Below are 57,671 nucleotides of genomic sequence, written 5' to 3'. Positions count from 1 at the left end.
GTAAAGCAGCCCAGGCGGTCGAATTTGGTATCCTCAACCCATTGTGCCATCTCTTCAAAATCCTGCTGGGTTTCGCCGGGGTAGCCGGTTATCAGCGTGGTACGCATGGCAATGTTAGGCACACGATCGCGGATCTCGTTCACCACATCAATAGTTTTTTGTTTGGTCAACCCGCGGCGCATCGATTTCAGCATGTTATCAGTAATATGCTGTAATGGCATATCCAAATACTTGCAGATGTTATCACGCTCGTTCATCACATCCAGTATCTCCATCGGGAAGCCGGAAGGGTAGGCGTACTGCAGCCTGATCCATTCTACGCCGTTCACATCGCTTAAGCGGCGCAACAGCTCGTCAAGGTTACGTTTACCATACAGGTCGAGGCCATAGTAGGTAAGGTCCTGCGCAATCAGGATCAATTCTTTTGTGCCGTTTTTAACAAGGCTTTCGGCATTCTTTACCAGTTGCTCCATTGGTGTACTTACGTGCTTGCCACGCATCAGCGGGATAGCGCAAAAAGAACATGGGCGGTTACAGCCTTCGGCAATTTTAAAGTACGCAAAGTGCGATGGGGTAGTAAGCAAACGCTCACCAATCAGTTCGTGGCGGTAATCGGCACCGATATTTTGCAGTATATTTTGCAGGTCGTTTGTACCGAAGTATGCATCAACGTTTGTGATCTCGGCTTCCAGCTCGGGTTTGTAGCGTTCGCTTAAGCAGCCGGTTACAATTACTTTACCAACCTTACCCTGTTCTTTAAGCTCGCTGTATTGAAGGATGGTATCGATAGACTCCTGTTTGGCATTGTCGATAAACCCACAGGTATTTATCACGATGATATCATCACTGCGCATTTTATCAGATTCATGAACCACATCATAAGCGCTGCCTTTAAGCTGGCCCATCAGTACCTCACTATCGTAAATATTTTTTGAACAGCCTAAGGTAACCACGTTTACACGGGGTTTCTTTATCATGGCTGGTTTACTTATTGTTTTTGTCCTCATTACTCTTTCTCCGCGTCGTCATTGCGAGGTACGAAGCAATCTCTAAACTATGCATATCGGATATGCTTATCTGGAGATTGCTTCGTACCTCGCAATGACGCATTTTTATTGCTGCTTGCGCTGTATTATCTTATTTAAAAAGGCTGTTTACAAAGTCGTTTCTATCAAACAACTGTAAATGTTCCATGCCTTCGCCAACGCCTATGTATTTTACAGGTATTTTAAACTGATCTGATATACCTATCACCACACCACCCTTGGCTGTTCCATCAAGCTTGGTTAAAGCCAGGGCATTAACGGCGGTAGCTTCGGTAAACTGTTTGCATTGCTCAATGGCGTTTTGCCCGGTTGATGCATCCAACACCAGTAGTATCTCATGCGGTGCGCCGGGTACAACCTTTTGCATCACATTTTTTATTTTGGTAAGCTCGTTCATCAGTCCTACCTTATTATGTAAACGGCCTGCGGTATCAATAATTGCCACATCATCACCATTGGCAACGGCCGATCGCAGGGTATCATAGGCCACAGATGCCGGGTCGCTGCCCATTGGCTGCGCCACAACCTTTACATCAACACGTTTGCCCCAAAGCTGTAACTGATCAACCGCCGCTGCACGGAAGGTATCGGCAGCGCCTAATACTACCTTGTTACCGGCTTGTTTTAGTTTGTGGGCCAGTTTGCCTATAGTAGTGGTTTTACCCACGCCATTTACGCCAACAACCATTATTACGTAGGGTTTATGATCGCCGTACTCAAAGTTTTGAAAATCGTTACTGTTGTTTTCGGCAAGCAGCTTTTGTATCTCATCCTTTAAAAGGTTGTTAAGCTCGGATGTATTTACGTATTTATCTTTGGCAACGCGTGCCTGTATACGCTCAATTATTTTAAGTGTGGTGCTTACGCCAACGTCAGATGTTACCAGTACTTCTTCCAGGTCATCCAGCACATCATCATCAACGGTACTTTTACCGGCAATTACTTTGGTTATTTTGGAGAAGAAATTATCCTTGGTTTTTTCCAGGCCGGTGTCAAGCGCCTGCTGTTCCTGCTGTGTGGTTTCCTTTTTCTTGAAAAAATCAAATAGTCCCATAGGTCAGATGTGCAGATTTTAAATGTGCAGATATGCAAATTAACAATTCTAACCGGGATGTTTGGATATTATGACAGGCCTGTTTGCTTATCATGTTATCGGTACATCCGCCAGTAACAAAAAAAGCCCTCTCGTTATCAACAAGACGGCTTTTATATTTTTATCGAAAGTTATTACAGTTTACCTGCAATAGCATCTTTAATGAAATCGTTTGCAACGATTTGCTCTTTGAATGAGTAAGCACCAGTACGTGGCGATTTATTCATTGTTATTACTTTCGAAAAATCTTTTCCTTTACCCGCTACTTTCAGGGTTGCAACTACTTTCTTTGCCATGTTGTTATGTTTTAATAAGTTGTGCTTACAATTACAGGGTAATTAATAACCTGCATCTACAGCATCAAGCTTAAATTATTTAATCTCTTTATGTACAGTTACTTTACGTAAAACCGGGTTGAATTTTTTCATTTCCAGTCTTTCGGTAGTGTTCTTTTTGTTTTTGGTGGTAATATAACGAGACATACCCGGCATGCCGCTAGTTTTATGCTCTGTGCATTCTAAAATTACCTGAACCCTGTTGCCTTTCTTAGCCATTTTCTTTTATGTTTTGAGTTGCCTGCCAATCGTTAAGATATCACATCTTTACCGTAGCCCCAACAATCTATTAATATTAAATAGAGCCTTTTTTTACAAACTTGTTAATACAAGCTGTTATACCATTTTTGGTAATAGTTTTAATTGCTGAAGTAGATACTTTTAGAGTGATCCATTTATCTTCTTCAGGGATATAAAACCTTTTAAGTTTTAAGTTTGGATAAAACTTGCGTTTAGTTTTAACGTTTGAGTTAGAAACGTTAAAGCCATTCATGTAGCCTTTTCCTGTTAAATCACAAATTCTTGACATGACAAATATTTTTTAATTCTCGTTCTTCTCCTAAAAAGAGTTTGCAAATATCAGCTTTTTAAGTGAAATATACAACGGTGTTTTTAAAATATTTCAAAAATCTTTAATAAGGCACATGGCATGGTATTTCACATCCGTTTTTATAGCCTGATTATAAACTTTTTACTTTATTAGCTAACTCGATTTAGTAAATAAAGCAATGCGAAGAATATAGCTTTTTAAATTTTTTTAAAAAGCTATACTTTTCATACGTAGATAACACAAAAATTACTAATTTACGCCACCATTTATATACTGCCATGCAAGTAAAATCATTTGAAGAATACCAGCAGGTGTACCGCAAAAGCGTTGAACAGCCTGAACAATTTTGGGAAGACATAGCCAATAATTTTTTATGGAAAAAAAAGTGGGACAAGGTTTTAGACTGGAACTTTAAAGAACCCAAGATAGAGTGGTTTAAAGGTGCCAAACTAAATATTACCGAAAACTGCCTTGACCGACATTTAGAAAAAAATGGCGATACCCCCGCAATTATCTGGGAGCCAAATGATCCGCATGAGGATCACCGTATATTAACGTACCAGCAATTGCACGATAAGGTGTGCCAGTTTGCCAACGTGCTAAAAAACAATGGCGCCAAAAAAGGGGATCGTATTTGTATTTACATGCCTATGGTGCCCGAGCTGGCCATTGCTGTTTTGGCCTGCGCGCGTATCGGCGCTATCCACTCGGTAGTGTTTGGCGGTTTTTCGGCGCAATCAATTGCCGATAGGATAAAAGATGCGGAATGTAACATCGTGATAACTGCCGATGGTAGTTTCCGCGGTACAAAAGAAGTTCCGCTTAAGTCAATTATTGATGATGCACTGGTGCAATGCCCCTCTATACAAAGGGTTATTGTACTTACCCGCAGCCATACCCCTGTATCTATGATAAAAGGGCGCGATGTATGGTGGGAAGATGAGATCAAGAAAGTAGAGACCCAGCGCAATATGGAATGCCCCGCCGAAGAGATGGACGCGGAGGATATGCTGTTTATCCTGTACACATCAGGTTCTACTGGCAAGCCAAAAGGTGTGGTACATACCTGCGGTGGCTATATGGTTTATACCGGTTACACGTTTAGCAATGCTTTCCAATACCAACCGGGCGAAGTTTATTTTTGTACAGCTGATATCGGCTGGATTACCGGGCACTCGTATATCGCTTACGGGCCGCTTACACAGGGGGCAACTTCAGTAATGTTCGAGGGCATCCCTACCTGGCCAAATGCAGGCCGCTTATGGGATATTGTAGAAAAATACAAGGTTAACATATTATATACTGCTCCAACAGCCATCCGTTCGCTAATGAGCTTTGGTGATGATGTGGTAAAAGGAAAAGATTTCAGTTCGTTAACCAAACTGGGCTCGGTAGGCGAACCGCTTAACGAGGAAGCCTGGCACTGGTTTGATGAAAAGATAGGTAAAGGTAACTGCCCTATTGTTGATACCTGGTGGCAAACCGAAACCGGGGGCTTCATGATATCGCCTATTGCCAACGTAACCCCTTTAAAGCCGGGTTATGCTACCTTGCCATTGCCGGGCGTGCAGCCTGTATTGGTTGATGAGAACGGCAAAGAGATAGCAGGTAACGGCGTAAGCGGAAACCTTTGTATTAAGTTCCCCTGGCCGGGCATGCTGCGCACTACCTATGGCGACCATGAGCGCTGCCGCACCACCTATTTCGCTACTTACCCCAACCTGTATTTTACGGGCGATGGTTGCTTACGCGATGAGGATGGTTACTACCGCATCACGGGTCGTGTTGATGACGTGTTGAATGTATCAGGCCACCGTATTGGCACTGCCGAGGTAGAGAATGCCATAAACATGCACAGCAGCGTGGTAGAAAGCGCCGTAGTAGGTTACCCGCACGATATTAAGGGACAGGGTGTTTACGCCTTTGTGGTTTGCCCTAACCTGCACGACGACTCAGAGCTTACCAAAAAAGATATCATGATGACGGTATCACGTATTATTGGTGCCATCGCCAGGCCGGATAAGATCCAGTTTGTGAGCGGCCTGCCAAAAACACGATCAGGTAAAATTATGCGCAGGATATTAAGGAAAATAGCCGAAGGTGATACCGGCAATTTGGGAGATACCTCCACCTTGCTTGATCCGGCTATAGTTGAAGAGATAAAAGCGGGAGCACTTTAAAAGAATCAAGAGGCAAAATTAGGTTGTCAAAGTCGTACCATTCCGGCTCTTGTTTCCTGACTTTAATAAAAACCAAATAAGGTCTTATTCGTTCTTTCTTTACATCTAAATAAGGAGAAACAAACCATGGATAAGTTAGAATTAAAAGGTGGCTGGAACGAGCTGAAAGGGAAAATAAAACAGGCATACGGTGATTTGACCGACGATGACCTGGCCTGGGAAGAAGGTAAGGACGATGAAACACTTGGCCGCCTTCAACAAAAAACGGGTAAAACCCGCGAAGGCCTTATAGACTGGCTTAAAAGCTTGTAGTAATCACAGATTAATTTCTGTTGCCTAAATAAAAGGCCTCTCAACAATTGTAGGGAGGCCTTTTATTTTAATACTTGTCGTCCTGAGCGAGAGCGAAGGGCCTGTTGGTTAACTGTGCATTTGCCTAAATGTATGCCGGCGAATAGATGCTGCATTCCTTTAGTTCTGTATTACACAAAAGCAATTCTTTGTGCCCTCTGTGAAAACGCTGTGCCCTTTGTGGTAGAAATCAAAATATGCTCAACTAAAAGCCGAACATCACATCAATAGTTAAATAAAATTTATAGCTATTTTTGCCCCATGTCAAAATCTCAACAACCCACTATACTTGTAGTAAACGATGATGGTATAACCGCGCCGGGTATAAAAGCCCTGATGCATACCATGAAAGAACTGGGCAGGGTAGTGGTTGTAGCGCCAGATAGTCCGCAATCCGGTATGGGGCATGCCATCACCATTGGTAAACCCCTGCGACTTGACGAGGTGGACATTTACGAAGGTATTGAAATGTACCGCTGCAGCGGCACCCCGGTAGATTGTGTTAAGCTGGCCGTAACCAAAGTTTTCGGGGGTAAAAAGCCGGATCTGTGTGTATCTGGCATTAACCACGGGTTGAATAATTCGATCAATGTACTATACTCAGGCACCATGTCGGCCGCGGTTGAGGGCGCTATAGAGAGCATTCCATCTATCGGGTTCTCACTGGATGATTACACAATGGAGGCTGATTTTGAGCCCAGCCAAAAATTTGTGAAAGAGATAGCGCAGCAGGTTCTTGCAAACGGGTTGCCTGTTGGCACAGTGCTGAACGTGAACTTCCCGGCAGGGGATAAAATAAAAGGCATTAAAATTTGCCGCCAGGCCAACGCCAAATGGGCCGAGGAATTTGATATGCGGTATGACCCGTACAAACGCCCTTACTACTGGCTTACCGGCGTGTTCCAAAATAATGACCATGGCGAAGATACCGACGTTTGGGCGCTTGAGCATAACTACGCATCGGTAGTGCCGGTACAGTTTGATATGACCGCCCACCACGCTATCCCTGTTTTAAATACCTGGACCTTTAATGTTTAAAAAGAACAATCTTTTCCTTGGGATACTCTACGGTTTTATACCGCCGGTTTTAGCATGGTTTATATTTGCCGTATTGCTAAAAAACGACGCCATTATGATGGATAAACCCGCTGCGCCTTACCTTATTGCCATCCTGCTAAATTTTGTAATGTTACGGTTTTCAGCAAGGGCGCATCTCGATAAAACATCAAACGGGATAATGATAGCTACATTTGCGTGTACCCTATTGATATTTGTACTTAAAATATACGCAAGATGAAGTATTACCTGGTAGCCGGCGAGGCCTCGGGCGATTTGCACGGGGCAAACCTGATGAAGGCTTTAAAAGAGCTGGACGGCCAGGCTGACTTCCGTTTTTTTGGCGGCGACCTGATGCAGGCCGAAGGTGGTACATTGGTTAAACACTACGCAGATATGGCCTTTATGGGTTTTGTAGAGGTAGTGATAAACCTGAACACCATCCTCAAAAACTTAAAAAAATGCAAGCAGGATATTGTAGCCTACCAGCCCGATGTTTTGGTATTGATAGATTTCCCCGGGTTTAACTTAAAGATAGCCGAGTTTGCCAAAGCGCAGGGTTTGCTGGTTTGCTATTACATCTCCCCCAAAGTTTGGGCCTGGAACCAAAAACGTGTCCTGAAAATTAAACGCATTGTTGACCATCTGTTCTGCATCCTGCCCTTCGAGGTTGATTTTTACAAAAGCTGGGGCATGGAGATAGATTATGTAGGCAACCCACTGCTGGATGCTGTAGATGCGTTTAAACCAAACCCCAATTTTATTGCAGATAACGACCTTACCGGTAAAAAGATAGTAGCCCTGCTGCCCGGTAGCCGTAAGCAGGAGATAAGCCGTTTACTGCCCCAAATGCTGGGCGCTGTCAATAAATTCCCGCATCACCAGTTTGTGGTGGCAGGCGCGCCATCGTTTAATAAGGATTATTACCATCAATACCTGGGCGGCAAAACAATCCCCGTAATATTTAACGCCACCTATGATATACTGGCCAATGCCGAAGCCGCGGTTGTTGCATCGGGCACGGCAACACTGGAGACGGCCCTGTTTAATGTGCCGCAGGTGGTGGTTTATAAGGGCAACACGCTAACTATAGCTATTGCCCGTATGCTGGTGAAGCTGAAGTTTATATCGCTGGTAAACCTGATAATGGATAGCGCGGTGGTGAAAGAGTTGATACAGGAAGATTGTACCACGCTCAACATCACCAAAGAATTAAATAACCTGCTGCACAATACCCACTACCGCGAAACCATGCTGGCGGGGTATGATATGCTTGACGAAAGGATGGGCACGCCGGGCGCTTCGGCTAAAACGGCTAAGCTCATTGTAAAATATGCTTCAAAACAATAAGGCCCTGCTAAAATAGCCGGGCCTTACTTGTCTCAAAAGGATGTTTAAATAGATGTAGATATATGATTGATCAGGCAGCCGACAACTGTTGTTGCACAGTAGCCTGTTTGTTGCTTGGTAAAAACTGGTTGCGTTCTCTGAAAGCCTTAAGGTCTTCCATTAATAAATTCTTCAGTTCGTTATCAAAACGGGTAACTAATTTACTTGTTGCAGGTTGTTTATAAGCTTTCATAGGTAGATGTGTTTAGTGTTGTAAGTTTTTTTTAGCTTTTTATAACTAAGCAGCGTTTAAACGGCTTGTGTTTTTCGATTTAATGTTCTTCAGGTCGCTCATTAGTATATTCATCAATTCTTTGTCGAAACGGTTAACTAATTTGCTGGTAGCTGGTTTTTGGTAAGTTTTCATAATCAAATATTTTTAAGTTTTTTAGTTTTACTGTTGTTTGTTGTCTTCTTCGTTGTTCTCGTTTTCCTGGTTCTCGCTAAGGTTATCATGCCGGCGTTTTGCCTCTTTGTACTGCCTTGCCACTTGTTCCTTATCCCGTTCGTCGGATGTCTTTTCGGGCGCTTGCGGGTTTTCCCACTCTTTCTCTTCGCCCGGGTTTTCTGTTGTTTCGTCGATTACCATTTTAACTCCGTTTGATAAGTAGTATTCCAAACTAATGCCAAACTTTGGCCGGTGCTCAAAAAAAATGACATCCGGCACGCCGAAATTTTACATTAAAACTAAAAAGCGCTGTAAAAGAGCTATTTATATATCTTTACTAAAAAAGTTACTGTAGGAAAAAATGTATAAAAAAACAGTACAGCCTGTTGTAAAGAATAGTCAACAGGTGTTTTAAAGCCGAAAAAAGTGTTCGTTTTCAGACAGGAATTGTTCTGTTTTGTGCGGTGAGGCATTACAAAACTCACCCCCTTGAGAGGGGGTAGGGGTGTGTTAAAGTTTAAACGGCGCAAATCCCCCCTTAAGTAGTCGTTTTTGCACCGCATCAAATATTTAAATCCATCCCATCTTTGTAATGTCAACAAACTAAACTAAAACAACATCATGAAAAATCTATTCAAAAGCATTAATCCCCTAAAAGCAATATTGGTCATTGCAATCGCAGTGTTTACAGCAACCTCATTGCAAGCGCAACAACTTAAACCCGCTGCCAGTGGCTACGCGCCGGTTAATGGCCTAAAGGTTTATTACGAAGTGTATGGCGATGGCAAACCCCTTGTTTTACTGCACGGCGCTTTCATGACCATTGAGGGCAACTGGGGCCAGCTGATCCCCGAACTATCAAAAACCAGGAAGGTAATTGCCATTGAAATGCAGGACCACGGGCACACACCCTATGCAGACAGGAAACTGGACATTGCTACCCTGGCCAGTGATGTGGATGGCGTAATGAACTATTTAAAGGTTGATAGTGCCGATGTTGCAGGCTATAGCATGGGCGGCTCCGTGGCTTACCAATTAACACTGCAACACCCTAAACGGGTAAAAAAACTGGTCATCATTTCTTCTACCTATAAAAGTACCGGCTGGGTGCCCGCAATAGCAGGCGCGTTTAAAAATATGAAACCCGAAATGTTTGCCAATAGCCCCATGAAAACCGCGTATGATGCCGTAGCACCCGACAAAACAAAATGGACAAAGTTTATAGACCAGATGCTTGTTTTTATGGCTACGCCATTTGATATGGGCGACAGCAATATCGCCAAAATTACTTCGCCGGTACTTATTATAGCCGGCGACAATGACGGCCTGGATAAAGTTGAGCTGGCAAAAACCTACCAGTTACTGGGTGGTGGCGTATCTGCAGATATGGCACCGATGCCAAAATCGCAACTGGCCGTTGTGCCTGCGCAGAGCCATGTTGGCTTAATGATGCAAACCCAAACCCTTTTAACCTACCTGAATGGTTTTTTAAAGTAGTAAGTTAATGAGTTTGAAAAGCAAAGGCGGTGGTGCTATCATAGGGTAGCCCCGCTTGTACCCTGTCCCGATGCAGATAGGGATGCAAGCCGCTGATAGAAGCGGGCTTTCCGTGCAATCGGGTTTAGGTGGGGGAGGGTAGTTCATAAAACCACGATGTCATTCCGAACGAGGTACGAGGAGGAATCTTGTACGAGCAGTAAGTGAATATGCTAAATGGATACAAAGTTCAGAACTTGCTTCCGGCCATAGCACACGCGGCACGCGTGCGCCAGCGAGGGGAGTGCATAAAACCCCGGTGTCATTCCGAACGAGGTACGAGGAGGAATCTTGTACGAGCAGTAAGTGATGAATATGCTAAATGAATACAAAGTTCAGAAACTTGCTTCCGGCCATAGCACACGCGGCACGCGTGCGCCAGCGAGGGAGGAAAGTGCTTTTTAAACCCCGGTGTCATTTCGAACGAGGTACGAGGAGAAATCTTGTACGAGCAGTAAGTGAATATGCTAAATGGATGCAAAGTTCAGAAACTTGCTTCCGGCCATAGCACACGCGGCACGCGTGCGCTAGCGAGGGTAGATTCTAATTAGAATAGTTAATATTTAAGATTCGCATATTTTGATAAATGTTCTAATTTTTAGTTATTTTTATATCTCCATTATTAAAACCTTATCATGATATCTGATCTTACTACAGCAGCAGAACAATCTGCAGAAAAAGCTGAAAGTCTTAAAGCTTTCAGTGGACTTAAACTTTTGCATGTCAAAAAACAAGTCGAACTAATTTTAGCACAAATCGGCCGAAACGGAATTTTTGATGAGTATACTAAACATGACATAAGTCATATTGATAGTATGCTCATTTCTCTCGACGAAATCATTCCAGAAAACACAAAGAAGTTAATGACGCCAGCCGATTGGATGATGATAACTCTTGCAATATACTTTCATGATTTAGGAATGCTTGTTACAAAAGATGAATTTGCAAAAAGAAATTATAGCGGGTTTGTGGAATTTTATCAGTCAATTAGGGATGGGATTTTAGGTTCAGATTTCAGAGACAAAGTTCAAAATATCGAACCTCAAGGTGAACGTGAAAGATTTATTTACCAAGAATTTGTTCGTCGTACTCATGCAGAAAGGATTAAATTTTGGATACTTGATGAATATGATCTTAAGTTCCCTGATCAACCAGTAATTGTTAAAGAGATTAAGAAATTAATTGAAAATATAGATCCACTATTTAGGAGAGACTTAGCTATAGTTTGTGAAAGTCATCATTTGTCGGATTTAGAAGATTTAGCTAAATATAAACCGGATCAACAATACGGACCTTCAAAAAATGAAGTTGTTAATGTACAATATGCTGCACTTTTACTTAGAACAGCTGATTTGCTGCATATTACATCTGATAGAACTCCTTCTATTGAATACAGCTTAATAAATCCCACTGATCCTATTAGTCAAGAAGAATGGGCAAAGCAAGCTTCGGTGAAAGCTGTGCGACCTCAGAATAAAAAAAACAAAGAAGGAAATATTGATTCCAGTTTAGCTAAAGATACTTTTGAAATAATTGCATTATTTGAGGAAGAAAGCGGTTTTTTTGGTTTAATAGCTTATTTAAATTATGCTGATAAACAGTTAAAAGAAAATTTCAGGTTAAATGAAATTGCCAAAAAAAGCTTTGATACCAAATTTGAATATCCTTGGAAAAATATTGATAACTCGCAGATTGAAACTAAAGACTTTGATAAGCGTCAGTTCGAATTTATCTTAGACCAAAATAGAATATTAGACTTGCTTATCGGGCACACACTATACAATGATCCGTCGGTAGTCTTAAGAGAACTGACTCAAAATGCAATTGATGCTTCAAAATTGATGAAGTATGAAGACGAACAAGATAATATAATTGGATATGAACCTGAAATTACGATTGAGTGGAACGAAAATTCTCGTGAACTTTCATTTATTGATAATGGTACAGGAATGACTTTGGATATTATCCAAAATCATTTATTAAAGGTTGGATCTTCTAGGTATCAAGACGAAAATTTTAAAAAACAATATCCGGATTTTTCGTCAATTAGCCGGTTTGGTATCGGATTATTAACATGTTTTTTAATAGCCGATGATATAGACATTATTACAAATGTGAAAGACCAAGATAAAGGCATTCTTCTTAAAATTAAAAAAGTTCACGGAAAATATTTACTTAAATACTTAAATAATGACAAACTTCCTATATCTATTAAAAAGCATGGGACTATTGTCAAATTGTTTGTTAGGTCTGATGTAGATTTAAATGAGATCGAATCTGAATTAAAAAAGTGGATACTAATCCCCAATTGTAAATTGACTTTACAGAACAATGGAGTAGTTAAGCAAATTGGCAGCAATAGTTTAACAAATCTACTGAAGTCGCATTTGGAACAAACTGGAATTAACGTTGATAACAAGGAGATTAAGATAAATGAAGTCGAAGTTGAAGGGGTTAGAATGGCTTATGCTTTAAGATTTGTTGAGCATTGGCAAGAATGGGTTTTTTTAGAATACCAAGAATCTCGTAATAAACTAGAAAGTCCTGTTGGTATTTGTATAGAAGGTATTCGAGTAGATTTTAATACTCCAGGGTTTATTGGTAGGAATTTTTATGCAGTAGTTGATGCCTCGGGAAAGAACGCACCGAAAACTAATGTTGCGAGGTCAAATATTGAAGTTACGCCAGAAAAACAACAATTATTGCAAAGAATATATCAGCTATATTTCGCACATATAACAAATCAACTACAGAGTTTAAGGCAAGCGGGATTTTCTATAACCTGGGCGGCTAGTGAAGCAAATTGGATTTTAAATTCGCTTTCCGGGCCAGGTCGAAGATCTAAGGAAACACAAATAGAAGATGTATCATCTTTCGAAATGTCATTATCTACTGTTAAATGTATATTGATTGAACAAAGTGAAAAACGCGACGTAATAAGCATTGAAGATTTAAAGGCAATTGATCATTTTTGGACTATTGATTGTGCATCCTATACATCAGCAGATTCATTATTAAAAGAAATTAAATCTTCAAATACTTCCGCATTATCACTATTAAATAATATTTTTGATGTTGCTGATTCCAATACTAAGCACATTGATAATCTTCTTTGTAACTTCAATTCAAATAGCGTTATAGATAAGATTATATCAGAAAATTTCCAAGTCAGTTCCATAAAAATAATTCCCGAACAAAGGCGACTAGATTTAAAATGGTCTTTAGCTAAATCAAAAGTTTGGGAAGAAATCAAAGTGGACCCAGATGAACATTCATATTCAAACTTAACTAAATGTTACTTGCAGCTTGAAGGGATTGATATGGATGAATCAATAACTCAAACAGCCATACATTCAAAAAACGTATTATTTATCTTACTTAATTCAGAATTAAATAAATTTTTAGTTAAAGTTGTTAACGATCTATCTGGTAAAACAGTAGAGGATGCCTATGCTTTATCAAAAATTATTGGGTTAATAAATAATTTGTTTCATTATAAAAATATTGAAATGATAAACCTCGAAGAATACTTTGAAAATAGATTAATGGGTACTGGTAATAAAAGAGATATAAGTGAATTAGTATGGAAGAGAATCAATAAAAGTGAACTTATTTCAGCTATAACTAACACAAGTTTTATCAAGTATGATACAACAATTTGGCATCGAAGGGATTTATTTTTGTAACAGATAATAAACGCTCGTATTATACTATCAAAGCGTTTATTATGTAAGTTACCTCGGGTAAAAGTTTCTTATTTCAAACTAAAATACTTACGCACATTAACCTTGAGAACAGGAATGCTGCGTGTGCTTAAGATTAATTCTATCAATCCGGATGTTGTAACTAATTCCCATGCTGGCGCACGCGTGCCGGGTGTGCTCAAAGATTAATCCCCTTGTAATTTATCCGCATCCCCTGCGTCTTTACCTCCCATACCTTTATCCAAATGAAAAACCTAAAACCTGTTTTCCTAACCCTTTAGCCTGTTGGTTATACTGGCTACTAATGCCAAAGCAACCTGGTCCATTATTGTGGTAGACCCAAAAACCAAGGAGATAGGCATTGCGGGGGCATCATGCACGTACAACTGTGGGCATTGTGCCGGGCAAGGGCGCCATTGTGGCACAGACCATGAGCAATACTGCGGCGATAAACGCTGCGGCGACCAAAAGGCATTGAGCGCGTTCCTCACCGTAGCCAAGCCATCTTATGACCCTGAAAAGCCATATATTAACCTGATTGGCAATCAAAGCGGCGAGGATATAAACCCCACCAAAGTTTTAAGAATGAAGTTTGATGCCTGGAAAAGAGAGCAGAAAAAGTAAGCCTTTAAGTAGCCTGGAGATAAATTACCGCTTCGCAATTAGTTAAGGTAAGTGACGCGCCGTTACCATCTACAGGATAAAGTTTGCAGTTAACATTGAGTTTTACTTTAATTCTTTCGGCGATGCCCGGTTCTGCGGGTATTACCATGGTTGAAACTACAGTGAACGTACTACCGGTTTGGTCGCCAACGGTATTATATATAACATTATTTTTATCTGTGTAAGCAACGTATACGTCTTTAACATCTGCAATAAGGCTGACATTGGGGGCATAGGCCCACGTACCGGTTGTTATAAAACTTTTTAAAAGCAACCGGGCCTGATCAAAGGTGGTAGCGTGCAATGTTTTAAAATAGAACATAACAGCCGGATAATTAACCATAAATACTTTACTGTTAACTATGCCGCCACCATACCCGGCAATCAGGTTATCAGGCCCATACTCGCTTGGTTGGGAGATACCCGACCCCCAATCTCCGCTATCGTTAACAGGCCAGGCGAGGTCGGTGCCGTTTAATTTACCTTTAAAATAATATTCTGCAGAGCCTACCGAACCGCCGTTATCTGTACCTCCCGGTACTGCTCCACCTGGCTTAACATCATGATTATAGTCGACAGGATCTAACTTACAGGCTGAAAAAAAAGTTGCCAGCAACAGGATAAAAACAAGGGAGGTTAGGTTTTTCATTATCCGAAAATAATAATATCCTGTGATTATTTTTTCTTTTTATTTAAGTGTTAAAATATTAATCACCGTTAATGCTTAACCCTGTTCCGCGGTTGTCAAAGTTTATAATACTAAGCTTTCAGCCTCAAAAAGCTTGTTCCATTTCTGTCCCATTTGGGAAAATATGGAACAGGCTTTAATTTGTATTTAACTATAAATCAGCTGGTTGATAAATGACGGAAGTTTCCGTTCCTGGCTGGTTGCACAACACAAAAAGGCGAACCAGGGGCGAAAAAAGGCGAATTAAGCCGTTTTTTTCCGGCGACCGTTTTTGTCTCATTCCCTAAAAAATGGAACAAAAACAGGTTTTCTTAAAGTCTTGTAAATGTGCTATTAATTCAAATATGGTGAAGTATTGGTTGAGCTACTGACAAAATCTTGTCAGTGTTAATAAGTTGATAATCAATGTGTTCCGTTTGTCCCGTTTGTCCCGTTTCAAAAATGGAACAGAACGGGAAATGGGTCCTGCAATAACAAGTTAACGCCTGGTGTTTATCTGCGCCTTTACCTGTTGGGCTATCTCAATTTTTTCGCTGTCCTTTAATACGCCCAATGCTATTAAGGGCAGCATACCCGACGGCAAGGTGAGGTATAATTGCCCGCCCGTCCAAAAGTTTTTTTTGTAGGTAAAGTCGATGATCTGGCTGTAGGGCGTAAAGGCCAAAGGGCCGCTGTCTATCATGATCTTGGTATACCGCGAGCCCTTGGGTATCAGGCGGTAGTAAAAGCCCTTATCGTCGAGCCTGGCCCGCTCTACGCCGGTTGCGTTTTTGATATAGTAATAGCCGCCAATAATAAGCCCGGCTTTAAAAACCAGCATAATTATAGACATGAAAAATTCAACCACACCCTCAAAACTGATCAGGATAAACTGGATATTATACCATAGAGACCGGTGAATATCAATAAACCCGAATGTAAAGGCCAGGCCCACCAGCATAAGTATCACCCCAACGGCGATAGAGCGTGTTTGCGGCAGGTAATAACTTTTGGCTTGGGGAATCATACGATAAGGTTAAATGTGATACTACACATAACCACTATAAAATGCGAAGGTTTTAGCCTGGAGGTGTTAGATAAATAAAAAGGCCTTACGAAGTTCGTAAGGCCTTTTACCGGGTGGAGAATATCGGAGTCGAACCGATGACCTCTTGCATGCCATGCAAGCGCTCTAGCCAGCTGAGCTAATCCCCCGTATGTTGGGATGGCAAAAGTAGCAATTTTTGTGAAATGCCAAATGCTTGTTTTAAATTTTATATTATTCGTATTAAAAAATCTTGTAAAAAAGTAAAGCCCCTGATGGGCAGGGGCCTTTACTAACCAATTATAAACCTAAATTATGAGAAGACTATTTTGTTATTTTTAATAGTGTAAAAGTAACACTAAGTTTTAATATGCAAAGAATTTAATTGTAATTTATTTGTAACATTTTAATAGATGTACATTTTAAATTATTGCATTTGCAATATTACGTTATTTCTGTTAACAAATGTTTAATTGTTTGTTAATTTAATAAACAATTGTTTGGTTGACAGCTAAATATTTTGCAAACCCGCTAATATTCATTTAGATACCAATTATGCACCACCAAATAAATTTGAACTGGAGGGGTAAAAGCAAAGGCGTTTACATTGTAAACGCCTTTTGCAATTGTGATTAGGTGGAAGGTTAAGTATTGTACAGCGGTATGGTTTTAAAATAAAGATTAGCGGTAAGCCCGCACTCTCGCAGTAGCTTGGTATGTTCATAATGGCATTGTTTATAAAACTGCGGGTATAAGTCTGCTATTTGCGGGGTATTAAGTATAATTAATAATACAAATATTTGAGATAATTTTTGCCCATGTGCTATTTGAGCATGAGATTTAATGTCTTCAATAATATGCGTGTATTTGTTTAGGCTGATATTGGTTTTTATACGTAATGCATAAAATAAATTCTTCATGTAATCTGTAAATGCACTGGCATCCTGTTTATATGATGTAGAATAAATAGAATAGATCTCAACAAGTTGCCTGGTTTTACCTAACCTGAAATAGCAATCGGCGGTTGCCATATTTAAGAAAAAACTGTAGCCGTAATTGGTGGTAAAATCGGTCTCTTTATAATGTTTCTTTAAAACATTAATGTATCGTAATGTTTTAACCGGGTTATTAGTAAGTAATAGGGTATATGCGCCCAGTAGGTAAAGCATATCGTTTGATGCATTGTTTTCAAAGTAATTCCCTTCATAAGGCGGGTTAAAGTAAAAGCGCGTCAGTTCAACAAATATCCCTTTTTTTATAACCCCATTTTTAAAATAACTATACATGGCATCAATGCAATGTAGCGGGTTTATTGAAAACTTGTTATAATCTTCTGGCGGGAAGCTTTGCAGTTTAATAAGATTTTTATGGAGGTCATCCAGGTTCATCCGCATAACGGCAGAAACCGCAAGCGCTGTATAAATTAGGATCCGTTTGCGGCTGGCCAGGCCAAACTTTGATAAGCAATGCAATGTTTTTTCATGTCGGATGTTAATAAATTCGAGCCCAAAAAAGTAATTGAAAAGTTCTTTACTGCAATCCTGCTTAAAATATAGTACAAGCGATTCTGATTTATTTGCGGCTGAAAATTCTTTCTCGAACAGGTCGCCCAGGAAAATGATCAGATTTGATTTTTCTGTAAATGTTAATTGTGTTTGGGCCAACAGGTCAAAACTTTTTTGCTGCCCTGTTTTAATGGCATATATAATGCACCATTTTAAAACAGAAAGTTTATGCGGGTTATTGGCAAATTGTGTGTTTATGCCTTTAATAAGTGCTGTATCAAATATAAAATTGTTGGCATTAAGCAAAGTTTTGGCTATGGTATACTCTAAAAAACTATCGTTGCTAAACTGTATGCATGTACGATAGTGGAGGTCTGAACTGGTATTAAGCTCACGTATAAAGCCAATGCTTATTAGTTCATTATAAGCATTATGGTATTGTTTTATAAGCGCATTTACTTTGGTTTTTGGTACATTGTATATCTGTTGGGCAAAATCCATTTGCTCAATTAAACCTTTTAATAACAAAACCTTTTCGGCCGAATGATGGCCAAGGTAAATTTTATTAAGAATAAACGTCGAGATCAGTTCATGTATAGAAACGTGATTTATATCGGTAAGTGTAAAGTTATCTTTATGCTCTTTATAATAAAACTGAAAATATAAAGGGTGATTAAAATCGTCTGCAAGGTCAACCGCTGCAAAATCTTTAGCGGCGGGGTTAATATTTAAACAAAGTTCTTTTATTTCTTGCGGGCTAAATAAGGGGATATTGGTAGCCCATTGTTCATTCCCTATAAACCCTTTAAGCCAGCTGCTGTTTCCGTTATCTATATCATGTTTGTTATTTATCCATGTAGATGACCGCATGGTTAATATCAACTTAAACCATGGTACAAATTGATACAATGAAAAAATATCAAGCAATTGATTAAGGAGTAGCTTGAATTGCTCTGGTTTATAAACATATTCATCCAGGTCATCTATCACCAGGAAAAAATTGCCACCCTTTTTTTGCTCCTTATCAAACAGGGTGGCTATATCATTGTCTGCAGAGTAGCCAAGTAAGGCCAACAGCCAGTGATTAAGGTCGCGCCCGCTTAAAAAGGCGTTCATTAACGCGCTTGTGCTAAAAAACAAAATAATATCATTTGTTTTGCCTTCCGTATTTAATATAAGCCGTTCTTCTATCCAGTGGCACAGAGCTATAGTTTTACCATATCCTGCGGGAGCAGCAAGTATTGTTGCCGTATAATCCCCGTTTAAAAATTCATTAAAGTGTTCGTCAAGAAACTGTCTTTTAATAGTTTGGCTATACGGTATGCCCGATTTATTGCGCAATACTTGTAGCGTAAAGCTGGTAATTTTGCCGGCATTTAATTTAAGTATTTCCCAACCGGCACTTGTATCTTGTGTTTTAACGGTGTTTTGATCTTGCTCGAGGCAAAAGTCTTCCCAACTTGGGTAGCCGCAGTATTTAGCCATAACATCTATGGTAAATAATGAGGGTTTAAACTTGCTGTAGGCAAAACCATAAACACGTTTTAACGTGGTTTCGCTAATACTTTGCTTGGTTTTGTTAAATATACTGGCCGAAATTATTTTACAATCACAGGGGGTTATGGTTGATAGCCCCGTTTCTGTTAATACGGCTGTTTTTAGTAATTCGTAGTATTGAGGTAATAATGTAGTCATCTATGACGATTATTATACTGCTATTTATATTGTTTGTTTGTGTTAGGCAATAACTAACTGGATACATTGGCGTACGGTTAAGTTTTTTGATACATCGCCTTTTACTACCCGTTTCCCTGTTTTATATTCCTCAGCTACCATGCGTAACTTTTCTTCAAGCTTTCTGCATAATTCTTCGTCTTTGTCATATCCTATTGATTGTAAGGGGGTATTCGTCAATAAATTATAAGACTGTTCTACAGGCAGGCCACAGATATTTAAAATATCATACTTAATTTGATTGCTGATAAATACTATATCCATTTTTAAAGCCTTACAGAATATTTTTAATTTATACGTAAATATAGTCATTCAGTTACGGCAAAAATCAGGGTCTTTTTTTACTATAAATGTATTGTTTATTTGAAAGTTAAACAATTTTACTTATTGGCAATAACCGCAATGGTAATTAATTATGAAATTAATAAAACTAACCGGTGGTATGGCAAAATAGGAGGGGTGGGGTAACTACGTGATTTTAAAATCACGTAGTTTTACGTGGTTTTTAAAAAGATGCGTCAAGCAGTTGATATTTAATAGCGAAAAGCACCAGGCCGGCTGTAGTGCGGCATTTTATTTTGTTTATCAGGCCAACACGGTGCCCTTCAACAGTACGCACACTTATATATAACTCGGCTGCTATTTCTACATTGTTGTATTCTCTGCAAAGCAATTTAAGCACCTGGCTTTCACGTTTTGATAACGTAATGGGGGCGCCACTCAAATCTTGCAACGCCGGGCGGTTTTTAGCACCGCTTCGTAACGATTTTATTATTTGCTTATTAAAATAAAAGCCTGTTTTATATACAGTATTAATGGTTAAAAGTAATTCATCCTTATCGCAATTTTTAACCAGGTAGGATGATGCTCCCTCACTTATCATTTGTGATATTAATAGTTCGTTAGCGTGTACAGTTAGTATAATTACCTTAATATGGGGGTAGTTGTTTTGCAGGTATTTATTCAGCTCTATGCCATTCATGCCCGGCATATCCATATCAATTATGGCAATATCAATCTTTATATCGAAAGTTTTTAGTGTTTCAATAAATGCCTGGCCACTGTTGCACTCTGCCATCAGTTTAAAATTCTCAATAGAATTTATAAGTAATGAGAGGCTTTGCCTAAATAAGTTTTGATCATCAACTATTACTATATTGATTTGGCTCATAATTAAACTATAGGGCTTTCAATTTTTATGCAGAAACCTTTGCCAGAGTACGGTTCAAGTAAGTAAGTGGCATTAATGTTAAGCAACCGGCTCTCTATATTTTGCATGCCCATCCCTTTTTTTACCAATTCCACATCTGCTGTTAGGCCCTTGCCATTATCTGCATAATCTATATGTAAAGTATCATTTACCATGTTAAGATTGATGTTTGCCTTACTTGCGCCCGAGTGTTTTATGGTATTGTTTAATAATTCTTCTAAAACCCTATACAGCGCGGTTGAAGTTTGTAACGGTAGTTTCTCTAAAGCTTGTTCGGCATTGTTTACGAGTGTTATTTCTAACTTGCCCGACTGGTTGATAATAGTGCAGTGCTCATTAATTGCTGCTGCCAGGCCGTAATATCTTAATGTAGATGGCGATAGGTTATGGGAGATGTTACGTACATCTTTAACTATCTTATCAATAATTGTTTTGGTAGATTGGGTGAAATCCTGATGCGCTTTAACATCATCACCGGGCTTAAACATTTCTATCAGCAACCTTAAGCCCGATGCCGTGGTGCCTACATCATCGTGCAGATCCTGCCCAATGCGTTTTCGTTCAGCCTCCTGCGATTCGATAACAGCACGTAACAACTCTTTTTGGTGGTCTATCTGTGCCTGTTGAAAGTGCTGGCGTTGCCTTAATAATTTATTTTGGTTACGAATAGAAAAGAAAATGAATGACACGACCAATAAAAAGGTCCCTGCCATTCCCAGTATTACTAATACGTAGATGTTATCCGGTGTGTTTTGCATTTATAAAGTCCTACGGCGAATAAAATATATTGAAGCAACAGTATAGTATCGTGTGCGCTCCAAACAATTCTGTTAATCAGTTTGCCGGCGCCAAGTAAATAATTACTGAAAATAAACATGAATAAACAGCTTGCGAAATAGATCAGTATCCCGGCGTTTATCCAATTATAAGCATCATCTCCCCAATTTTGCTCCTCGTTATTTTGCTCAAGTATAAAAAGCATACTGTAAACAATTATAATAATAGCTTCTAAAGGTCGTGTATAAGTATTAAATTCTATTTTATTTTGAATGAACAGGTAATTAACTATACATAAAATACTAAAAACCACAATTAAAGCGTATATACTTTTTTGTTTTTTTAAGCTGTAAAACTTGCTGTAAAATAGTGAGATAAATAAAAATTCAAAAATGCTATAAACATGAAACAAGGGGGTTGTATAATAGTGGAATGCTATCATCGTTAAATTAATAACATTTGCAAACCCCTGAAACACCAAAAACCACAGGATAACCCTTAATGGTTTTGTTAAAAAGTTATAGTTTTTAATGCCTGCTAAAACAGGTATTAATATAGCAGCCGGTACAATATAGGTTACGTAAATTAAATATAGCATTAATGATGTTTATAGGCCTTAAATATATGTATAAAGCCTATAAACATCATCCGAAATTGAATGTAAAATTACGCGTCTAAAGTATCTCCAACCGTAACAGGGCACTCAGGCGGGCAAGCTTTGGTGAAATCATACACGTTACTTTGTGAGTCTCCCAATCCCCCGCCAACTATTGCTTTTACAAGTACTTCCTGCCCGTTTTCTACCGGCACCAGCATTAGCTTGGCAGTAAGCGGGTCGGTTGCCGATTCAAGGCCGATAAACGCTCTTACAGCTTCGGCATCGGGGTTATAAAGCATAATGTTTTGAAAATCAATAATGGGGATAAGAAATGATCGGGCAATAAATTCAGAGCTACTGGTAGAAAGATAAGTGCGCCAGTTGTCGGCCCATTCTCTTGCAATTTCAACCGGTATTGTGCCGTCAGGGTCATTAGTCGAAGTGGTTTCGGTGTTCATGTAGTTTAAATTTTAATATGTTTATTCTGTGTAATTAAGTTTTTTGTCCGTCTCAAAGAGAATACTTTTTATTCACAATATTCAAAAAACTTATCACTTGTAGGCTAATGCATAGGCAATTTAATAAATAAAGAAAGTTGAGTTACCGGCTTCAAATTAATGAACAAAATGAACAGGATTATTTAGTTGTGAACGGGAAGCAGAAATGTAAAAATAACTGAACAAAGTGTTTTCAATCATTTAGTGGGCCATGTCCGTAATTAGGGGTGTAACAGATCACATACCTAACACTCTATGCATGAAAACCTCTACCTTTTTTAGCAGGTACGTAGCTCTACTATTCCTGCTGTTATTCTCGTCAATAAAAGTTAACGCACAGCGTAATTATGCAACTACACAGGCAAGCGGCACAACAGCTTTGTTATGCGCAGGTTGCGTTGTAGACAACAAATCCTCGGCCATTGATGCCAATTTGCAAACCCACTCTACCATTAACGTACCGGTGGGGCTTTTAGCATCAACCTACCAGGAACTTATTTTTCCGGTAAAGATCGCAGCAAACACGCCGTTAACCATTAAGCTTGGTACAGGCGATAACCTGCTCGATCTTACGGCGCTGGGTAATATCACCATCAGGCCCTACAACGGCAATAGCCCGGTAGGCGGGGGCGTCTCCGCAGCCACACTGGTTAGCGCTTTAAGCAATAACAACCAGGTGCAGCTTAGTATAACCCCAACCCAAACCTATGATAAAGTAAGGGTGACGCTCAATGGAGGGCTTTTAAGCCTTTTAAGCAGCATTTATGTGTATGAGGCATTTTACAACGGGCCTGCAAGTGTAGCCTGTAACAATGCTTACGACGAATTACATGGTATTTCCGCAGGGTTGTTAAACCTGGGCGTTGATGTAGGCGGCGTTGCTAATCCGCAAAATGCGATTGATGGCAATATCAACACGGCTTCAACCCTAAACGCGGGTGTTGCGGCAGTTGGCGCATACGCACAGCAAACCGTTATATACGAACGCCTTTCTGTTTTAGGCGACTCCATCCGGATGACGCTCTCCCTACCACAGGCTATATTGGATGCCGGGGTATTGGCTAATATATCCGTTGTTAGTTATAACGGTAATACAAGCAATAACGACGCAATCTTTTTCAACTCGGCATTGATAAACCTCCGTTTGCTTGATCTCGCCGCGGGGAGGCGCAGGGTAACCATTACCTATGCACCTACAAAAGCATTCGACAGGGTTCAGCTCCGTTTAGGCGGAGGGCTGGCCAGCGCATTATCAACCCTAAACTTATATGAGGCCGAGAAGCTAATACCACGCCCGGTTATTAAGTTTAATAATGTAGTAACTAATAATGCCAATATATGTGCAGGCAGCAGTGTCACACTCACAGCATCAGCCAATGTGCCCGGTACAACATTTAACTGGTACACTGCCGCAACCGGGGGCAGCCCTGTTCATACAGGGGCTACCTATTCACCGGCTGTAGCAGGTACTACAACTTACTACGTATCCGCAGCGCGCGCGGGCTGTACAGATGAGTCTGAACGTGCCCCGGTAACCGTTACGGTTAACCCTATCCCGGTAGCGCCGGTTATTACCAACAATAATATCAGCGTATGCCCCGGCGGTACCGTCACATTTACTGCACAGCCGGTAAGCGGGGTTACCATTAACTGGTATGCTGCTGCAACAGGCGGCACGCCAATAGCCACCGGTAACAGTTTTACCACAGATGCTATTAACGCAACAACCCCGTTTTATGCTGAAGCAATAACCGGCGGTACTTGTCCAAGTCCAACACGTACCCAGGTAACCGCAACCCTGAGTACATTACCTGCTGTGCCAACCTTAACCGCCAATAATGTAACCATTTGCGATGGTGATGTAGCCGTACTCTCAATTGCATCGCCGGTGGCGGGGCAAACGTATAACTGGTACAGTACATCAACAGGTGGTACATCTTTATTTACAGGTGTAAACTTTACCAGCCCTGTATTACATAGCAATGCTGTTTATTTTGCAGCCGCTGTAAATGCCACAGGCTGCGAAAGCGCCACAAGGGTACAGGCAAATGTTACGGTATCGCCAAAACCGGCAGACCCGGTGCTTGCTGCCAATAACCTAACCGTAAGTGCGGGCCAAACCGCTACCATAAATGTAACCAATACGCAAACAGGCGTTATTTACAGGTGGTATACATCTGCAAATGCAGCAACGGAGGTACATACCGGCAGTAATTATACTACCCCGCAGCTTTATACCAATACCACTTATTATGTAGCAGCGTTTAACGCAGCGGGTTGTGAATCGGTAAACCGTACAGCTATTACTATTAATGTAACCATTAATAACAATTCGCCCTGTACGTTTGCCAATGTACAGGTGCCGGATGTTAACGGATTATGTATAGGCTGTTCTATCGCCAATAATGCGTTAGCAACCGATGCCGATACTACCACCGCTTCATCTCTCCATGTGATTGCCGGTTTATTGGGAGGCTACGCGCAACAAACGCTGCAGTTTCAACAACCCGGTTTTGCTGGCGATACCGTTAAAGTAGTTTTGAACAGTCCGGTTAACCTTGCCGATGTAAGCGTTGCCGGTGGTGTATCATTAGCACTTTATAATGGCGCAACTTTAGTTGGCCGTTACACGCTTGATAACGCTTTAATAAAAGTACGTTTATTAGGCGGCGGTAACCGTTACGCGGTTTACCTGCGTGCAACGGCAGCTTATGACAGGGTAGAAGTAAGGCTTACATCGGGTGTTGCTACCTTATTAACTGCACTAAATATTTACTACGCCGTACAGCAGTACCCAACACCGGTATTTGCCGATGGCGCACCGCAAATTTGTAGCGGCAGCCCGGCAACATTAACGGTTACAACAGGTGCAAATGGTATTATTAAATGGTACACAGTACCTGTGGGCGGTGCATCTGAACATACCGGTGCTACTTATACAACCGGCAATTTAACAACCACCACAACTTATTATGCCGAATACAGCAGGGGAGCCTGCGTTAGCCCTACCCGTTACCCAATAACCGTAACCGTAAATGATCCGCCTGCCAAACCTATTGTAATACCGGCCAATGCCACTATCACAGCAGGCCAAACCGCTACTTTTAAGGCTACGGCCGCAACAGGCGCTATCATCAAATGGTACGAGGGCCCGGTAGGTGGTACAGCTGTATTTACAGGCAGTACTTTTACCACACCGGCTTTAACACTAAATAAAACATATTATGCTGAGGCGGTATTGGGAAGTTGCCCATCGCCCGACAGGACCGTGGTACCGGTAACCGTAACGCCGGTTGTTGTACCAAATGTAACTGTAGTGCCGCCAACACAGGCTGTTGATCCGGGTACTTCGGCTACGCTTACCGCGTCATCAACCACACCGGGTGTTACCTTTAACTGGTACACAAGCGCGGTAAGTACCGATATTGTGTACACCGGTGCTACCTTTAATACACCACCGGTATTTACCCCAACAACCTATTATGCCGAAGCTGTAGTTACTGCAACGGGTGTAAAATCGGCAACAAGAGCACCTGGTGCTATAACACTCAATGCCGTTACAAACAACCCTGTTCCTTGCGATGCAGCTATCAGCCAAACCAATGCGGTTGGCGGCGGCTTGCTTTGCGCACTATGCGGAATCAGTAACCCTAATGGTTCTATCGATAATAACCGGAACACCTTCTCGCAACTTAACGTGCCGATAGGTGTTTTAGGTGGCTATGCCGAACAGGTACTCCGCTTTGCAAATACCGGCCGCGCCGGCGATAGCGTTGTGGTTGAACTGGGCGTGCCGGGTTCACTGGCAAGTGTAGGTGTACTATCACAAATAAGCCTGGCTACCTATAACGGTGCTACCTTTAATAACGACAGGACTACTGTAAACGGCGCACTTGTCAAGATAACCTTGCTTAATGGTGTAAGCCGTTTCACTGTAGCCTTTAAAGCTAATGCCGATTTCGACAGGATCGAGATCAGGCTTAACTCGGGCGTAGCAGGAGTATTTAACTCTTTAAATATTTATGATGCCGCGCAGGAGGTGGCCAAACCTGTTATTGCTGTAACTCAGGTTACCGCATGTGCCGGCACACAGGCAACCCTTATTGCAACGGTACCTGCCCACGTTACCGTAAAATGGTACACTACAGCGCAGGGAGGCTCGCCGGTGGCTACCGGTGCAACCTTTAATACACCGGTATTAAATGCAACCCGTACTTACTACGCCGAAGCCAGCCGTACTGCCGATGGCTGTACACAAACAATACGTACACCGGTAGTTGTTAATGTTACGCCAACACCGGCCGCACCGGTGGTAAATACACCAACCGTAACCATATGCTCGGGCCAACCGGCAACATTTACAGCGAATGCTGTAACGGGGGTAACCTTTGCATGGTACACCACACAAACAGGTGGCGCACCGGTATCAACAGCTAACCCATTTGTAACCGGGCCACTTACGGCTACTACTGTTTATTATGTAGAAGCGCAAGGCGGCGGGGCATGCGGAAGCTCAACCCGTACACAGGTAACTGCCAATGTTACTTCAACACCATTGGTACCAACGGTATCGCAAAACCCAACACAAACCTGCTCGGGTTCGGTTGCAGTGTTAACTGCTACATCAACCCAGCCGGGGGTAACCTTTAACTGGTACAACGCCGCAACAGGTGGTGCACCAATATTTACGGGCGCAACATTCACCACGCCTGAGCTTACCGCCAGCAGATCATACTATGTTGAAGCCGCATCGGGTACATGTGTTAGCCCAGCCAGGGCAAAAGCAGATGTTACCGTTAACCCCACCCCGGTTACACCTGTTGTAACCATTAACCCGGCCGGCGGGCAGATCGTATCCGGGCAAACTGCAACTTTAACCGCAACATCTACCACTGCGGGCGCTATCTTCAAATGGTATACATCGCCAACAGGCGGTACTGCTATACATACAGGTAACACGTTCACCACACCCGCACTCACATCAAGCACCACTTATTATGTAGAGAGCGTACTGGCCGCAACAGGCTGTACCAGCCCAACCCGCACACAGGTAACAGTTACGGTTAACCCCATATTCTCTACCTCGTGCGATTTTGCTAATACACAGACGATTGATGTTAATGGCGGAGTGCTTTGTGTAGGCTGTACGGTAGTAAACCCTAACAACTCGGTAGATGCTGATACCACAACATTTGGCCGTATAACTCTACCGGTAGCAATAGTTGGTTCTCACGTAAGCCAGATGCTGATATTTAGCGACGGCGGTTTAGCCGGCGACAGTGTTACCGTTAAAATTGGTATCCCCGCTTCACTTGCTACAGTGGGTGTGTTAAATCAACTTCAGATAGCATCTTATAACGGCGTAACCTATAATGGCGACCGAATCAACCTGACCAGCAGTCTGATAAAACTGCGGATCCTGGCAGGCGGTCAGGTAGGGCTGATCCGTTTTGCACCTGGTGCAGCTTTCGATCGTATTGAAATAAGATTGAATAGTGCTGTAGCCGCGTTGTTTAACACAACCGATATATATTACGCCAGTAAGCAGGTAGATGCGCCAACTGTAACAGCATCTACCGTAAATATATGCTCGGGTACCAAAGCTACGTTCACCATAAGTAATCCAAAAGCAGGCGTAACTTACAGGTGGTACTCGGCTGCTGTAGGCGGTACTATTGAAGGCAGCGGTACAACATTTACCACAGATGTGCTTAACAGTACACAAAACTATTTTGTTGAGGCCAGCCGTACATCAAATGGTTGCGCTAACCCTAACAGGGTATCAGTAGCCGCAAATGTTACACCATCGCCGGTTAACCCAACGCTAAACATAACCGCAACTACAATTTGCGCGGGCGACAATGTGACCCTGACTGTAACCAATCCGGGCACATCTATTGTAAAATGGTACAGTGCTGCAACAAACGGCAACCTATTGTTTACGGGCCCAAGCTATATTGTATCGCCGGTTACTACCATGAGCTACTTTGCCGAATTATCAAACGGCGTATGTACCAGCCCGGCACGTACCCAGGCTACAATAACTGTAAACCCTCGTCCGTCTAAACCAGGGGTTGCATCAAACAATGTGCTGGTATGTTCTGGCAGCCCGGCTACATTAACGGTTCAAACCCCCGAAGCGGGCGTTATATATAATTGGTACACCGTTGCAACAGGTGGGGCTATAGAACTTACCGGCGCTACTGTATCAACAGGCCCTATCACCCAAAACACCAGTTATTATGTAGAAGCTGCAACAGCCGCAGGCTGTACAAATAATGGCGGCCGCACCCGTGTTGATGTCACTGTTAGTGGTACTGTTAACGCGCCAACTTTAAGTGCAACAACCACACAGGTTTGCGCAGGCGGTAGTGTAACTATCAGTGTAAACAACCCAATTGCAGGGCAGCAGTATAACTTCTATACAGCGGCTACAAATGGCACATTAGTGCATACAGGTACAAGCTTTACTATTGATAATGTAACTGCCGATGTATCATACTTTGTAGAAGCAACAAACGGCACCTGTACCAGTGCAACCCGCACCCGTACAGATATTGCTGTAACAACGCCGCCAACACCTCCGCAGGTACAAGCGCCGGCAGGTGGTTTAGTTGCCTGCAATGGCTCAGACATTACTATCAGCATTGCCAGCCCGCAGCCAGATTTGGTTTACCGTTGGTACACTGCATCAGTTGGCGGTACCTTATTATATACCGGTACACAGTTTACCACAACTATTACCGGCACAACCACTTTGTATGTTGAAGCTGTAAGCGCGGGTAACTGTAACCCATCGGCCCGTACACCGGTTACGGTAACGGTTAGTCCGCTGCCGAATGACCCGACTGTAGAGTCGCCAACTGTAGCAGTATGTTTAGGCACCAGCGCTACATTAAGGGTGAGTTCGCCGCAGGCCGGTATAACCTACAAGTGGTACGATTCGCCGGCGCAAACTACCGTGTTATTTACCGGTACAACCTATGTAACCGACCCAGTAAACGCAACTACAAACTTCTATGTGGCGGCCTTTAATACGGCAGGTTGCAGCAGCAGTAACCTTGCGCAAGTACAGGTAACCACACGCCCTGCACCTGCACCGCCGGTTATTGCAAACGGCAACCCGGTACAAACATGCCAGGGGACCGCAGCAACGCTTACCGTTACCGATGCACAGGCAGGCTACACTTATAAATTCTACACTGTAGCAACAGGTGGTACTGCGGCGTTTACCGGCACAAGCTATGTAACGCCAAATCTGAATGTTAATACTACTTATTATGTAGAAGCCATTAATGATGACGGTTGCCCATCTGCAAGCCGCACCATGGTGGTGGTAACTGTAAACGCATTGCCAAATGCGCCGCAGGCTTCCGCAACGGGTACGCAGATATGCCCTAATAATGCAACCACATTAACCGCTACCCCACCTGCCGGCAGTACTATAAAATGGTATGCGGCAGCAACCGGCGGCACGGCGTTAGCCTCAGGCAACAGCTTTAACACTCCGGTGCTAAGTACCAACACCACTTATTATGCCGAAGCGGTAAGTACTGCCACAGGTTGCGCATCGGGCAACCGTACACCGGTAACCGTAACCATCCTTGGTCCGCTGGCTGCACCAACAGTGAGTGTGTTAACCAGTACCCCATCAAGCGTAACCTTTACTTACGGTGCCGTTGCGGGTGCCGTGGGTTACCAGGTTAGCCTGGATAATGGCCTAACGTTTAGCGATCCAAGTTCGGGCGCGGCAGGCTTAACCCATACGGTTACAGGCTTAAATCCAAACCAATCGGTAACCATTATAGTGCGTGCGGTAGGTAATGTTGACTGCCAGCTGGGTGCTAATTCAACAGCGGTAACCGGCACTGCGGCCAATCCGTTTGGCGATGGCATATTCATACCAAATGCCTTTACACCCAATGGCGATGGTAACAACGATGTGCTGTACGTGTATGGTAACACTATTCAGAAACTCACCTTCTCGGTTTACGATCAATGGGGCGAACTGCAGTTCCGCACAACCAATAAGGCCGCCGGATGGGATGGTACTTATAAAGGCCACGCGCAGCCGGTAGGCGTTTACGTGTACTACGCTGAGGTAACGCTTGATAGTGGCCAGGTAGTTAAAAAGAAAGGCACTGTTACCCTTATACGATAAGCCAAATACATCACCTAAAACATATCTATACATGAAAAAAATAATCATCATAATAATAGCGGCGCTGCTCCAGGTTGGAGCGGCCAGCCGCCTGATGGCACAGATAGATCCGCATTTTTCGCAATATTATGCTTACCCGCTATACCTTAACCCGGCCTTAACCGGTGTTATAAACGGCGACTTGCGCGTTAACGGAAATTTTAAAAACCAATACGCCAACATCAACAATGCCTATCAAACAGGTGCGCTCTCGGTTGATTACCGGCCTACCGATAAAGTTGGCCTGGGCTTCAATGTAATAAACCAGGCGGCGGGCGATATCGGTTATAACTATTTCGCTGCATATGGCTCGTTTGGTTATGCCATAGCGGTATCAAACGACGGGTTTAAAAAACTGAGTTTTGGCGTACAGGCGGGGGTTATAAACCGAAGCTTTGATGCAGGCAAGGCACAGTTTGGTAGCCAGTTTAACCCCAGCAGCGGGTTCGACCCAACCCTGCCCAGTAACGAGAATTTCCTGAACACAAATGCCACCATTTTTGATGCAGGCGCGGGGGTCTTTTATTACGACGGCGACCCACTGCACAGCGCTAACTTTTTCGGTGGCGTAAGCGCGGCCCACTTAACCCGGTCAAAAGACCCGATATCCATGAACAGCGGTGTGGCTACAATACTGCCCGTACGGTGGACAGCCCACGCCGGGGTACGTATTAAAGCCAATGATTATTTCGACCTGATACCACACGCTATTTATATGCGCCAGCAAAAGGCCGAAGAAAAAGCCGTTGGCGCCTATTCGGAGTTTAAGATCAATGCCGAAAAAGGGCTGATACTGGGCGGTATGTACCGCTTTAAGGATGCCGCGGTAGCTAACGTGGGTTACCATATCAACAGCCTTATTATAGGAGCCAGCTATGATTTTAATACCTCATCATTAAACCGCGCCACCTTTGGCCAGGGCGGTTTAGAGCTGTCTATAAGTTATGTATTCAGAAGACGGATCCAGGAACCTGAACCAGTTTGCCCACGGCTATAACCTTATCAATATGAAAAAGATATTACTTATAATATTAATACTTGGCAACTGTATAGCAGCTAAAGCGCAGTACAGTAAAGATAATCCCCGGGCTTTAGGCGATAAAGCTTTTGATAATAAAGACTGGTACGAAGCCGCTTATTATTACCGCAAAGCAGCCGAGGGCATGAGCCTGATCACACAGCAATCCATCCCCTATACAGGTGGCGGTAAATCGGCAAAAAGGGATATAAAGGGTGGTAAGCCCGAAGAAAGGGCTTATATCTGTTATCGCCTTGGCGAATCGTACCGGGGGTATGAGAACTACCTGGAAGCCGGGCCGTGGTACTATAAAGTGCTTGATGAAAATAACGAAGCGCAGTATCCGCTTAGCCGCCTTTGGTATGGCGTATGCCTGCGCGCCACACAGAATTTTGACGAGGCTATAAAACAGCTTACCCGGTTTAACCTGGCTTATAAAGGCGATGCCAAATACAAAGCCATCGCCGAGAGGGAAATTCGTAACTGCAACTTCGCTAAAGAGCAATACAAATACCCTTTGCTGATAGATGTTGCCAAACGCGGCGGATCGTGGAATTCGGATGGGTCTGACTACGCCCTTTGGCAGCGCGATGGGAACAGTTATTTTACCTCATCAAGGTTTGTAAAGGATGATAAAACGCACCTGAACCGTATTTATACTACAGCCAATAAGGATGGCGGCGAGCCACAGATAATTAAGTTTAAAACCGATGAAAATATTAAAGACCTGGAGTATGGTACGTCATCATTAGCACCTGATGGCCAGCGTATGTATTTTACCCGCTGGTTTAAGGCAGGCAATAAATCCACTTACGCTATTTACACCAGTAAAATAGAAGGGGCCGAATGGGGCACCCCGCAAAAACTGAACGCCAATGTAAATGCCGATGGCTATAACGCTATACAGCCCTTTGTAACTGCCGATGGCAAGCAACTGTATTTTGTATCTACCAAACCCGGCGGGCTGGGGGGCGATGATATATGGGTGGCCGATCTGGGTAGCGATGGTAACCCCATCAATTCGCGCAACCTGGGCGATGCGATAAACACCAGTATGAATGAGCAGGCGCCTTATTATGATATCCGGAATAAAAGGCTTGTGTACAGCTCAAAAGGCTTTTTAGGCCTGGGCGGCTTTGATTTTTTTGAAAGCTTTAACGGCGACGGCAAATGGACAACACCTGTAAACATGGGTTATCCCATGAACTCCGCCAAGGACGACCTATACTATGTGCCCGATAATGCTGACCTAAACAAATTCTACATCAGCAGCGACAGGGAATCTGACTGCTGTTTGAACCTTTTTGAGGTGAACGACAAGCGCCACATGCTTACCGGTATAGTGGTTGATTGCGATACCCGTAAAGCCCTGCCCGGGGTAAAGGTGAGCTTTGTTGACTCACTTACCAAACAAACCATCAAACAGATAGTAACCGATAAAACCGCACGCTACAGCTTTGATGTAAAAAACCGCAGACCGTACAATTTAGTACTCGAAAAAACCGGGTATTTCAGCAAAGTGCTGCCCGCCCCCGCATCGGGCGAGATGAAGGGCGATACCCTGTTTAACCCCGAAATATGCCTGCAGGCCTTTAAAGTAGATAAGGCTATCGTCATCAAAAATGTACTGTATGATTATGACAAGGCCACACTCCGGGCCGAATCGAAATTGGTGCTGAATGAGCTGGTAACCATTATGAAGGACAACCCTAAGATAAAGGTTGAACTGGCCGCGCATACCGACTCGAAAGGCAGCGACAAATACAATTACAGGCTATCTCAAAAACGTGCCCAGGCATGCGTGGATTACATCATATCGATGGGGATAGAAGAGGGTCGCATCTACGCGAAAGGTTATGGCGAAAGCAGGCCTATCGCACCAAATACTTTACCTAACGGAAAGGACAACCCCGAAGGAAGGCAGCTAAACAGACGTACAGAATTTAAGGTGTTAAAATTAGAATAAGGGAATTAGAATAAGGGACATAACTATGAAAAACGCGATTGCAATTACCAGACCAACCCTTAAAACCAAGGGGTTTTCAACACATCACATTGATATTTTCAGCTACATTTTGCTGGGAAAAACCAATCGGGAAATTAACTTAATGCTGGGTTACACCAGGCGATCGCACGCCGTGGTTGACCATTCACGAAAGGTGATGTATAAGCTGCTTGCCCTTGAAGAACTTTGCCGTAAAGACAATAAAAGCCGGGTAACATACCCGAGGCAGTACCAGTTTTGGTGGAAGAAGCTGCTTGATAAACATATGCCTGCACTGTTATCAGTAGCCATTGCCCCCTGTTTTTACGAAGGCGATGAATAATAACAGGTAGCTAAAAGCAAAGCCAGCCTATTATTAGGCTGGCTTTGCTTTTTTATAATAACTACGGCTGATGATCAATATCCGCCGTTAGGGCGTGCTTGCTCTACAACCTGCTCTACCTTTTCGGTTGCAAAGTTTTTAGCTTTTTCAAACCATTGTGGTGCATCCTCGGTAATATCATCCAGGATGGAGCGGCCGTCAGGGCCTTTTTTGGTAATGTAGTTTATCCCGTACCCGATGGCTGCGCCAACCGCTATAAATTTTAATAAGCCCATGATGTTTATGTTTTTTTGGTAAATGTATATAGGGTTAATTACAAGTATGATGCCAATAAACAACTTATGTTACAGGTTATTTCTTTCAAACTCCGCTATCAGTTTTTTAGTAGCCCTGGTCTTGTATGCAATCAACAGCACCTCCGTTAATTGTTCGGGCACGGCTTTAGCCAGGTGGGCCTATACATAATCATAATTTAAATAATGGTCGGTACCAAAGTATACGTCGGGATATAGGCGCATCCATTTATTTCGCTCGCCGCTTGTAATGGCCAGGGTTTCGCCGTCTTCTTTTATGCGGGCAAATAGTTTTTTGCCGCATAAAAGGCAGGTGTGCCGTAAGCCGGTTTTTCGGTTACGCCGGGTAATGGTAACAGCGTTTTTCTTAAAAATTCAAGATATATAAATATGTTGGTATCCATAAAAGCAAGGTGACTAAAGTTAACAAGGCCGAAAAATATTATTGAAGGGCGAACAAATAAAGATTTTTTTATATCTACCCAAAACTAAAAGCCGCTGCTTAAGTTGTACGGTGATAAATTATATTGGCACATGGAAAATTTTACAATGCTACAGTTTTTTGAATGGTACTACCCCGGCGACGGAAGTTTATGGGAGCATTTAAAAAACGAGTCGGGTAGGTTGAAAAGTATAGGGATAGATGCAGTATGGCTGCCACCGGCACAAAAAGGTGCGGCAGGCGGGTACTCGGTAGGGTACGATGTTTATGACATATATGACCTTGGCGAGTTTGATCAAAAGGGATCGGTACGTACCAAATACGGTACAAAACAGCAATTACTGGAGGCAGTACAGGCAGCAAAAGGGGCAGGTTTAAACGTATATGTTGATGTGGTGCTAAACCATATGGGCGGGGCAGACGAAGCCGAAAAAGTTACTGTACGCAAGGTAAACCCCGAAAACCGGAACGAGTTTACAAGCGAGCCATACGAGATAGAGGCGTTCACTAAATTTACCTTTCCCGGCAGGCAGGGCAATTACTCGCAGTTTGTGTGGGACTGGCAATGCTTTAGCGGGGTTGACCATGATAATGCTACCGGCGAGAACGCTATCTTCAGCATACAAAACCAATATGGCGAAGCCTGGGAGGATGTTGTGGGCGATGAGAACGGCAACTTTGATTACCTGATGCTGGATGATATTGATACCCGTAACCCCGCCGTGCGCGACGAATTAAAACGCTGGGGTAAATGGTACCACGATACGGTTGGCTTTAACGGGATGCGCCTGGATGCCATTAAACATATCTCTTTCGATTTTTATAACGACTGGCTGGATCACATGCGTGGCGAGACAGGCGAAGAACTATTTACGGTTGGCGAATACTGGAGTTACGAGGTAAGCTTATTACTGGAATACATTGAAGCTACCGCCGGCCGCATGTCGCTTTTTGACGCGCCGCTGCACAATAACCTGCACGAGGCATCGGTACAGGGCAATAGCTACGACCTGACCACCATATTTGATAATACGCTGGTAGCAGCTAACCCCGACAGGGCAGTTACACTGGTTGAGAACCACGATACCCAACCGCTGCAATCATTAACCCAACCGGTTGATTATTGGTTTAAGCCAATAGGTTACGCGCTTATTTTGCTGCGCGAAAGTGGGTACCCGTGTGTGTTTTACCCCGACCTGTACGGCTCAAAATATACCGACAAAGGCGAAGATGGCAACGACCACGAAATAATACTGGCCCCGGTTGGCGAACTGGAAAGCCTGCTATACGCCCGCAAGCATATTGCTTATGGCCAGCAGCGCGATTATTTTGACCACCCTAACTGCATAGGCTGGACACGCGAAGGCGACGACGAACACGAAAACTCAGGCTGCGCGGTAGTGATATCAAATGGAGAGGAAGGCAATAAAAAGATGGAAATTGGCCAGCGCCATGCCGGTAAAGTTTTTGTTGATTACCTGGGCAAGCACGATGCCGAGATAACTATTGGCGATGATGGCTGGGCCGAATTTTTTGTACGCCCGGGCTCGGTATCAGTTTGGGCGATAAAAAATTGATTGATTGCTAAAATAGCTTATTTTTAGGCCGCAATATCTTTTAAATAAAGGTGTTGCGGCCTTTTTGCATCTAAACGTCAATCTCACAAAAAAAATGAAAAGTCTTTATAAGGCATTGCTGTTCAGCTTGTTTTTGATACACCCATTCATCACTTATGCAAAACCTGTTATTTACGTAAACCAAATTGCATTTGATAGCAACGCGCCAAAAACGGCTGTAGTGCAGTTAGATGTTAAGGCAATAGGTAAACTTCCTTTTAGCTTGATTGATGCCGCCGGTAAAATTGCTTTTACAGGCATATTGGGCGCACCCCAGGTTATTACCGACTGGCGCCCCGGAAAGGTGTTTTACAAGGCAGATTTTTCAACCTTCGCCAAGGCGGGCAAATACACCCTGCGGATAAAAGTTGCAGGCGCGCTTTACACCTCTTACAAGTTTGAAATTGGCGAGAACGCTTTGGCCAAACAAACGCTCTCGGCCATTATACATTATTACAATAAGCAACGCGCCAATACCCCGCAAGAGCTTACTGCCGATATGAACCTGCAGCTTTTTGGCAGCAATAAAACAGTTAATATGCGCGGCGGCTGGTGCGATGCATCGGGCGATGTAAGCAAGTACTTTTCGCACCTGGCTTATGCCAACTATATGTCGCCCCAGCAAATCCCGCTGGTTACCTGGTCTATGGTGAGTACATCTGATAAGATCCCCGCCCTGCTAACCAAATGGAACCTCAAAGATTCATTAGATAAGGAAGCGCTTTATGGTGCCGATTATATGATGCGGGCACTGTCTGACGATGATTATTTCTATATGATCGTGTTTAGCTATTTTGATAAAAACCCGGCCGCGCGCAGGGTAGTGGGTTTGCTGGCAAACAGCATTACTACCAACCAGTACCAATGCGCGTTCCGCGAAGGCGGGGGGATGGCTATTGCTGCATTGGCCCGTATCTCTCAATGGAAAAAAGACGGCAACTTTACCTCGCAGCAATATCTTGATGGCGCCAAACGAGCGTTCGCACACCTCCTGCTATATAATACCCAATACGATGACGACGGCAAAGAAAATATTATTGACGATTACTGCGCACTGATGGCCGCTACCGAACTTTGGATAGCTACCAATGATACGCTATACCGTGATGAGGCCCGCAAACGCGCCACAAATCTTAACAAAAGGATGAGCCCTGCCGGATACTTCCTGGCAAATGATGCGGGCAGGCCTTACTGGCACGCATCTGACGCGGGGCTGCCCATTGTGGCCTTATCCAGGTATTTGGATGCAGAAAAAGATGAAACGCATCGCGCGGAAGCGTTAAAAACTATAAAACAGGCTTTAGATTATAACCTGGCGGTAACCGCTAAGGTAAGTAACCCATTTGGTTATGCCCGCCAAAGCTTTATGTTTAAAGGTAAGGTAAAGGATGGCTTTTTCATTCCGCATGAGAACGAAACCGGCTGGTGGTGGCAGGGCGAGAACGCGCGCCTCGGCTCGTTAGCTACCGCGGCAATTGTGGGCGGCAGGCTGGCTTACCCGGCGCAGGCTAACTGGGGAATTAAGTCAACACTTGGTGCGTATGCTTCACAGCAATTATCATGGATAATGGGTGGCAACCCCTACAACCGTTGTTTTATTTATGGATTTGGTAAAAATAATGTGCCGTACATGGCATCAAATTTTGGGCATGGTTCTCAGCGCGGCGGCATTTCTAACGGTGTTACAGGTAAGGATGGCAACCCTGATGGCTCGGGTATCGATTTTAAAACCGAAGCCAAAGGCGACGAATGGCGCTGGACAGAGCAATGGATACCGCACGCGGCCTGGTTTTTGCAAGCTGTTGCAGCAACGGCACAACCCGTCGGTGTTAAGTAAATGCTTTTGTATTTACTAATAACGCTAACTTTGGGAAAGGCACAATAAAAACTAATCATTTAAACTAAACAGAATACTTATACAATTATGATCACATCACTGGTAACCGGCGGCGCCGGGTTCATAGGCTCGCACGTAGCAAAGCATTGTTTAAACCTTGGCCACAAGGTTGTTGTTTTAGATGACCTGAGCGGCGGTTTTGAAGACCATGTGCCCGAAGGTGTTGAGTTTATTGTAGGGTCAATAAATGATGTGGAGCTGTTAGAGAAATTATTTGCCGAGCATAAGTTCGATTATGTGTACCACCTGGCAGCTTATGCCGCCGAAGGCTTATCGCATTTTATCCGCAGGTTTAATTACAATAACAACCTTATTGGATCTGTTAACCTGATTAACCTGGCTGTATTATATAAAGTTAAATGCTTTGTGTTTACCTCATCTATAGCGGTATACGGCGCAGGCCAGCTGCCAATGCTGGAGAGCATGGTGCCACAGCCCGAAGACCCTTACGGTGTAGCTAAATATGCTGTAGAGATGGATTTGAAAGCCGCTAAACACATGTTTGGTTTAAACTCGGTGATCTTCCGCCCGCATAATGTGTATGGCGAGAACCAGAACATTGGCGATAAGTACCGTAACGTGATCGGTATTTTTATGAACCAGATAATGCAGGAAAAACCAATGACCATTTTTGGCGATGGCGAGCAAACCCGCGCGTTCAGCTATATTGATGATGTTGCCCCGCACATTGCCAATTGCGTAAACGTACCTGCCGCTTACAACGAAGTATTTAACGTTGGTGCCGACAGGCCTTACACCGTTAACGAACTGGTACAGGTTGTTGCCAAAGAACTTGGCGTGCAACCAAAAGTTACCCACCTTGAAGCCCGTAAAGAAGTTTTACACGCGCACAGCGACCACTCTAAAGCTGCTAAAGTGTTTGGTAACAGCAAAAATGTAAGTTTAGAAGAGGGCATAGCTAAAATGGCTGCCTGGGCAAAAGTGGTTGGCTCAAGGGCCAGCGCCGAGTTCGAGAACATCGAGATTGAAGAGAACCTGCCGCAGGGATGGAGCAAGAAAGAAAAGGCTGTTAATTCATAAAAAAGATTATCGCTTTTTCGGTAAACATTTATATTTTTGTGCCAAATACATAAGCAAATGCAACAGTCAACAGAAAACGCTAATTCAGTAAGCCACTATACATTTTTAGTTCTTACCATTGTTATAGGTTTAGTAGGTGTATACTTACGTTTTGCAGAGTTTCCTCATGCTACATTAATTTCAAACCTGATCTTATTAGTTGCATCGGGCTTGTGCCTTAAAGCTGTTTTTGGCATCCTGAAATAAGAATCTTTTATACGATATAAAAAAGCGCTACCATTTTGGCAGCGCTTTTTTTGTGGGTTATCTTTTGTAGAGACGCGATACTTCGCATCTCCGGTAATTGCAGTTGAGCCCGGGCTTTAAGCTCAAATTTCGAAAAAAGTCTGTCCCATTTTGTTCCATTCGGGACAAAATGGGACAGACCTTACTTTTGTAAAAAGCTGATTATTAGGTTTTTGTAATAAATATCCGCTTTGATTTATTCTTGCCAATACGCACCCAAAAAGGCCGTATCAAGGGCGAAAAAGGGCGAAAAAAAGTCAGGAAAAATCATGTTAGGTTTGCCTGTTCACTTGACTTGTTCCATTTTCAAAAAAATGGAACAAAAACCGAATTTTATAAATCATTGCTTATGAGTTTTTAAACCAAAAAATCATGAAGCTTTACTTGAGATACTGACAAGATTTTGTCAGTAATAACTATCTGATTATCAATATATTAAAGTTGTCCCGCTTGTCCCGTTTTAGAAATGGAACAAGACGGTATAGCAACGCTACTCTTTAACATTCTTAGGACGGTATTTTGATTCGTTCAGGATCTTTTGGGCATCCCGCTCGGCCATTAGCTGGGGCAGGGTTACGCTGGGGTGCTTATCCATATATTGCCTTACTATTTGCCAGCCTGTCCACACTCCAAGTTTCGGTGCCGAATCGTTGCTGTCGCCAAGGCCGGGGGTAAAAGGTGCCTCGTTCAGGTACTTTTGTATCTTCTGAAAATCAGTTTCGTAAAGCAGGTTCTCTTCTAAAAAGTACCCCCAGATATTACCCTTAAAATCCTCACACCATTTTAATTGCTGCGCGGTGTAACCAATTTTAGTAGAATCGGCCACATCGGGTAATATTTTGTCCATAAAGTATAATATTTTGCCGCTATAAACCATTTTGGATAGCAGCGAATTATCCCGTTCATTCTCCGGGAACATATCCTCCCGGGCCATGCCTTCTACCACGCGCGGGGTAATATTATCGGGTGTAAAACGGCGCGATATATAACGCGGAAAGCTCTCTACCAGGGCCGGGTAAAAACGCGAGTTGGCACCCAGGAAAAGATCGAGCCCGATGCCAAAATAACCATCGCCAATAGTAGTTTGCGCCTGGAAGCCAGAAAAGTAAGTATACACTTTTGGCAATTGCTTTTGCGGGTAGTAATATTTTATATGGCGAAACGCATCAGTTAGTTCAGCATTAAGTTTATCGGTATTGGGGTAAGCGGCGTCAACATCGTGTTTAAGATCGGTGTATGCCTTACCCGCAAAAACATCGTGCAGGTTTTTGTAATAATTTGTATCGGCAGTACTACCTATTTTAATTACGCGTTCAATAAAATCCTGGTAAAACGCACCGTACTTATTTTGTAGTGCAGCTATTTGCGGGGTAAGTGGTTTTGTGCGTAACTGGTCGAAATCTTTATCAAAGCGTTCAACCTTTACATCAACCGGGATATTGCTTACATCAACCTTTTTATTGCGGTTGCAGGCGGCAAATACCAGGCACACAAAAAAACTTACATAAATAAGTGTTGTTTTACACGAATAAGACATCATATATAGCGTTTTAGCAAAAATAATTTTTTTATTTGCATTAAGGGAGGTTAGTGAATAGTAAGTGGTGAGCAGTTGAATGGTTTCATTCGCTGCGGGCTTATTAACTACTCACCGCTAAACCAATTACTACTCACTGGAAAAAAATGAAAATAGCATTAGCCCAGCTTAATTATCACGTCGGTAACTTCGAATCTAACACCAATAAAATAATTGCCAGCATCCGCGAAGCTAAACAAAACGGGGCCGACCTGGTGGTTTTTGCCGAACTATGTGTTTGCGGTTACCCCGCGCGAGATTTTTTGGAGTTTAATGAATTTATAAGCCTTTGTGATGCTGCAGCAAAACAAATTGCCGCCGAGTGTAAGGATATTGCCTGCATTATAGGCCTGCCAACACCAAACTATAACTCCGAAGGAAAAGACCTTAATAACTCCGCATATTTTATTGAAAATGGCGAGATAAAAGCAGTTGTAAACAAAGCGCTTTTACCTAACTATGATATTTTTGACGAGTACCGGTACTTTGAGCCGTCAACAAGTTTTAATTGTATTGATTTTAAGGGCAAACGCATAGCATTAACCATATGCGAGGATCTATGGAATACAATTGAGAACCCCTTGTATGTTACAAGGCCAATGGATACGCTGATCAGGCAAAATCCGGATGTGATGATCAATATCGCCGCGTCGCCGTTTGCGTATAATCATGATGAAGAACGAATTGCTATTTTGAGCGATAACGCGCGTAGATACAAGTTGCCGCTGTTATACGTTAACCACGTTGGCGCGCAAACCGAATTGATTTTTGACGGCGGATCATTAGTGTTTGATAAAGCCGGTAACATTGCCGATGAGATGCCATATTTTAAAGAGCACACGGCATACTATACTTTAGAGGATAATGGTGATTTAACCTTTGAGCACCAAACAACCCAAATGGCCGATCGCGAAAGCGATATTGAGCAGATCCATCAGGGGTTGATTTTAGGCATCCGCGATTATTTTTATAAATCGGGCTTTAAACAAGCTATCCTGGGTTTATCAGGCGGGATAGATTCGGCCGTGGTGTGCGTACTGGCTGCTGAGGCGCTTGGCCCGGAGAATGTAATGGCGGTGCTGCTGCCATCCAAATTCTCAAGCGATCATTCGCTTAAAGATGCGGAAGACCTGGTTGCCAACCTGGGCTGTAAATCAGAAACCGTTGCCATTGAAAAAATAACCGATGCTTTTGAAACCGCATTGCACCCGCAGTTTGCCAACCTGCCGTTTAATATTGCCGAAGAGAATATACAATCGCGCAGCAGGGCGGTATTGCTGATGGCTATGTGCAATAAGTTCGGTTACATCCTGCTTAATACATCAAATAAAAGCGAGGCAGCCGTTGGTTACGGCACTCTTTATGGCGATATGTGCGGCGGTATCTCCGTTATTGGCGATGTATTTAAAACGCAGGTTTTTCAATTGGCACGCCACCTTAACCGCGAGCGCGAAGTAATCCCCGTGAATACGATTGTTAAACCACCATCGGCCGAATTAAGACCTGATCAAAAGGATACTGATTCATTACCGGAGTATGATATTTTGGATGCGATACTGGTGCAGTATATAGAACAGCGCCGGTCATCTGCAGAAATAATTAAACAGGGCTTTGAAGATGCCGTGGTGCATAAAGTATTACGACTGGTTAACATGGCCGAGCACAAACGTTACCAAACACCACCTATATTAAGGGTTTCGCCCAAGGCATTTGGGATGGGGAGGCGTATGCCGATTGTAGGGAAATATTTAACGTAAAATAAGGTATAAAAATTTATTTTTGATTTGCATTAAAACCGATTAAACCTTTGCAGATCAATAAGTCTAAGAGTTATAAAAAAACATGGTGAGGCTATGAAAAAATATATTTATTTAGTGTTGGCAGTGGCTTTTGTATCGGCCCTGTCGGCTTGCAGCAGTTATAACTATTATACAGCTGCCCAAAACAAAACCAATTTAAGTAAATACCGCACATTTGCCTGGGCTGCCCAGGAACGAAACCCTAACAAACAATGGCGCCCGCTTGATGAAATTGGCAATGGTAAAATACAGGAAGCCACCAAAGTAGCCTTAGCAGGCAAAGGCTTAACACTTGAGCAGCAAAACCCCGATTTGCTGGTACGCTATGCAACTGTAACTGGTAGGGGTACTAAAACAGAATTTTACTCGCCTTACTACAGTGGCTTTTATGGCGGCTGGGGCTGGGGTGGTTTTTATCGCCCTTATTGGGGCTTTGGCTGGGGTGGCCCATGGGGTTATGGCTGGGGCGGTGGTACCTACGCACAAAAAGTGCATTATAAAGAAGGTACCATTATTATTGACCTGATTGACAGCAGAACCCAGCAACTGGTATGGCGTGGCTATGGTGTTGGCGAATTGCGTAACCCCAAACAAACCATGCGTGATATACCTAAAGTTGTTGAGGGGATTATTAAGCAGTTAGACTTAGCACCACCAATGCGTAAATCATAAAAATATAGGATAATAAAAAGGGGCGCAATTTGCACCCCTTTTTATTATGTGTAAGCCCTTACTATGCTGTAAGGGTTTTTTGTTTTTGATGTAATTTATATGCGCCAAAAATAACTGCGGCAATAACTAAAACATATACCCAGGTATCAAGCGGTAGGTGACAACCATTCGGATCATAAGCCGGGTCATCCGGATCGCCCGGGCATGGTGTTTCATCTGTTTGGGCAAAAGCGGTGCTTATGCTTAACATAAAGGTTAAAATAACTAAAACGAAACTATACTTTCTGCACATATCTAAAGCTTAATAAATTTACCCGTCAGTAGTGTCTTTTTACTATTGTTATTTGTTAACTCTATACTGTAACTACCTGGCGTTAATGATGATATATCCTGCTGGCCTGTTGGTGTTGTAAAGATACTGTTTTTCATTAATATACCCATAGAGTTATATACTTTCAAGGTTATAGTACCCTTTGTACCTTCTTTAAGGCTAAATTGAATAACATTAGTAGCAGGGTTGGGGAATATGGTAAAAGAGCCGCTTCCCTGAGTTGAAATAATAATGATATCAGAATAAGTTACGCGGTTGTTAATATCCGTTTGTTTTAAACGGTAATAAATATCGGCAGTTCTCTTGTCGTTATAAATATCTTTAAAAGAGTAAGTACCCATGGAAGCCGACCTCATGTTTTTTACGGCCTCAAAGGTTGCCCCGTCTGCACTTTTCTGTAGCTCAAAAGAAGTGTAATCATATTCGTTTGCGGTGTTCCACTTTAACATTACATCATTAGCCACCCTTTGCCCTTTAAACGAGATAAGTTGGTAAGGCGGGAGGTTTTTTTTGCGGATCACCACCTCAAACCGGCTGTTGCCAAAAGTTTGCGGGTTTGCTTTATCGAGGTTGAAATGATAAACGCTGTTTGCCCTCAGATCGAGCGAATCATTTTTAAAATGATCCATCAGCCATACATCATATACCTCGGGAATGCCGGCCATATTTATTTTTTCAATACTATAAGTGCCACTGTAATTGTCATTAGCGCTTAAGAACACCGAAGAACCCTGTTGCCCCAATGGTTGCGATGCGATGGCCACCAGGTGGTTATCGCTGGTCATGGCGCCAAAAAACACATTCTGCCCCGGGCCGTTCAGGTCGTCAGCATCTTCCATCTCATCATATTCGTATTTATAAGTATCCAGGTAACGCAGATAAGTAATATCGTAGTTGGCGCTATCCTGTACCATTTTAAGGCTGATCATGGGTACTTCGGTGCCCATTGGTTTACCCAGCAACAAACTTGCCCCCGCAGGCTGGTTGGCTGTTTTTAAAGATTCGGTAAAGTTGATGGAACTTGTAGCGCTGTTTGATTTTACAAAGAATCCCTGCCCGCTGGCAATGGTAACAGCGGATGGCTGAGCGGTAATACTGTTAGAATTAGAAAGATAGGTATACACGGTATTTGTAGTACCTGCGAGTGTTGCGTTTGCGCTGCCGCTTGGCATTAGTATACTTGAGGGGTAGGGGTTGCCAACCTGGTTAAAACCCGCGTTGGCGTTCGAGAGGGGGTAGGTGAACGATTGCTGGTTAAGCGCCCCGGTTTGCAGCCCCACTACGTTAGCCTCGGGAGCAGGGTAGGCGCTGCCGCTTTTAACAAGTTTATTGGCCCCTGTTCTGCTTCCCCTGAAGTAAAAATAAAAACCTGATCCGATATTACGGTTTGCAATAGTCGGATCTGAGGGCCAGGTGAACAGTTTGGTAGCCGTGTTATAAAACAAAATGGTAGGGCCATTATTGGCAGATGCATCAAAATTGGTACCCGAGCCGGTGATATTAAGATTGGTTTTTAAGCTTGTAAAGTTATACATGGCTGATGCCGATGAAGGCACAGTTGCCGTATTATTAACGGGCGAGCTCATGAGTCTCCATCCGCGGTTTGCTATTAAACCACCTGTAAACCATCGCTCAACAGTTACGTTGCCGGTTATGGTACGGGCTGTGCTGGTTATTTCGGCCACCCTTGCTGTAAAGGTACCCGAGCTTTTCAGGGTTAAGGCGCCGCTGTTTGCATTATCAATAAAAAGGCTTCCGCTGCTTAGGGTAAGGGTGTTGTACAGATCGACCGGCCCCCCCATTATTTTAACCTGCCCGTTTGCTGCCGTATTGTTAACTATAAAATTACCAACCTGTGCTGTATTTGCAGTTGTAGTATTACCGGTGTAAAGCTGTGGCGTAAACGATCCATTCCAGGTAATGGTTGAGGCATTGGTTACGCCCGCTGTATTGATACGCCCACTATTATAAACATTGCAGCCCACGGTAAGTATGCTGCTGCCCAAACTAATGTTTGCCCCTGATGCTATAGTTAACCCAAAAAAAGAAGCATCTGCAGTTAGCGCAGGGTAAGTAGTTAACCCGGTTGGTATTACTACACTGGCAGAACCATCTGTAGGGATGGCGACGGTAGCAACCGGGTTACCTGTTGCAGGGGTTTTCCAGTTACCGGCTGTTGCCGCATCTGCACTACTTGCCCCTGTCCAGGTGTAAACAAGGGAGCCGCCTATGGCTTTTGCGTTAGCCGCGTTTGTTGTAAAGTTTGCGCTAACCGTTGTAAATGTTGTTTGATTGTTTTGGTTATAATATTCGGCCTTTATCCAGTCGGCAGATTTTACGGTGTTAGAAACCCTTATCTCGTCCATCATACCTTTAAAAAAGTTGGCTGCCGCAAAGTCAGATCCAATGTAAACCGGGCCGCCAGCACCTGCTGCTACGCCTGTAGTTGTCGACCGGTCTACAGCACCGTCAAAATAGGTTAAAAAGTTGGTGCCATTGTATATACCCTGCACATAATGCCAACTACCGGTTGTTACAATTATGCCCCCGGTTTCGGCCCTGTTTAAACTTGCTGTACCGGTACTGGTACGTGTTTCTACTTCGGCTTTTACCGTTGTAGCGGTCCCCCCGTAATATCCCAATTTGTATCCACCGCTGGTATAGCTGGTTTCGTTGGTTATTATTTTTTGATCTGTGCTGGTAGTAAAATCGGTGACATAGGCCCAGCCTGATAGGGTAAAAACACTTGTAATATCTATAGGTACTGCGGTTATCATTTTGGTGCTGGTGCCATTAAATGTATAGGCTGACGTTATTTTACCGGCAGTTGTAGTTGCTGCATTAGTTGCTGTGGCCCATCTTTGGTTGGCTGTGGCATCTAAAATAGTGGTACTGGCCTCATTAAAATGATAAACAAGCTGGTAATCGCTGGTCCAAGTACCACGGGCAAAAGTAGCATCGTGTGCCGGGGTCAATGAGCCAAAATAAAATTTAAGCGATGTTGCTGCCGATGTAACACTTGGCACCTGCACCCATGCTAATAATGTGCCTGTTGTTGCATTAAAACTCTCTACCTGGTAAAATAATTCATCGGTGCCCGAGTTTGTTGTAAAGGCGAAATCGTATCCTGTTGCGCCACCGGTAGCAAACTGTATATTATTGGCGCAGTTAACGCCTGATTTTAAAGCATCCTCTTGTATATAAACCAGTGCAGGGAAATTTGTAAGGGTTGTGCTAATACCTGTTAAATTAGTATTTAAGGTAATTGCCTGGCTAAAAGCATAATTATTGGCAAATGGTTTTGTAACTACTATGGTTTGGTATGATGAGCTTGAACAACCATTTGCGTTTGTTGCGGTTACAGTAATTCTTTTGCGGCCGCCAGTAGTCCATGTAGCCGAAAACGGGCCGGTACCGCTGCCTGTACCTGTGCCACCATCATAATCTAATGAGTAGGTTATACCGGCAACAGGTGTTATTGCCACAGTTACGGCACCTCCAACTGCAACTGCCGATGGTGATACTGTAAAAGCAGGTGTCGCCGGTAAAGTATTGGCCGTTACAGTCACAGCTGTACGGTTACTTTCTATACTGTTGGATGTATAGCCAACATAATACGTTGTTGTTGCATTTATTACCGGTGTAACAAGTGTAGAACCTGTTGTACTTGATATTGGTGCGCCCCCTGTAGCTGCTGTATATAAATTATAAGTACCACCCGTTGGTAAACTGCCAGACACCGCAATGTTTGCCGTACTACCTATACAGGTTGATGTGGCCGGTGCCGTTGGCGTTGCAGGAATGACGGTTATAGTGGCAGTAGCCGGAGCTGAATTTGTTGGGGAGCCCAGCAAAGGGGTATAGTTCATTACGGCCGTAAGTGTATAAGTGCCGGGCACTAATGTGTTTGTTGTGAAAGTTACACCATATGGGAAACTATTATCTGATAACGGAGTGCCATTAAATGTAAAATTTACCCTGTTTACAACACCAAGAAGAGTAGGGGTTGCATTTGCGGTGGCTGTGTAATTTGTGCCGTATGTAAATGATGTTGGAGATGTTATTGTGATGCTTTGCGCCCCACATATATTATTTATAAAACATAAAATCACCCATAGGCTAAAGACTATAGTGCACCGGAGTAAACTATGTGAGTTTATTTTCAAAACAATGGGGGATTTCTCTTCAAAATTAGGTTGGCTAAAGGCCAAAGCCTACGAGCGCAACTGTTAGTTGCATAGAGAAAATTGAAATAAGTTTATTTATTAGTTAATAAACTTATTAGCACTGTTTATGAATAAATAACGATTAAAAACCCATTGTTATTTGTGACCCTTGGTTAGATACTGCGCCTGGTAGTTTAAAATTAAAGTTTTATAATCTTGCCCGTAAGTATTAATTTTTTGCTGGTAAGGTCGGTAATTTCTATAGTATAAGTGCCGGGTGTTAATGATGATATATCCTGCTGGCCGCTTGATGTAGTAAATGTACCCGATCGTACTGTAATACCCGTAGTATTAATAATGCGTAAACGCACAGACCCTTTAATATCATCTTTAAGATGATACTGAATAACATTGTTTGCGGGGTTAGGGAATATGCTAAACGTGCCATCGCCCTGTGTTGAAATGATAACCACGCTTGAGTAAGTTAGCACATCGTTAATATCGGTTTGTTTTAAACGGTAGTAAACATTGGCAGTGCCCTTGTCGTTATAAATATCTTTAAAAGAGTATGATCCCTGCGAACTTGACTTTATATTTCTTACAGTTTCAAAGGTCACCCCGTCGGCGCTTTTTTGTAATTCAAAAGAAGTATAATCATATTCGTTGGCTGTATTCCATTTTAACATCACATCGTTTGCTACTCTTTGCCCTTTAAATGAGATGAGTTGATAAGGCGGCAGATTTTTTTTGCGGATAACCACTTCAAAACGGCTAGTGCCATAAGTTTGCGGGTTTGTTTTATCAAGGTTGAATTTATAAACGCTGTTGGCCCTCAGATCGAGCGAATCATTTTTAAAGTGATCTATCAGCCATACATCATAAACAGCAGGTATCCCTCTAAGGTCCATTTTTTCGATACTGTATAACCCGCTAAAATTATCATTAACACTTAAAAATACCGAAGTTTTTTGCTTTTCTATAGGCTTTGAAGCAATGGCTACCATGTGGTTATCATCAGTAAGTGCGCTAAAGAAAACATTTTGTGCCTGCCCGTTCAGATCGTCGGCATCTTCCATTTCGTCATATTCCTTTTTGTAGGTATCCAGAAAGCGCACATAGGTAATATCGTAGTTGGCACTATCCTGTATCATTTTAAGGCTGATCATGGGTGCTTCGGTGCCCATTGGTTTGCCCAGCAACAAACTTGCCCCCACAGGCTGTGTTGCCGTTTTTAAAGATTCGGTAAAGCTTATGGAACTTGTAGCGCTGTTTGATTTAACAAAGAACCCTTGCCCGCTTGCTATGGTAACAGCCAATGGTTGCGAGATTACACTATTAGCGTTTGAAGCATAGGTGTACACAAAACCAGTGGTGCCTATGTAGGGAGTCCCTGCGCCACTGCCACTGCCGCTTGGCAGCGAGATGCTTGAGGGATAAGGGTTGCCAACCTGGTTAAAACCCGCGTTGGCGTTAGAGAGGGTGTAGGTGAACAGATGTTGGTTAAGCACCCCGGTTTGTAAGCCCACTACGTTAGCTTCGGGAGCGGGGTAGGCGCTGCCACTTTTAACAAGTTTATTGGCCCCTGTTCTGCTTCCCCTGAAGTAAAAATAAAAACCTGATCCGATATTACGGTTTGTAATAGTAGGATCTGAGGGCCAGGTGAACAGTTTGGTAGCCGTGTTATAAAACAAAATTGTAGGGCCGTTATTGGCAGATGCATCAAAGTTAGTACCCGAGCCGGTGATATTAAGATTGGTTTTTAAGCTTGTAAAGTTATACATGGCTGATGCCGACGAAGGTACGGTCGCTGTATTATTTACCGGCGAACTCATGAGCCTCCAGCCGCGGTTAGATGGGGCACCACCTGTAAACCATCGCTCTACAGTTACGTTGCCGGTTATGGTACGGGTAGTGCTGGTTATTTCGGCCACCCTTGCGGTAACCGTACCCGAGCTTTTCAGGGTTAAGGCACCGCTGTTTGTATTGTCAATAAACAGGCTTCCGCTGGTTAAGGTAAGGGTGTTGTACAAATCGATCGGGCCACCCATTATTTTAACTTGTCCGCTTGCTGCTGTGTTGTTTATGGTAATATTTCCAAACTGCGCTGTATTTGCACTGGTTGCAGTTGTATAAAGCTGGGGGGTGTAATTGCCGGCAAAAGTAATACCCGATGCTGTGCCCGAAATGGTGCCATTGTTATAGACGTTACATCCAACGGTGAGAGTAAAATTGCCCAGGTTTATGCTGGAACTGGGATCGACAGTAACACCGTATACTGAAAGACTTGACGACAGTGTTGGCTTTGTTGTTGTATTAGGGATTTTTAAGCTGGCGGTGCCATTGGTGGGCGGTAAGCCAGTAGTGCCGGCAGCTGCCGGTGTATTCCAGTTATTGGCTGTATTGGTGGTAGCATTTGTGCTTCCGGTCCAGGTATAAACAAGCGAACCCCCAATTGCCGAAGCAAGCGTAGGGTCGGCGGTTATGGTTGTAGCATAGTTTGTAAAAGTGGTATAGCTGTTTTGGTTTAAAAATTCCGCCTTTATCCAATCAGACGATTTTGCCGCACTTATTACACGGGGTTCATCAATCGTTCCGTTAAAATAATAGGTGTTGCCACCCTCGCCAACACCTATAAATAATGGACTGGTTGAAGTGGGCGAACCGGTGGTAGTTATAAGTTTACTTGAGGCACCGTTTACGTATGACCGCAAGGTATTGCCCGCAGCATCATAAACGGCTTGCACATAATACCAATCTGTTGCGTTCAATATAGGTGGAGTAGGTGTAGTAGAAGATCTGTTATTTTGTGGCGCTTCTCCTTCAACCGTATTATCGGTATACACGCCTAATTTGTAGCCGCCTGAACTGCTGCCGACCGAGGTTTGATTGGTCAGTATTTTTTGATCGCGGTTTAATGCACTAACTTTTATCCATCCGGATAGGGTAAAGGAAGATGTTATTGTAACTGCATCTGCCCCTACAAGCTGTGATGAGCCGTCAAATGTATAAGCTGTTCCAATTTTACCACCTACCCTGTTTGCCGCTAACATGTTTGCGGTTGTACCGCTATGCCCGTTTGTTGTAGCATCTGTAGTGGTAGATCCGGAAGCTGTGGCATCGCTAAAATGATACACCGCTTTATACTCGCTTGGCCATGTGCTTTTTGCAAAACTTCCCGGATGGGCGGGTGTTTTGGATCCAAAATAAAATGTAAGGTTAGTAGTGGTATTAGTTAGCGTGGGCACCAACACCCAAGCCAATAACGTACCGGTGCTTGCGGTAAAGCTTTCAACCTCGTAAGGTAATTCGGCAGTACCGCCTGTTGTTGTAAAGGCAAAGTCATAGCCATTACTACCACTTGTTGGGAATTGTATATTATTTGCGCAGTTATTGCCCGCTTTTAATGCTTCTTCCTGTATATATACTAATATCGGGATGTTAGAAACCGAGCCGGTCATACTGGCAGTGCTTGTATTAAATGATATAGGCTGGCTAAATGCATACGTACTTGCAACAGCTGCCACAGTTACTGTTATAGTTTGCAGATCGAAATTTGTACCGTCTGATGCTCTTATTATTACCACATAACTGCCTGCAACAGCCGCCGAATTAAGAACGAGTCCGCCGGTTAATGAATTTATTGTAAACAATGCAGCGTTAGCACCGCCCGATATGCTATAAGTTACTGTGTTATTAGCTGCTGTACCATCAGCATCAGTAGCGGTAACCGTAGTAACAGCTGTTGCGCCGGTTGCAACAATTACTACTGCGGTTGCCCCGCCACCATCAGATGTAATGACAGGGGTATTATCATTTACATCGGTTACGTTTATTGTGAGGTTTTGCGTTACCGGGGTTGTGCCATCCGTTGCCCGCACCGTAATGTTGTGTGATGTGGCGGTTTCGTAATCAAGCAAGGTGCCGTTAGCTACCGATACAACCCCCGTAGTAGCGTTAATGGCAAAGCGTCCACCGGCATTATCTGTTAATGAGTATGTTTCGGCAATGGTGCCGTAAGCTTCAAACTCCCATATAGAGAAACCATAACCGGTTGTACGCGCAGTACCCACTATGCGTATGTACCGGCCAATAGCTGTATTGCTATAGGTAAGTATTGTGGGGGTTGTGTTTGCGCCATTTGCTACCGTGTTATTGGTTACTGTTGCATAATTGGTATAGCTAACATTATCTGTTGATGTTTGTATGGTATAATTTTTACCGGCCGCTGTTTCCCAGTTTATTTTTACCTGGTTTATGTTATAATTGCGGCCAAGGTCAACCATAAAGGTCTGCGGGTCGCTAAAATCGCTTGACCACCGGCTACCGGTTGTGCCTATCCCATCAACAGCAAACGCGCCATTGTAAGTTCCGGAGCCACCACCTTCGTAAGAAGTTACGGTTACGGGTTTGTTGAGCGCTATGTTGCCTGTAGTGGTGGTAGTAGCCGCGGCGGTTAAACCAACAAGTGTGCCATTGGCGGAGTTTTCTGCAACTGCATTTGTAGCGGCATTAGCATCAGTTATAAGCAAGGGCGCCGCATTATCAACAATAATATCGTCAATACGTATACCACCTTGTGCTGTTGCAGACCCTGTGCCTGTACCAAAACCGGTAATTACTATATCATCAACATTATCAAACGCCGCACTAAATATAATCGCGGTTTTACCGGTGGATGTAAACGTTTGCGTTTGGGTAGCTACAGAAACACCTTCCCTGTAGCCGGTAAATGTTAAAAGCCTTGAACCTGCCGCCACTAGCATCAGGTTTAAAGATGTTAGCGAAAAAGGATCTCCCACAGCATTTAGTGTGGCGCTTGTACCGCTTGCACTACCCGATGCTACACTCCTGATACGTATTTCTGAAATGTTTACGCCTGTGTTGTTACGCGTAAAAGTTAAGTTCGGGTCGGCAGTTGCCCCTGCGGTCGCTATGGTAACACCATTGCCAGAGGCTTTTATAGTGAATTCTAAACCAAGGCCCTGTGCGTTGGTAATTGGCGGTATGGGTACGTATGTAGCCGTAGTTGTAGTAGTGGTAGTTTGGTTGGTTCCGTTGCCAACGCCGGTAAAATTTACCGTGCTGGGATATGGGGTTTGTGCGAATGCCGCACCACTCAAAAGTGAAAAAAATACAGCAATAGTGAGGGATTGTAAATGTGTCTTCAAATTTAGGGGATTTAGTTGTAAAACTACAATTTATACCCCAAAATGGGAAAGTTTTTTATTTAATAGTTAATTAAATTACCGCCCAATTTTGTAACTTTTAAATAAGTGTTTGCTTGATAAAGGTCTTGATTGCTTTTTATGCAATGTAATCAGGCTTTTTTGCCAATTTACATTTTTATGAATTTCCCGGTAAGGATTACTTTTTTATTATTAAAGTCGGTTATCTTAATGATGTAATTGCCAGGTAGTAATGAAGCTATATCCTGTTTGCCGGTAGTGCCGGTAAAAGCGCTTGATTTTACCAATGCGCCCATTGCGTTAAAAATGCTTAATCGTACAGATGACGGTTTAAGGGTTTGGATTAAACTAAATTGAATAACATTAGTAGCAGGGTTGGGGAATATGTTAAAAGAGCCGTTTCCCTGAGTTGAAATAATAATGATATCAGAATAAGTTACGCGGTTGTTAATATCCGTTTGTTTTAAGCGGTAATAAATATCGGCAGTTCTCTTGTCGTTATAAATATCTTTAAAAGAGTAAGTACCCATGGAAGCCGACCTCATGTTTTTTACGGCCTCAAAGGTTGCCCCGTCTGCACTTTTCTGTAGCTCAAAAGAAGTGTAATCATATTCGTTTGCGGTGTTCCACTTTAACATTACATCATTAGCCACCCTTTGCCCTTTAAACGAGATAAGTTGGTAAGGCGGGAGGTTTTTTTTGCGGATCACCACCTCAAACCGGCTGTTGCCAAAAGTTTGCGGGTTTGCTTTATCGAGGTTGAAATGATAAACGCTGTTTGCCCTCAGATCGAGCGAATCATTTTTAAAATGATCCATCAGCCATACATCATATACCTCGGGAATGCCGGCCATATTTATTTTTTCAATACTATAAGTGCCACTGTAATTGTCATTAGCGCTTAAGAACACCGAAGAACCCTGTTGCCCCAATGGTTGCGATGCGATGGCCACCAGGTGGTTATCGCTGGTCATGGCGCCAAAAAACACATTCTGCCCCGGGCCGTTCAGGTCGTCAGCATCTTCCATCTCATCATATTCGTATTTATAAGTATCCAGGTAACGCAGATAAGTAATATCGTAGTTGGCGCTATCCTGTACCATTTTAAGGCTGATCATGGGTACTTCGGTGCCCATTGGTTTACCCAGCAACAAACTTGCCCCCGCAGGCTGGTTGGCTGTTTTTAAAGATTCGGTAAAGTTGATGGAACTTGTAGCGCTGTTTGATTTTACAAAGAATCCCTGCCCGCTGGCAATGGTAACAGCGGATGGCTGAGCGGTAATACTGTTAGAATTAGAAAGATAGGTATACACGGTATTTGTAGTACCTGCGAGTGTTGCGTTTGCGCTGCCGCTTGGCATTAGTATACTTGAGGGGTAGGGGTTGCCAACCTGGTTAAAACCCGCGTTGGCGTTCGAGAGGGGGTAGGTGAACGATTGCTGGTTAAGCGCCCCGGTTTGCAGCCCCACTACGTTAGCCTCGGGAGCAGGGTAGGCGCTGCCGCTTTTAACAAGTTTATTGGCCCCTGTTCTGCTTCCCCTGAAGTAAAAATAAAAACCTGATCCGATATTACGGTTTGCAATAGTCGGATCTGAGGGCCAGGTGAACAGTTTGGTAGCCGTGTTATAAAACAAAATGGTAGGGCCATTATTGGCAGATGCATCAAAATTGGTACCCGAGCCGGTGATATTAAGATTGGTTTTTAAGCTTGTAAAGTTATACATGGCTGATGCCGATGAAGGCACAGTTGCCGTATTATTAACGGGCGAGCTCATGAGTCTCCATCCGCGGTTTGCTATTAAACCACCTGTAAACCATCGCTCAACAGTTACGTTGCCGGTTATGGTACGGGCTGTGCTGGTTATTTCGGCCACCCTTGCTGTAAAGGTACCCGAGCTTTTCAGGGTTAAGGCGCCGCTGTTTGCATTATCAATAAAAAGGCTTCCGCTGCTTAGGGTAAGGGTGTTGTACAGATCGACCGGGCCCCCCATTATTTTAACCTGCCCGTTTGCTGCCGTATTGTTAACTATAAAATTACCAACCTGTGCGGGTGCTGTGGTACTTACCCCCACATAACTTTGGATTGGAACTGTGCCATTCCAGGTAATTTGTGATGCGGGGTTGGTGTTATATAATATACCGCCTGTGGTATTATTGTTATTGTAAATATTGCACCCTACGCTTAAAACGTTCCCGCTTAAATTAACAGTTGCCGTGCCATTAAGTGTAATACCATATACAGCAGCATTTGAATTTAGTGTCAGCGATTTGCCGGTAGGGATTATTAATGTTGCTGTGCCATTAAATGCCGGCGCAAGGTTTGTAACACCCGAAGTTGTATTGTCCCAGTTAGTGGCATCGGTATAGTTACTGGTTGCCCCTTTATAAGTATAAGATAGCGCGCCGGGTATAGATGCTGCAATTGCCTGTGTTACGGTAACGGCAGCGCTATAATCTGTAAAAGTAGAGGGGGTTGTTTGGTTTATAAACTCAGCTTTTATCCAATCGTCAGATTTTATAACATTTGATATACGTACCTCATCCATTAAACCCTTATAAAAGTTCTCATCAGTAGTGCTGCGATGATCAATACCCATGGTAACAACATTACCAGCTAACGGAGTTATTGAAGATGCAATCTTGGTAAGTGTTGTTGTAGCCGGTACGCCATCTACGTAATTTTTAAAAGTAGTGCCGGTGAATACCCCCTGCACATAATGCCAGTTGGTTGCAACGGTTCCGCCATCGCCAAGGTTACCTACCGTAGTTATTAAATTGGTGCTTCTGGTTTCTGTTTCAACAACATTTGCTTTTACGCCTAATTTATACCCGGGGCCATAATCTAATTCGTTAGATACTATTTTATTATCGCCGCCCGGGTTAGTAACAGATACCCAGGCCGATAATGTAAACGTGCCAGTAATATTGGCAGTTTTGCTACTTATAATTTTTGAAGTGCCACTGAAGCTGTACCCTCCGCCTGTAAGGCCCGCAGCCAGGTGTATCTTATCGTCAGATGCAGTAACGTTAGTTGGTACTCCATCTACATCATTATTAGTTGCATCCAAAACAGTACTGGTAGCCGGGTTTTCATTAAAGTGATACACAGCCAGGTAATCAGACGCCCAGGTGCTGCTGTAAAAAGCTGCACTATGCGCCGGGTTTAATGATCCAAAATAAAAGCTTAATGTATTATTTGTAGCAGCATATAAGGTTGGCAGTTTAACCCACACCAGTAAAGTGCCAGTGCTTTGGTCGTAGCTTTCAACCTGGTAGTTTAATTCGGCGGCAGAAGAGGGGTCAATAAAAGCAAAATCGTAGTTTGTTCCGGGGCTGCCGTTAAAATCGCCATTCGGGTAACGCACCTGGTTGTTGCATTTGTTGTTAATTATTAAAGCGTTATCCTTAATATAAACAAGTACCGGGAAATTGGTTTGATTATTTGTTATACCAAGGGTGGAGTTTTTTAACGTTAGTTGTTTTTTGAACGCATAGCTGGCGGCTGCTGTGGTGGCAGGTAATACAGTAACAGTAGTACTAAACTCAGCGGACGATACTGTGCCCGAAGCGGCGGTAATGCCAATAGTATATAAACCGGGCGGTACCGATGCCGAGTTTAAACTTACACCCCCCGTAGCGGAGTTGATGGTAAAATAATCGTTCGGAGTTGTGGTTAATGAATAGGATACAGCAGGGCTGCCATATATTTGAAATTCAAAAAGCGAGTAGCCTGATGTACCGCCACCACGTACCGTACCTAACATACGTACATACCTGCCTGATGAGGCGATTGAGGGTGTTATATTGTCGGTTGCACCGTTTTCGGTAGTTGTGCTGTAGATGTCTGTCCAGGTGGTGGTATTGTTAGAAACCTGTATTTTATAAGATTTTCCATACGTGGTTCCCCAAATTAAGGTAACCGCGTTAATGTTATAAATAGCTCCCAGGTCGATATATATCGATTGCGGATCGGAAGCAGCGCTCGACCAGCGCGTCGTCAGGTTATTATCTAAAACCGCATTTGCCGGGAATGAGGTAGCGTTTTCAAAAGAACTTGCTGTAGCAGTTTTACCAATAGAAAGGTTTACGCCCGTATTGCCGCTTACTGTAGATGCGGCCGTAATGTTTACAAGGGTACCTGTTGCCGAATAGGCAGTTACGCTATTTGTAACAGCGTTTGCATCTGATGGAGTAGTTACAGTTTGTGAAAATACATTTGCTACACTTAAAAAGTGTAACAAAAAAACCATAGCGGTGTATTTTAGTACGCGTATCTTCAAATTACGGGGGATTTATTTGAAAAAAACAACTAATAATTATATAGCATGTGCTGCAAGCATAGTTATACGTAAAGCGCCTCAAAAAGTTAGTCAATAGTTAATTTATTTATCAAAATATTACAATTATTAAGTTAAAGTAATTAAAATGTAGTATGTAAGTTGCTTGTATACAGGCTTTTGGCATAGGTTTGGCATTGCCAGGGCATAAAAAAAACCGG

41 protein-coding genes and 1 tRNA gene (1 of these 42 running past the window's edge) are annotated in these 57,671 nt (G+C 43.0%); 18 read left to right on the top strand and 24 right to left on the bottom strand.

Features of this window, described 5'->3' with window-relative positions; genetic code table 11:
- The 5 genes from rimO to rpmB all read right to left on the bottom strand — a co-directional run.
- Window positions 1-1,007: the 5' portion of a 30S ribosomal protein S12 methylthiotransferase RimO gene (gene rimO, locus WC615_RS02675; RefSeq protein ID WP_372976596.1), read on the bottom strand. It extends 328 nt beyond the left edge of the window; only the first 1,007 of its 1,335 coding nucleotides appear in the window; it begins with the start codon at window positions 1,005-1,007; its stop codon lies off the left edge, out of view.
- A 130-nt stretch (window positions 1,008-1,137) separates the two neighbouring features.
- Window positions 1,138-2,100 carry a signal recognition particle-docking protein FtsY gene (gene ftsY, locus WC615_RS02670; protein ID WP_372976595.1) on the bottom strand — a complete coding sequence of 321 codons (963 nt, stop codon included), beginning with the start codon at window positions 2,098-2,100 and terminating at the stop codon, window positions 1,138-1,140.
- 173 nt (window positions 2,101-2,273) lie between these two features.
- Window positions 2,274-2,435 (bottom strand): DUF4295 domain-containing protein, encoded by a 162-nt coding sequence (locus WC615_RS02665; RefSeq protein WP_372976594.1) that lies wholly within the window; start codon window positions 2,433-2,435, stop codon window positions 2,274-2,276.
- Between the two features lie 75 nt (window positions 2,436-2,510).
- A complete protein-coding gene (rpmG, locus tag WC615_RS02660) occupies window positions 2,511-2,693 on the bottom strand; it encodes a 50S ribosomal protein L33 (RefSeq protein WP_067063463.1) in 183 nt (60 codons plus the stop codon).
- Window positions 2,694-2,769: 76 nt separating this feature from the next.
- Window positions 2,770-3,003, bottom strand: coding sequence for a 50S ribosomal protein L28 (gene rpmB, locus WC615_RS02655; RefSeq protein ID WP_372976593.1), 234 nt, complete (start codon window positions 3,001-3,003; stop codon window positions 2,770-2,772).
- 266 nt (window positions 3,004-3,269) lie between these two features.
- Here rpmB and acs point away from each other — a divergent pair, with 266 nt between their 5' ends.
- The 5 genes from acs (at window position 3,270) to lpxB (ending at window position 7,961) form a co-directional block, all read left to right on the top strand.
- A complete protein-coding gene (gene acs, locus WC615_RS02650; RefSeq protein WP_372976615.1) occupies window positions 3,270-5,204 on the top strand; it encodes an acetate--CoA ligase in 1,935 nt (644 codons plus the stop codon).
- Between the two features lie 126 nt (window positions 5,205-5,330).
- Window positions 5,331-5,516 (top strand): CsbD family protein, encoded by a 186-nt coding sequence (locus WC615_RS02645; protein ID WP_117394098.1) that lies wholly within the window; start codon window positions 5,331-5,333, stop codon window positions 5,514-5,516.
- Between the two features lie 300 nt (window positions 5,517-5,816).
- The gene (gene surE / locus WC615_RS02640) at window positions 5,817-6,593 is read left to right on the top strand and encodes a 5'/3'-nucleotidase SurE (protein WP_191173648.1); all 777 of its coding nucleotides are present in this window, start codon (window positions 5,817-5,819) and stop codon (window positions 6,591-6,593) included.
- Window positions 6,586-6,852: a hypothetical protein gene (locus WC615_RS02635; RefSeq protein WP_372976592.1), complete on the top strand. Its 267-nt coding sequence runs from the start codon at window positions 6,586-6,588 to the stop codon at window positions 6,850-6,852. The genes surE and WC615_RS02635 overlap by 8 nt, the downstream gene beginning before the upstream one ends.
- On the top strand, window positions 6,849-7,961 hold the full coding sequence (gene lpxB, locus WC615_RS02630; protein ID WP_372976591.1) for a lipid-A-disaccharide synthase: 1,113 nt from the start codon (window positions 6,849-6,851) through the stop codon (window positions 7,959-7,961). Before WC615_RS02635 ends, lpxB begins: the two co-directional genes overlap by 4 nt.
- A 70-nt stretch (window positions 7,962-8,031) precedes the next feature.
- Here the strand turns inward: lpxB and WC615_RS02625 are convergent, their stop codons facing one another.
- The 3 genes from WC615_RS02625 to WC615_RS02615 are packed head-to-tail and all read right to left on the bottom strand — an operon-like array spanning window position 8,032 to window position 8,589.
- On the bottom strand, window positions 8,032-8,193 hold the full coding sequence (locus WC615_RS02625; RefSeq protein WP_372976590.1) for a hypothetical protein: 162 nt from the start codon (window positions 8,191-8,193) through the stop codon (window positions 8,032-8,034).
- 45 nt (window positions 8,194-8,238) lie between these two features.
- A complete protein-coding gene (locus tag WC615_RS02620; RefSeq protein ID WP_262892082.1) occupies window positions 8,239-8,367 on the bottom strand; it encodes a hypothetical protein in 129 nt (42 codons plus the stop codon).
- A 27-nt stretch (window positions 8,368-8,394) separates the two neighbouring features.
- Complete coding sequence (locus WC615_RS02615) at window positions 8,395-8,589, bottom strand: hypothetical protein (RefSeq protein ID WP_372976589.1); 195 nt, start codon at window positions 8,587-8,589, stop codon at window positions 8,395-8,397.
- Window positions 8,590-9,009: 420 nt separating this feature from the next.
- Here WC615_RS02615 and WC615_RS02610 point away from each other — a divergent pair, with 420 nt between their 5' ends.
- From WC615_RS02610 to WC615_RS02600, 3 genes are all read left to right on the top strand, one after another.
- Window positions 9,010-9,885: an alpha/beta fold hydrolase gene (locus WC615_RS02610; RefSeq protein WP_372976588.1), complete on the top strand. Its 876-nt coding sequence runs from the start codon at window positions 9,010-9,012 to the stop codon at window positions 9,883-9,885.
- Window positions 9,886-10,559: 674 nt separating this feature from the next.
- A complete protein-coding gene (locus WC615_RS02605; protein ID WP_372976587.1) occupies window positions 10,560-13,610 on the top strand; it encodes an ATP-binding protein in 3,051 nt (1,016 codons plus the stop codon).
- A 303-nt stretch (window positions 13,611-13,913) separates the two neighbouring features.
- Window positions 13,914-14,252 carry a hypothetical protein gene (locus tag WC615_RS02600; protein WP_372976586.1) on the top strand — a complete coding sequence of 113 codons (339 nt, stop codon included), beginning with the start codon at window positions 13,914-13,916 and terminating at the stop codon, window positions 14,250-14,252.
- 4 nt (window positions 14,253-14,256) lie between these two features.
- Here WC615_RS02600 and WC615_RS02595 read toward each other — a convergent pair whose 3' ends face one another.
- The 9 genes from WC615_RS02595 to WC615_RS02555 all read right to left on the bottom strand — a co-directional run bounded on the left by WC615_RS02595 (window position 14,257) and on the right by WC615_RS02555 (window position 22,285).
- Complete coding sequence (locus tag WC615_RS02595) at window positions 14,257-14,940, bottom strand: hypothetical protein (protein WP_372976585.1); 684 nt, start codon at window positions 14,938-14,940, stop codon at window positions 14,257-14,259.
- 517 nt (window positions 14,941-15,457) lie between these two features.
- Complete coding sequence (locus WC615_RS02590; RefSeq protein ID WP_372976584.1) at window positions 15,458-15,985, bottom strand: hypothetical protein; 528 nt, start codon at window positions 15,983-15,985, stop codon at window positions 15,458-15,460.
- A gap of 114 nt (window positions 15,986-16,099) precedes the next feature.
- Window positions 16,100-16,173: transfer RNA gene (locus WC615_RS02585), tRNA-Ala, on the bottom strand.
- Between the two features lie 474 nt (window positions 16,174-16,647).
- Window positions 16,648-19,203: a hypothetical protein gene (locus tag WC615_RS02580; protein ID WP_372976583.1), complete on the bottom strand. Its 2,556-nt coding sequence runs from the start codon at window positions 19,201-19,203 to the stop codon at window positions 16,648-16,650.
- A gap of 42 nt (window positions 19,204-19,245) precedes the next feature.
- Window positions 19,246-19,554 carry a hypothetical protein gene (locus WC615_RS02575; RefSeq protein WP_372976582.1) on the bottom strand — a complete coding sequence of 103 codons (309 nt, stop codon included), beginning with the start codon at window positions 19,552-19,554 and terminating at the stop codon, window positions 19,246-19,248.
- A 193-nt stretch (window positions 19,555-19,747) separates the two neighbouring features.
- The gene (locus WC615_RS02570) at window positions 19,748-20,413 is read right to left on the bottom strand and encodes a response regulator (RefSeq protein WP_372976581.1); all 666 of its coding nucleotides are present in this window, start codon (window positions 20,411-20,413) and stop codon (window positions 19,748-19,750) included.
- Window positions 20,414-20,415: 2 nt separating this feature from the next.
- A complete protein-coding gene (locus WC615_RS02565; protein WP_372976580.1) occupies window positions 20,416-21,210 on the bottom strand; it encodes a sensor histidine kinase in 795 nt (264 codons plus the stop codon).
- Entirely contained in the window at window positions 21,177-21,827 is a 651-nt protein-coding gene (locus WC615_RS02560) for a hypothetical protein (protein WP_372976579.1), read from the bottom strand. The genes WC615_RS02565 and WC615_RS02560 overlap by 34 nt, the downstream gene beginning before the upstream one ends.
- Before the next feature lie 68 nt (window positions 21,828-21,895).
- The gene (locus tag WC615_RS02555) at window positions 21,896-22,285 is read right to left on the bottom strand and encodes a hypothetical protein (protein WP_372976578.1); all 390 of its coding nucleotides are present in this window, start codon (window positions 22,283-22,285) and stop codon (window positions 21,896-21,898) included.
- A 298-nt stretch (window positions 22,286-22,583) separates the two neighbouring features.
- On the opposite strand from WC615_RS02555, the gene WC615_RS02550 reads away from it, so the two are divergent.
- Genes WC615_RS02550 through WC615_RS02535 form a run of 4 tightly spaced genes read left to right on the top strand, consistent with a single transcriptional unit; the run spans window position 22,584 to window position 33,869 of the window.
- A complete protein-coding gene (locus tag WC615_RS02550) occupies window positions 22,584-30,485 on the top strand; it encodes a gliding motility-associated C-terminal domain-containing protein (protein WP_372976577.1) in 7,902 nt (2,633 codons plus the stop codon).
- Window positions 30,486-30,516: 31 nt separating this feature from the next.
- Window positions 30,517-31,521: a PorP/SprF family type IX secretion system membrane protein gene (locus WC615_RS02545; protein WP_372976576.1), complete on the top strand. Its 1,005-nt coding sequence runs from the start codon at window positions 30,517-30,519 to the stop codon at window positions 31,519-31,521.
- A gap of 10 nt (window positions 31,522-31,531) precedes the next feature.
- Window positions 31,532-33,508, top strand: a complete 1,977-nt coding sequence (locus WC615_RS02540) for an OmpA family protein (protein WP_372976575.1) — start codon at window positions 31,532-31,534, stop codon at window positions 33,506-33,508.
- Between the two features lie 25 nt (window positions 33,509-33,533).
- Window positions 33,534-33,869 carry a hypothetical protein gene (locus WC615_RS02535; protein WP_372976574.1) on the top strand — a complete coding sequence of 112 codons (336 nt, stop codon included), beginning with the start codon at window positions 33,534-33,536 and terminating at the stop codon, window positions 33,867-33,869.
- 74 nt (window positions 33,870-33,943) lie between these two features.
- Here the strand turns inward: WC615_RS02535 and WC615_RS02530 are convergent, their stop codons facing one another.
- Both WC615_RS02530 and WC615_RS02525 read right to left on the bottom strand, forming a co-directional pair.
- Window positions 33,944-34,144, bottom strand: coding sequence for a YtxH domain-containing protein (locus tag WC615_RS02530; protein ID WP_372976573.1), 201 nt, complete (start codon window positions 34,142-34,144; stop codon window positions 33,944-33,946).
- 293 nt (window positions 34,145-34,437) lie between these two features.
- Entirely contained in the window at window positions 34,438-34,566 is a 129-nt protein-coding gene (locus WC615_RS02525; RefSeq protein WP_372976572.1) for a hypothetical protein, read from the bottom strand.
- A gap of 130 nt (window positions 34,567-34,696) precedes the next feature.
- Here WC615_RS02525 and WC615_RS02520 point away from each other — a divergent pair, with 130 nt between their 5' ends.
- From WC615_RS02520 to WC615_RS02505, 4 genes are all read left to right on the top strand, one after another.
- Window positions 34,697-36,181, top strand: coding sequence for an alpha-amylase (locus WC615_RS02520; RefSeq protein WP_372976571.1), 1,485 nt, complete (start codon window positions 34,697-34,699; stop codon window positions 36,179-36,181).
- Between the two features lie 94 nt (window positions 36,182-36,275).
- The gene (locus WC615_RS02515; protein ID WP_372976570.1) at window positions 36,276-38,057 is read left to right on the top strand and encodes a glycoside hydrolase family 9 protein; all 1,782 of its coding nucleotides are present in this window, start codon (window positions 36,276-36,278) and stop codon (window positions 38,055-38,057) included.
- A gap of 87 nt (window positions 38,058-38,144) precedes the next feature.
- Entirely contained in the window at window positions 38,145-39,158 is a 1,014-nt protein-coding gene (locus tag WC615_RS02510; RefSeq protein ID WP_372976569.1) for an NAD-dependent epimerase/dehydratase family protein, read from the top strand.
- Between the two features lie 57 nt (window positions 39,159-39,215).
- The gene (locus WC615_RS02505) at window positions 39,216-39,404 is read left to right on the top strand and encodes a hypothetical protein (RefSeq protein ID WP_372976568.1); all 189 of its coding nucleotides are present in this window, start codon (window positions 39,216-39,218) and stop codon (window positions 39,402-39,404) included.
- Window positions 39,405-39,933: 529 nt separating this feature from the next.
- Here WC615_RS02505 and gldB read toward each other — a convergent pair.
- Window positions 39,934-40,983: a gliding motility lipoprotein GldB gene (gene gldB, locus WC615_RS02500; RefSeq protein ID WP_372976567.1), complete on the bottom strand. Its 1,050-nt coding sequence runs from the start codon at window positions 40,981-40,983 to the stop codon at window positions 39,934-39,936.
- A 143-nt stretch (window positions 40,984-41,126) separates the two neighbouring features.
- On the opposite strand from gldB, the gene WC615_RS02495 reads away from it, so the two are divergent.
- Together WC615_RS02495 and WC615_RS02490 are read left to right on the top strand one after the other, a co-directional pair.
- The gene (locus WC615_RS02495; protein WP_372976566.1) at window positions 41,127-42,776 is read left to right on the top strand and encodes an NAD+ synthase; all 1,650 of its coding nucleotides are present in this window, start codon (window positions 41,127-41,129) and stop codon (window positions 42,774-42,776) included.
- Between the two features lie 96 nt (window positions 42,777-42,872).
- Window positions 42,873-43,490 (top strand): DUF4136 domain-containing protein, encoded by a 618-nt coding sequence (locus tag WC615_RS02490; RefSeq protein WP_372976565.1) that lies wholly within the window; start codon window positions 42,873-42,875, stop codon window positions 43,488-43,490.
- A gap of 61 nt (window positions 43,491-43,551) precedes the next feature.
- Here the strand turns inward: WC615_RS02490 and WC615_RS02485 are convergent, their stop codons facing one another.
- The 4 genes from WC615_RS02485 to WC615_RS02470 form a co-directional block, all read right to left on the bottom strand.
- Window positions 43,552-43,740 (bottom strand): hypothetical protein, encoded by a 189-nt coding sequence (locus WC615_RS02485; protein WP_372976564.1) that lies wholly within the window; start codon window positions 43,738-43,740, stop codon window positions 43,552-43,554.
- A gap of 44 nt (window positions 43,741-43,784) precedes the next feature.
- Window positions 43,785-47,690, bottom strand: coding sequence for a DUF2341 domain-containing protein (locus WC615_RS02480; protein WP_372976563.1), 3,906 nt, complete (start codon window positions 47,688-47,690; stop codon window positions 43,785-43,787).
- Between the two features lie 497 nt (window positions 47,691-48,187).
- Window positions 48,188-53,155 carry a discoidin domain-containing protein gene (locus tag WC615_RS02475; RefSeq protein ID WP_372976562.1) on the bottom strand — a complete coding sequence of 1,656 codons (4,968 nt, stop codon included), beginning with the start codon at window positions 53,153-53,155 and terminating at the stop codon, window positions 48,188-48,190.
- 167 nt (window positions 53,156-53,322) lie between these two features.
- A complete protein-coding gene (locus WC615_RS02470; protein WP_372976561.1) occupies window positions 53,323-57,453 on the bottom strand; it encodes a DUF2341 domain-containing protein in 4,131 nt (1,376 codons plus the stop codon).
- Window positions 57,454-57,671 lie beyond the last annotated feature (218 nt).

It is taken from the genome of Mucilaginibacter sp., assembly GCF_041663085.1.
GTDB lineage: Bacteria > Bacteroidota > Bacteroidia > Sphingobacteriales > Sphingobacteriaceae > Mucilaginibacter.
Note: the sequence above shows the minus strand (reverse complement) of the source record. Positions and strands in the feature narration are given on the sequence as shown.

What these genes read in the sequence shown, in the direction of transcription:
- WC615_RS02545 (WP_372976576.1), top strand. Translation starts at nt 30,517, where the DNA reads ATGAAAAAAATAATCATCATAATAATAGCGGCGCTGCTCCAGGTTGGA.
- WC615_RS02620 (WP_262892082.1), bottom strand. Translation starts at nt 8,367, where the DNA reads ATGAAAACTTACCAAAAACCAGCTACCAGCAAATTAGTTAACCGTTTC.
- surE (WP_191173648.1), top strand. Translation starts at nt 5,817, where the DNA reads ATGTCAAAATCTCAACAACCCACTATACTTGTAGTAAACGATGATGGT.
- rpmG (WP_067063463.1), bottom strand. Translation starts at nt 2,693, where the DNA reads ATGGCTAAGAAAGGCAACAGGGTTCAGGTAATTTTAGAATGCACAGAG.
- WC615_RS02490 (WP_372976565.1), top strand. Translation starts at nt 42,873, where the DNA reads ATGAAAAAATATATTTATTTAGTGTTGGCAGTGGCTTTTGTATCGGCC.
- WC615_RS02555 (WP_372976578.1), bottom strand. Translation starts at nt 22,285, where the DNA reads ATGAACACCGAAACCACTTCGACTAATGACCCTGACGGCACAATACCG.
- WC615_RS02495 (WP_372976566.1), top strand. Translation starts at nt 41,127, where the DNA reads ATGAAAATAGCATTAGCCCAGCTTAATTATCACGTCGGTAACTTCGAA.
- rpmB (WP_372976593.1), bottom strand. Translation starts at nt 3,003, where the DNA reads ATGTCAAGAATTTGTGATTTAACAGGAAAAGGCTACATGAATGGCTTT.
- WC615_RS02485 (WP_372976564.1), bottom strand. Translation starts at nt 43,740, where the DNA reads ATGTTAAGCATAAGCACCGCTTTTGCCCAAACAGATGAAACACCATGC.
- WC615_RS02595 (WP_372976585.1), bottom strand. Translation starts at nt 14,940, where the DNA reads ATGAAAAACCTAACCTCCCTTGTTTTTATCCTGTTGCTGGCAACTTTT.
- WC615_RS02510 (WP_372976569.1), top strand. Translation starts at nt 38,145, where the DNA reads ATGATCACATCACTGGTAACCGGCGGCGCCGGGTTCATAGGCTCGCAC.
- WC615_RS02535 (WP_372976574.1), top strand. Translation starts at nt 33,534, where the DNA reads ATGAAAAACGCGATTGCAATTACCAGACCAACCCTTAAAACCAAGGGG.
- WC615_RS02615 (WP_372976589.1), bottom strand. Translation starts at nt 8,589, where the DNA reads ATGGTAATCGACGAAACAACAGAAAACCCGGGCGAAGAGAAAGAGTGG.
- WC615_RS02565 (WP_372976580.1), bottom strand. Translation starts at nt 21,210, where the DNA reads ATGCAAAACACACCGGATAACATCTACGTATTAGTAATACTGGGAATG.
- WC615_RS02590 (WP_372976584.1), bottom strand. Translation starts at nt 15,985, where the DNA reads ATGATTCCCCAAGCCAAAAGTTATTACCTGCCGCAAACACGCTCTATC.
- lpxB (WP_372976591.1), top strand. Translation starts at nt 6,849, where the DNA reads ATGAAGTATTACCTGGTAGCCGGCGAGGCCTCGGGCGATTTGCACGGG.
- WC615_RS02580 (WP_372976583.1), bottom strand. Translation starts at nt 19,203, where the DNA reads ATGACTACATTATTACCTCAATACTACGAATTACTAAAAACAGCCGTA.
- WC615_RS02665 (WP_372976594.1), bottom strand. Translation starts at nt 2,435, where the DNA reads ATGGCAAAGAAAGTAGTTGCAACCCTGAAAGTAGCGGGTAAAGGAAAA.
- WC615_RS02480 (WP_372976563.1), bottom strand. Translation starts at nt 47,690, where the DNA reads ATGAACTATACCCCTTTGCTGGGCTCCCCAACAAATTCAGCTCCGGCT.
- ftsY (WP_372976595.1), bottom strand. Translation starts at nt 2,100, where the DNA reads ATGGGACTATTTGATTTTTTCAAGAAAAAGGAAACCACACAGCAGGAA.
- gldB (WP_372976567.1), bottom strand. Translation starts at nt 40,983, where the DNA reads ATGATGTCTTATTCGTGTAAAACAACACTTATTTATGTAAGTTTTTTT.
- WC615_RS02525 (WP_372976572.1), bottom strand. Translation starts at nt 34,566, where the DNA reads ATGGATACCAACATATTTATATATCTTGAATTTTTAAGAAAAACGCTG.
- WC615_RS02530 (WP_372976573.1), bottom strand. Translation starts at nt 34,144, where the DNA reads ATGGGCTTATTAAAATTTATAGCGGTTGGCGCAGCCATCGGGTACGGG.
- WC615_RS02560 (WP_372976579.1), bottom strand. Translation starts at nt 21,827, where the DNA reads ATGCTATATTTAATTTACGTAACCTATATTGTACCGGCTGCTATATTA.
- WC615_RS02550 (WP_372976577.1), top strand. Translation starts at nt 22,584, where the DNA reads ATGAAAACCTCTACCTTTTTTAGCAGGTACGTAGCTCTACTATTCCTG.
- WC615_RS02625 (WP_372976590.1), bottom strand. Translation starts at nt 8,193, where the DNA reads ATGAAAGCTTATAAACAACCTGCAACAAGTAAATTAGTTACCCGTTTT.
- WC615_RS02540 (WP_372976575.1), top strand. Translation starts at nt 31,532, where the DNA reads ATGAAAAAGATATTACTTATAATATTAATACTTGGCAACTGTATAGCA.
- WC615_RS02520 (WP_372976571.1), top strand. Translation starts at nt 34,697, where the DNA reads ATGGAAAATTTTACAATGCTACAGTTTTTTGAATGGTACTACCCCGGC.
- WC615_RS02605 (WP_372976587.1), top strand. Translation starts at nt 10,560, where the DNA reads ATGATATCTGATCTTACTACAGCAGCAGAACAATCTGCAGAAAAAGCT.
- WC615_RS02610 (WP_372976588.1), top strand. Translation starts at nt 9,010, where the DNA reads ATGAAAAATCTATTCAAAAGCATTAATCCCCTAAAAGCAATATTGGTC.
- WC615_RS02570 (WP_372976581.1), bottom strand. Translation starts at nt 20,413, where the DNA reads ATGAGCCAAATCAATATAGTAATAGTTGATGATCAAAACTTATTTAGG.
- WC615_RS02575 (WP_372976582.1), bottom strand. Translation starts at nt 19,554, where the DNA reads ATGACTATATTTACGTATAAATTAAAAATATTCTGTAAGGCTTTAAAA.
- WC615_RS02635 (WP_372976592.1), top strand. Translation starts at nt 6,586, where the DNA reads ATGTTTAAAAAGAACAATCTTTTCCTTGGGATACTCTACGGTTTTATA.
- WC615_RS02645 (WP_117394098.1), top strand. Translation starts at nt 5,331, where the DNA reads ATGGATAAGTTAGAATTAAAAGGTGGCTGGAACGAGCTGAAAGGGAAA.
- WC615_RS02505 (WP_372976568.1), top strand. Translation starts at nt 39,216, where the DNA reads ATGCAACAGTCAACAGAAAACGCTAATTCAGTAAGCCACTATACATTT.
- WC615_RS02515 (WP_372976570.1), top strand. Translation starts at nt 36,276, where the DNA reads ATGAAAAGTCTTTATAAGGCATTGCTGTTCAGCTTGTTTTTGATACAC.